The organism is Serratia sp. 4542 (genome assembly GCF_016805595.1).
GTDB lineage: Bacteria > Pseudomonadota > Gammaproteobacteria > Enterobacterales > Enterobacteriaceae > Serratia > Serratia nevei.
The window spans coordinates 568,350-625,240 of record NZ_RXKV01000010.1 but is presented as its reverse complement, the minus strand read 5'-3'; the positions used below and the strand labels follow the sequence as shown (position 1 = coordinate 625,240).

55 protein-coding genes, 2 tRNA genes and 3 other RNA genes (2 of these 60 cut by a window edge) are annotated in these 56,891 nt (G+C 57.8%); 32 read left to right on the top strand and 28 right to left on the bottom strand.

What is annotated here, in order from left to right:
- Positions 1-525, bottom strand: partial view of a SulP family inorganic anion transporter gene (locus EKL15_RS15245; protein ID WP_038877273.1) — the start only. 1,179 nt of this gene lie to the left of the window's left edge; the window shows 525 of its 1,704 coding nt (coding positions 1-525); the start codon lies at positions 523-525; its stop codon lies off the left edge, out of view.
- A gap of 221 nt (positions 526-746) precedes the next feature.
- On the opposite strand from EKL15_RS15245, the gene EKL15_RS15240 reads away from it, so the two are divergent.
- A complete protein-coding gene (locus tag EKL15_RS15240; protein WP_004932082.1) occupies positions 747-1,286 on the top strand; it encodes a septation protein A in 540 nt (179 codons plus the stop codon).
- 76 nt (positions 1,287-1,362) lie between these two features.
- Positions 1,363-1,791, top strand: coding sequence for an acyl-CoA thioester hydrolase YciA (yciA, locus tag EKL15_RS15235; RefSeq protein WP_004932085.1), 429 nt, complete (start codon positions 1,363-1,365; stop codon positions 1,789-1,791).
- A gap of 70 nt (positions 1,792-1,861) precedes the next feature.
- On the opposite strand, the gene tonB is transcribed toward yciA, so the two are convergent.
- Together tonB and EKL15_RS15225 are read right to left on the bottom strand one after the other, a co-directional pair.
- Positions 1,862-2,605 (bottom strand): TonB system transport protein TonB, encoded by a 744-nt coding sequence (tonB, locus tag EKL15_RS15230; protein ID WP_049271333.1) that lies wholly within the window; start codon positions 2,603-2,605, stop codon positions 1,862-1,864.
- A 236-nt stretch (positions 2,606-2,841) separates the two neighbouring features.
- A complete protein-coding gene (locus EKL15_RS15225; RefSeq protein ID WP_025303057.1) occupies positions 2,842-3,495 on the bottom strand; it encodes an epoxyqueuosine reductase QueH in 654 nt (217 codons plus the stop codon).
- A 175-nt stretch (positions 3,496-3,670) separates the two neighbouring features.
- On the opposite strand from EKL15_RS15225, the gene EKL15_RS15220 reads away from it, so the two are divergent.
- The gene (locus EKL15_RS15220) at positions 3,671-3,967 is read left to right on the top strand and encodes a YciI family protein (protein WP_033634770.1); all 297 of its coding nucleotides are present in this window, start codon (positions 3,671-3,673) and stop codon (positions 3,965-3,967) included.
- A gap of 172 nt (positions 3,968-4,139) precedes the next feature.
- The gene (locus tag EKL15_RS15215) at positions 4,140-5,090 is read left to right on the top strand and encodes an amidohydrolase family protein (RefSeq protein ID WP_100395695.1); all 951 of its coding nucleotides are present in this window, start codon (positions 4,140-4,142) and stop codon (positions 5,088-5,090) included.
- 53 nt (positions 5,091-5,143) lie between these two features.
- Here the strand turns inward: EKL15_RS15215 and EKL15_RS15210 are convergent, their stop codons facing one another.
- Entirely contained in the window at positions 5,144-6,145 is a 1,002-nt protein-coding gene (locus EKL15_RS15210) for a LacI family DNA-binding transcriptional regulator (protein ID WP_100395694.1), read from the bottom strand.
- A 71-nt stretch (positions 6,146-6,216) separates the two neighbouring features.
- Positions 6,217-6,771, bottom strand: coding sequence for a D-lyxose/D-mannose family sugar isomerase (locus EKL15_RS15205; protein WP_080432897.1), 555 nt, complete (start codon positions 6,769-6,771; stop codon positions 6,217-6,219).
- A gap of 229 nt (positions 6,772-7,000) precedes the next feature.
- Between EKL15_RS15205 and EKL15_RS15200 the strand changes: the two genes are divergently transcribed.
- The 6 genes from EKL15_RS15200 to EKL15_RS15175 all read left to right on the top strand — a co-directional run bounded on the left by EKL15_RS15200 (position 7,001) and on the right by EKL15_RS15175 (position 13,690).
- On the top strand, positions 7,001-8,035 hold the full coding sequence (locus tag EKL15_RS15200) for an NAD(P)-dependent alcohol dehydrogenase (protein ID WP_100395693.1): 1,035 nt from the start codon (positions 7,001-7,003) through the stop codon (positions 8,033-8,035).
- A gap of 4 nt (positions 8,036-8,039) precedes the next feature.
- Positions 8,040-9,557, top strand: coding sequence for a xylulokinase (gene xylB, locus EKL15_RS15195; protein WP_060423794.1), 1,518 nt, complete (start codon positions 8,040-8,042; stop codon positions 9,555-9,557).
- Complete coding sequence (locus tag EKL15_RS15190) at positions 9,554-11,059, top strand: sugar ABC transporter ATP-binding protein (RefSeq protein WP_060423798.1); 1,506 nt, start codon at positions 9,554-9,556, stop codon at positions 11,057-11,059. Before xylB ends, EKL15_RS15190 begins: the two co-directional genes overlap by 4 nt.
- A gap of 75 nt (positions 11,060-11,134) precedes the next feature.
- On the top strand, positions 11,135-12,112 hold the full coding sequence (locus EKL15_RS15185; RefSeq protein WP_016927501.1) for an ABC transporter permease: 978 nt from the start codon (positions 11,135-11,137) through the stop codon (positions 12,110-12,112).
- Between the two features lie 33 nt (positions 12,113-12,145).
- Entirely contained in the window at positions 12,146-13,153 is a 1,008-nt protein-coding gene (locus EKL15_RS15180) for a substrate-binding domain-containing protein (RefSeq protein WP_060423804.1), read from the top strand.
- 273 nt (positions 13,154-13,426) lie between these two features.
- Positions 13,427-13,690 (top strand): hypothetical protein, encoded by a 264-nt coding sequence (locus EKL15_RS15175; protein WP_019452732.1) that lies wholly within the window; start codon positions 13,427-13,429, stop codon positions 13,688-13,690.
- A 46-nt stretch (positions 13,691-13,736) separates the two neighbouring features.
- On the opposite strand, the gene EKL15_RS15170 is transcribed toward EKL15_RS15175, so the two are convergent.
- Positions 13,737-14,288, bottom strand: a complete 552-nt coding sequence (locus EKL15_RS15170; protein WP_038877264.1) for a TetR/AcrR family transcriptional regulator — start codon at positions 14,286-14,288, stop codon at positions 13,737-13,739.
- Between the two features lie 126 nt (positions 14,289-14,414).
- Between EKL15_RS15170 and smfY the strand changes: the two genes are divergently transcribed.
- Both smfY and EKL15_RS15160 read left to right on the top strand, forming a co-directional pair.
- Positions 14,415-15,887, top strand: a complete 1,473-nt coding sequence (smfY, locus tag EKL15_RS15165) for a multidrug efflux MFS transporter SmfY (RefSeq protein ID WP_100395692.1) — start codon at positions 14,415-14,417, stop codon at positions 15,885-15,887.
- Positions 15,888-16,087: 200 nt separating this feature from the next.
- Positions 16,088-16,579 (top strand): Dps family protein, encoded by a 492-nt coding sequence (locus EKL15_RS15160; RefSeq protein WP_004932132.1) that lies wholly within the window; start codon positions 16,088-16,090, stop codon positions 16,577-16,579.
- Between the two features lie 45 nt (positions 16,580-16,624).
- Here EKL15_RS15160 and EKL15_RS15155 read toward each other — a convergent pair whose 3' ends face one another.
- The gene (locus EKL15_RS15155) at positions 16,625-16,801 is read right to left on the bottom strand and encodes a YciY family protein (RefSeq protein ID WP_025159792.1); all 177 of its coding nucleotides are present in this window, start codon (positions 16,799-16,801) and stop codon (positions 16,625-16,627) included.
- 242 nt (positions 16,802-17,043) lie between these two features.
- Here EKL15_RS15155 and cls point away from each other — a divergent pair, with 242 nt between their 5' ends.
- Together cls and EKL15_RS15145 are read left to right on the top strand one after the other, a co-directional pair.
- Positions 17,044-18,504, top strand: coding sequence for a cardiolipin synthase (gene cls / locus EKL15_RS15150; RefSeq protein ID WP_038877257.1), 1,461 nt, complete (start codon positions 17,044-17,046; stop codon positions 18,502-18,504).
- Positions 18,505-18,560: 56 nt separating this feature from the next.
- Entirely contained in the window at positions 18,561-18,884 is a 324-nt protein-coding gene (locus EKL15_RS15145; protein WP_004932139.1) for an HI1450 family dsDNA-mimic protein, read from the top strand.
- Positions 18,885-18,957: 73 nt separating this feature from the next.
- Here the strand turns inward: EKL15_RS15145 and oppF are convergent, their stop codons facing one another.
- The 7 genes from oppF to EKL15_RS15110 form a co-directional block, all read right to left on the bottom strand.
- Positions 18,958-19,959, bottom strand: a complete 1,002-nt coding sequence (gene oppF / locus EKL15_RS15140) for a murein tripeptide/oligopeptide ABC transporter ATP binding protein OppF (protein ID WP_025303071.1) — start codon at positions 19,957-19,959, stop codon at positions 18,958-18,960.
- The gene (locus EKL15_RS15135; protein ID WP_100395691.1) at positions 19,956-20,972 is read right to left on the bottom strand and encodes an ABC transporter ATP-binding protein; all 1,017 of its coding nucleotides are present in this window, start codon (positions 20,970-20,972) and stop codon (positions 19,956-19,958) included. The genes oppF and EKL15_RS15135 overlap by 4 nt, the downstream gene beginning before the upstream one ends.
- An 11-nt stretch (positions 20,973-20,983) precedes the next feature.
- A complete protein-coding gene (gene oppC, locus EKL15_RS15130; protein WP_049199092.1) occupies positions 20,984-21,892 on the bottom strand; it encodes an oligopeptide ABC transporter permease OppC in 909 nt (302 codons plus the stop codon).
- Positions 21,893-21,906: 14 nt separating this feature from the next.
- Positions 21,907-22,827 (bottom strand): oligopeptide ABC transporter permease OppB, encoded by a 921-nt coding sequence (gene oppB, locus EKL15_RS15125; RefSeq protein WP_004932150.1) that lies wholly within the window; start codon positions 22,825-22,827, stop codon positions 21,907-21,909.
- A gap of 83 nt (positions 22,828-22,910) precedes the next feature.
- A complete protein-coding gene (gene oppA, locus EKL15_RS15120; protein WP_049199093.1) occupies positions 22,911-24,548 on the bottom strand; it encodes an oligopeptide ABC transporter substrate-binding protein OppA in 1,638 nt (545 codons plus the stop codon).
- Positions 24,549-24,696: 148 nt separating this feature from the next.
- Positions 24,697-26,334: an ABC transporter substrate-binding protein gene (locus EKL15_RS15115; RefSeq protein ID WP_203089859.1), complete on the bottom strand. Its 1,638-nt coding sequence runs from the start codon at positions 26,332-26,334 to the stop codon at positions 24,697-24,699.
- Positions 26,335-27,030: 696 nt separating this feature from the next.
- Positions 27,031-27,675, bottom strand: a complete 645-nt coding sequence (locus tag EKL15_RS15110; RefSeq protein ID WP_015378089.1) for a YchE family NAAT transporter — start codon at positions 27,673-27,675, stop codon at positions 27,031-27,033.
- A gap of 531 nt (positions 27,676-28,206) precedes the next feature.
- Between EKL15_RS15110 and adhE the strand changes: the two genes are divergently transcribed.
- On the top strand, positions 28,207-30,879 hold the full coding sequence (adhE, locus tag EKL15_RS15105) for a bifunctional acetaldehyde-CoA/alcohol dehydrogenase (RefSeq protein WP_060439800.1): 2,673 nt from the start codon (positions 28,207-28,209) through the stop codon (positions 30,877-30,879).
- 119 nt (positions 30,880-30,998) lie between these two features.
- On the opposite strand, the gene EKL15_RS15100 is transcribed toward adhE, so the two are convergent.
- The gene (locus EKL15_RS15100) at positions 30,999-31,583 is read right to left on the bottom strand and encodes a thymidine kinase (protein ID WP_060423810.1); all 585 of its coding nucleotides are present in this window, start codon (positions 31,581-31,583) and stop codon (positions 30,999-31,001) included.
- A 703-nt stretch (positions 31,584-32,286) separates the two neighbouring features.
- Here EKL15_RS15100 and hns point away from each other — a divergent pair.
- A complete protein-coding gene (gene hns / locus EKL15_RS15095; RefSeq protein ID WP_004932170.1) occupies positions 32,287-32,694 on the top strand; it encodes a histone-like nucleoid-structuring protein H-NS in 408 nt (135 codons plus the stop codon).
- Positions 32,695-32,878: 184 nt separating this feature from the next.
- Here hns and EKL15_RS15090 read toward each other — a convergent pair whose 3' ends face one another.
- From EKL15_RS15090 to rssA, 5 genes are all read right to left on the bottom strand, one after another.
- Positions 32,879-33,889: an NAD-dependent epimerase gene (locus EKL15_RS15090; protein WP_060439799.1), complete on the bottom strand. Its 1,011-nt coding sequence runs from the start codon at positions 33,887-33,889 to the stop codon at positions 32,879-32,881.
- A 9-nt stretch (positions 33,890-33,898) separates the two neighbouring features.
- Positions 33,899-35,242 carry a UDP-glucose/GDP-mannose dehydrogenase family protein gene (locus EKL15_RS15085; protein WP_180547309.1) on the bottom strand — a complete coding sequence of 448 codons (1,344 nt, stop codon included), beginning with the start codon at positions 35,240-35,242 and terminating at the stop codon, positions 33,899-33,901.
- Positions 35,243-35,285: 43 nt separating this feature from the next.
- Positions 35,286-36,203, bottom strand: coding sequence for a UTP--glucose-1-phosphate uridylyltransferase GalU (galU, locus tag EKL15_RS15080; RefSeq protein WP_055312650.1), 918 nt, complete (start codon positions 36,201-36,203; stop codon positions 35,286-35,288).
- A gap of 214 nt (positions 36,204-36,417) precedes the next feature.
- On the bottom strand, positions 36,418-37,431 hold the full coding sequence (rssB, locus tag EKL15_RS15075) for a two-component system response regulator RssB (protein WP_038877239.1): 1,014 nt from the start codon (positions 37,429-37,431) through the stop codon (positions 36,418-36,420).
- Positions 37,432-37,534: 103 nt separating this feature from the next.
- Positions 37,535-38,437 (bottom strand): patatin-like phospholipase RssA, encoded by a 903-nt coding sequence (rssA, locus tag EKL15_RS15070; protein ID WP_047730554.1) that lies wholly within the window; start codon positions 38,435-38,437, stop codon positions 37,535-37,537.
- Positions 38,438-38,556: 119 nt separating this feature from the next.
- On the opposite strand from rssA, the gene EKL15_RS15065 reads away from it, so the two are divergent.
- The 10 genes from EKL15_RS15065 (at position 38,557) to EKL15_RS15020 (ending at position 42,968) form a co-directional block, all read left to right on the top strand.
- Positions 38,557-39,021: a YchJ family protein gene (locus tag EKL15_RS15065; RefSeq protein ID WP_084827712.1), complete on the top strand. Its 465-nt coding sequence runs from the start codon at positions 38,557-38,559 to the stop codon at positions 39,019-39,021.
- Between the two features lie 68 nt (positions 39,022-39,089).
- Positions 39,090-39,938, top strand: a complete 849-nt coding sequence (gene purU, locus EKL15_RS15060; RefSeq protein WP_060423821.1) for a formyltetrahydrofolate deformylase — start codon at positions 39,090-39,092, stop codon at positions 39,936-39,938.
- Positions 39,939-40,114: 176 nt separating this feature from the next.
- Positions 40,115-40,199, top strand: a tRNA-Tyr gene (locus EKL15_RS15055).
- A 29-nt stretch (positions 40,200-40,228) separates the two neighbouring features.
- Positions 40,229-40,316, top strand: a non-coding RNA gene (locus tag EKL15_RS15050) — RtT sRNA.
- 96 nt (positions 40,317-40,412) lie between these two features.
- Positions 40,413-40,497 (top strand) — tRNA-Tyr (locus EKL15_RS15045).
- 47 nt (positions 40,498-40,544) lie between these two features.
- A non-coding RNA gene (locus EKL15_RS15040) (RtT sRNA) lies at positions 40,545-40,672 on the top strand.
- 47 nt (positions 40,673-40,719) lie between these two features.
- Positions 40,720-40,847: non-coding RNA, RtT sRNA (locus EKL15_RS15035), on the top strand.
- A gap of 194 nt (positions 40,848-41,041) precedes the next feature.
- Entirely contained in the window at positions 41,042-41,614 is a 573-nt protein-coding gene (locus EKL15_RS15030; protein WP_033647601.1) for a TIGR00730 family Rossman fold protein, read from the top strand.
- Between the two features lie 101 nt (positions 41,615-41,715).
- Positions 41,716-42,522: an exodeoxyribonuclease III gene (xthA, locus tag EKL15_RS15025; protein WP_141959414.1), complete on the top strand. Its 807-nt coding sequence runs from the start codon at positions 41,716-41,718 to the stop codon at positions 42,520-42,522.
- Between the two features lie 44 nt (positions 42,523-42,566).
- Positions 42,567-42,968: a pyrimidine (deoxy)nucleoside triphosphate diphosphatase gene (locus EKL15_RS15020; protein WP_060423827.1), complete on the top strand. Its 402-nt coding sequence runs from the start codon at positions 42,567-42,569 to the stop codon at positions 42,966-42,968.
- Positions 42,969-42,990: 22 nt separating this feature from the next.
- Here the strand turns inward: EKL15_RS15020 and EKL15_RS15015 are convergent, their stop codons facing one another.
- The 5 genes from EKL15_RS15015 to EKL15_RS14995 all read right to left on the bottom strand — a co-directional run bounded on the left by EKL15_RS15015 (position 42,991) and on the right by EKL15_RS14995 (position 48,079).
- Positions 42,991-43,287 carry a YnjH family protein gene (locus tag EKL15_RS15015; protein WP_049271911.1) on the bottom strand — a complete coding sequence of 99 codons (297 nt, stop codon included), beginning with the start codon at positions 43,285-43,287 and terminating at the stop codon, positions 42,991-42,993.
- Positions 43,284-45,209, bottom strand: a complete 1,926-nt coding sequence (locus EKL15_RS15010) for a DNA topoisomerase III (RefSeq protein ID WP_084827711.1) — start codon at positions 45,207-45,209, stop codon at positions 43,284-43,286. The genes EKL15_RS15015 and EKL15_RS15010 overlap by 4 nt, the downstream gene beginning before the upstream one ends.
- Positions 45,209-46,318, bottom strand: a complete 1,110-nt coding sequence (gene mnmH / locus EKL15_RS15005; RefSeq protein ID WP_102985028.1) for a tRNA 2-selenouridine(34) synthase MnmH — start codon at positions 46,316-46,318, stop codon at positions 45,209-45,211. Before mnmH ends, EKL15_RS15010 begins: the two co-directional genes overlap by 1 nt.
- Positions 46,319-46,326: 8 nt before the next feature.
- Complete coding sequence (gene selD / locus EKL15_RS15000; protein ID WP_060423833.1) at positions 46,327-47,370, bottom strand: selenide, water dikinase SelD; 1,044 nt, start codon at positions 47,368-47,370, stop codon at positions 46,327-46,329.
- A 157-nt stretch (positions 47,371-47,527) separates the two neighbouring features.
- Entirely contained in the window at positions 47,528-48,079 is a 552-nt protein-coding gene (locus EKL15_RS14995; RefSeq protein WP_060423835.1) for an NAD(P)H nitroreductase, read from the bottom strand.
- Between the two features lie 160 nt (positions 48,080-48,239).
- On the opposite strand from EKL15_RS14995, the gene sppA reads away from it, so the two are divergent.
- The 4 genes from sppA (at position 48,240) to EKL15_RS14975 (ending at position 53,371) form a co-directional block, all read left to right on the top strand.
- The gene (sppA, locus tag EKL15_RS14990; protein WP_060439795.1) at positions 48,240-50,096 is read left to right on the top strand and encodes a signal peptide peptidase SppA; all 1,857 of its coding nucleotides are present in this window, start codon (positions 48,240-48,242) and stop codon (positions 50,094-50,096) included.
- 93 nt (positions 50,097-50,189) lie between these two features.
- Positions 50,190-51,206, top strand: coding sequence for an asparaginase (gene ansA / locus EKL15_RS14985; RefSeq protein ID WP_047730911.1), 1,017 nt, complete (start codon positions 50,190-50,192; stop codon positions 51,204-51,206).
- A 22-nt stretch (positions 51,207-51,228) separates the two neighbouring features.
- Positions 51,229-51,861 carry a bifunctional nicotinamidase/pyrazinamidase gene (gene pncA / locus EKL15_RS14980; protein ID WP_147839875.1) on the top strand — a complete coding sequence of 211 codons (633 nt, stop codon included), beginning with the start codon at positions 51,229-51,231 and terminating at the stop codon, positions 51,859-51,861.
- Positions 51,862-52,093: 232 nt separating this feature from the next.
- Positions 52,094-53,371, top strand: coding sequence for a glycoside hydrolase family 18 protein (locus tag EKL15_RS14975; protein ID WP_203089857.1), 1,278 nt, complete (start codon positions 52,094-52,096; stop codon positions 53,369-53,371).
- Positions 53,372-53,413: 42 nt separating this feature from the next.
- Here the strand turns inward: EKL15_RS14975 and EKL15_RS14970 are convergent, their stop codons facing one another.
- A complete protein-coding gene (locus tag EKL15_RS14970; RefSeq protein ID WP_033634809.1) occupies positions 53,414-53,686 on the bottom strand; it encodes a YeaC family protein in 273 nt (90 codons plus the stop codon).
- 63 nt (positions 53,687-53,749) lie between these two features.
- Positions 53,750-54,163 (bottom strand): peptide-methionine (R)-S-oxide reductase MsrB, encoded by a 414-nt coding sequence (msrB, locus tag EKL15_RS14965; RefSeq protein ID WP_004932219.1) that lies wholly within the window; start codon positions 54,161-54,163, stop codon positions 53,750-53,752.
- A 348-nt stretch (positions 54,164-54,511) separates the two neighbouring features.
- On the opposite strand from msrB, the gene gapA reads away from it, so the two are divergent.
- Both gapA and EKL15_RS14955 read left to right on the top strand, forming a co-directional pair.
- Entirely contained in the window at positions 54,512-55,507 is a 996-nt protein-coding gene (gapA, locus tag EKL15_RS14960; RefSeq protein ID WP_004932222.1) for a glyceraldehyde-3-phosphate dehydrogenase, read from the top strand.
- 84 nt (positions 55,508-55,591) lie between these two features.
- Positions 55,592-56,467: a D-hexose-6-phosphate mutarotase gene (locus EKL15_RS14955; protein WP_203089854.1), complete on the top strand. Its 876-nt coding sequence runs from the start codon at positions 55,592-55,594 to the stop codon at positions 56,465-56,467.
- A 94-nt stretch (positions 56,468-56,561) separates the two neighbouring features.
- On the opposite strand, the gene EKL15_RS14950 is transcribed toward EKL15_RS14955, so the two are convergent.
- Positions 56,562-56,891, bottom strand: partial view of a MipA/OmpV family protein gene (locus tag EKL15_RS14950; protein ID WP_015378103.1) — the end only. Its footprint extends 435 nt past the window's final position; the window shows 330 of its 765 coding nt (coding positions 436-765); the start codon falls outside the window, past its right edge; its stop codon occupies positions 56,562-56,564.

Below are 56,891 nucleotides of genomic sequence, written 5' to 3'. Positions count from 1 at the left end.
GGGCAGCGCGTAGATGCGCTCGATCAGCTGCGCCGGGCGCACCGTGAATCCCAACACCTTGCCGATCTGATCGACGATGATGGTGATCGCTACCCCGTTCAGCAGCCCGCTGAGGATCGGCCGCGACAGCAGATCCGCCAGCGCCCCCAGCTTGAACCGGCTGGCCAGCAGGCACCAGCCGCCCATCATCGCGGTCATCATGATGGTCAGCTGCCAATGGCGCTCCATATTACCCGCCGCCAGCGGCGTCACCACCGCGGCGATCACCGCACAGGTGGCGGCGTCGGGCCCGACGATCAGCTGGCGCGACGAGCCGAACAGCGCATAGGCCACCATCGGCAAGATACAGGAATAGAGCCCCACCACCGGGCTGACCCCGGCCAGCTCGGCATAGGCGATGGCCACCGGTAAGGCGACGGCGGCGACGGAAAGGCCGGCGCGAATATCCGGCTTGAGCCAGCTGCGTTGATACCCCAATAAATGCGTCAAACCCGGCGTCAAGGCCTGGAGAGATTTCCACTGCATGCTGTTTTCCGCGGTAAATTATCTGGTTATTATGACACTTACTATGCGGCCTGCGGCCCGCACTAGCAATGTGCCCGCGCTTTCTTGCGTAAGTTTATGCAAATTCCTGCTTTCGCGGCAGAAATCCGCCGGCCAAACGCCGATAATCGGCAACGCCCGGCGGTACACAGAGCTCGCCGAATCCGGTATAGTCGGCCGATGAACAGATGATGGATTGATTTATGAAGCAGTTTCTTGATTTCCTCCCGCTAATTGTCTTTTTCGCTTTTTACAAGCTGTACGACATTTACGTCGCATCCGGCGCGTTAATTGTCGCCACCGCGCTGGCGCTGGTGTTCACTTGGGTGAAATACCGCAAGGTCGAGAAGATGACGCTGATCACCTTCCTGATGGTGCTGGTGTTCGGCACCCTGACGCTGGTGTTCCACAACGATTTGTTCATCAAATGGAAGGTCACGGTGATTTACGCGCTGTTCGCGCTGGCGCTGCTGATCAGCCAATGGGTGCTCAAAAAACCGCTGGTTCAGCGCATGCTGGGCAAAGAGCTGACGCTGCCGGACAAAGTGTGGAGCAATCTCAACCTGGCTTGGGCGGTCTTCTTCCTGGCCTGCGGCCTGGCGAACATCTATGTCGCCTTCTGGCTGCCGCAAAGCGTCTGGGTCAATTTCAAAGTCTTTGGCCTGACGGTACTGACGCTGGTCTTCACCCTCCTCAGCGGTATCTATATTTACCGGCACATGCCGGAAGAACAGAAAAAATAGTTACAAAATTGTTAATGCCTGCGGCGCTTGCCGCGGGCAGTATGATGTTATTCCCTCCTTTTAAAAGCAGACTGCTATGACACAACAACGACCTTTACCCAGCGGCGAGCTGGTGCTGCGCACGCTGGCCATGCCGGCCGATACCAATGCCAACGGTGATATCTTCGGCGGCTGGCTGATGTCGCAAATGGACATCGGCGGCGCCATCCAGGCAAAAGAGATCGCCGAAGGGCGCGTGGTGACGGTACGCGTAGACGGCATGACCTTCCTGAAACCGGTGGCGGTAGGCGATGTGGTTTGCTGCTATGCGCACTGCATCCGCACCGGGCGCAGCTCGATCACCATCAATATCGAAGTGTGGGTCAAGAAAGTCTCTTCCGCGCCGATCGGCCAGCGCTACCGGGCGACCGAAGCGGTGTTCACCTATGTGGCGGTCGATGCGGAAGGCAACTCGCGCGCGCTGCCTGAGGGCAAAATGAATTTCCGCGTTGGCTTCGAAGAATAAGCCGGCGGCTGTACCGCAAATACAAAAAGGGTCGCCGAGGCGACCCTTTCTTTTTGGGTGGTTACCGGACTCAGTTCACTTCGGTCGTGCCGTTCAGCTTGAAGCGGATAGTGACGGTGCGATCTTTCGCTTCTTTGGCCTCATAGCGCCATTTACGCATCGCCTGCTTCACTTCACGCTCGAACATATTGCGCGGCTCGGCCGACAAGATGCGCACGTTGCTGACGCGCCCGTCGCTGTCGATATCGAACTGTACCCGCACGTTGCCTTCGATCTGCAAAGCCTGGGCCCGCGGCGGATAGAGCGGATTGGCGCGGCTGATCGGTCTTGGCCCGACTTCGCGCGAGTTGCCCTGCACCGGCGCGGCAGGCGCCTGTTTCACCGGCGCTTTATCGATCGGTTTGGCCGGTGAATCGTTGTTGAATGGCGACGGCTCGCGCGGCTCAACCTTCTTCGGCTCCGGTTTAACCTGTTTTTCGACCTTCGGCTTCGGCTTAGGCTTCGGTTTCGGCTTGACCGGCTCGGGTTTCACGATCGCCTTCGGCGGCGGCTCCACGATAGGTTCCGGTTCTGGCTCCGGCTCAGGTTCGACCTGCGGCGGCTCCGGCTCGGCCGGAGCCGGTGGCGGCGGCTCGGCCATCGCGGCGGTGTTGACCATCATGACGCTGATCGGCGCGTCCTCTGGCTTCGGCAGCTCCACCACTTCTTTTACAGAAGCGTAAAGCAATCCCGCCACCAGGGCGCTGTGCAGGCCTACGGACAAGACGAAAGGCACGGATATACGGCGATTAAGGAACATCTTTTTTAGCGGCATAATGATTCTGTTTCCTCTGGTTCGCCAAGTTTAAATGCAAATAGCAATCATATTCAATAACGAAAGGCAAACTATCGCTTTAATCGTCAGTCTGCGCGGCTAAAACCAGCAAACTCATAAGGATATTAACCTCACCGTTGCTTTTTTATCGCCGGAACAACACGCTTCATTAACGTTTGGCCGGGCGTCAAAAAATAAAAAACCCGCCGTAGCGGGTTGATTGCGGTAATTAAGCGTTATTCTTCATCACCATAGTAAAGCACGCCCAGCTTAATCAGCGGCCGCCCTTGCGCCTTGCGGTGCAGGTTGGTGTCGCGCAGCGAATAGACGCAGCCGCAGTATTCCTGCTGATAGAAGCGTTCGCGCTTGCTGATCTCTATCATGCGCGACGAACCGCCCTTCTTGCGCCAGTTGTAATCCCAGTACACCAAATCGGGATATTTTTCCGCCGCCCGGATGCCGCAGTCGGTGATCTGCTGCATGTTCTTCCAGCGCGAAATGCCCAGCGAGCTGGAGATGGTGTCGTAACCGTGCTCATGCGCATACAGCGCCGTGCGCTCGAAACGCATGTCAAAACACATGGTGCAACGAATCCCGCGCTCCGGCTCATTCTCCATCCCCTTGGCGCGGGCGAACCAGTTGTCGGTGTCGTAATCGGCATCGATGATCGGCACCCCGTGCTGCTCGGCGAAACGGATGTTCTCTTCCTTGCGCAGCAGATACTCTTTTTGCGGGTGAATGTTGGGGTTATAGAAGAAAATGGCGTACTCGATCCCGGACGCCTGGATCGCTTCCATCACCTCGCCGGAACAGGGCGCGCAGCAAGAGTGCAGCAGCAGTTTACTTTTGCCCGCCGGCAAATCGAGTTTTTCCCTTACCAGTTCCGTCATATCCTCACCTCAATGGCATATCAGTTTAAGCGCGCCGCACTATACGAATAAAAAGTAGCGGCTTCAAGGCATAAGCGCCAATCCGCCGGGAAATTCGCCGCGCACCGTTCCCCTGCCGCGCCTTTTGCGCTACCTTGGTAGCACCGTTTTATAGCCATGATTTTAAAGGTGAAACATGCTTTATCTGATCTACGCGCAAGACGTCCCCAACTCGCTGGAAAATCGCCTGGCGGTGCGCCCGGCACACCTGGCGCGTCTGCAGGCGCTGCGCGATGCCGGCCGCCTGGTGGTCGCCGGCCCTAACCCGGCCATCGACAGCAACGATCCCGGCGCCGCCGGCTTTACTGGTTCGACGGTGATCGCCGAATTCGAGTCGCTGGCGCAAGCCCAGGCCTGGGCGCAGCAGGATCCCTATATCGCCGCCGGCGTCTATGCCGACGTGACGGTGAAGCCGTTCAAGCAGGTGTTCTGATCTCCAGCCCTCCCAATACCGGGAACGCCCGTTCGCGCGCCGTTCCCGGATCAATGCGTGCTCTCACCCTAACCCGTCGGTAGAAAAAATGCCCTCCCTCCAGGGGCTGTCGCGTCGCCTGCCTATACTCTTCTGAACCCGCGGCATCGCCGCGAACTCAGGAGATCGACCGATGCGACTCGACGTACACGCCCACCTGTGGAGCACAGAGTATCTGGATCTTTTGCAAGCGCATGGCGTGCATGAAGTTGCCGCCTATCGGCACCTGGGCGCCGGCCGCACCGAGCGCGAGCTCGACGCGCGTTTCGCCCTGCTGGATAAGGCCGGCATCGACATGCAAATGCTGTCGGCGACGCCGCTGTCGCCGCATCTGGAAGACGAGCAGGCGGCCGTTGATGCCGCGCGCCGGATCAATGATGAATATGCGGAGCTGGTAGCGCGTTATCCCACCCGCTTCCGGGCTATCGCTTCCTTGCCGCTGCCGCATATCGACGTTGCGTTACGCGAGCTTGAAAGGGCCTTTACCCAACTCAATATGCTGGGCGCCTGCATCACCACCTCAGTGCTCGGGTTGTCTATCGCCAACCCGCTGTTCGAGCCGCTCTATCAGGAACTCAACCGCCGCCACAGCGTGTTGGCCATTCATCCCGCCGGCCGCGGCGCGCACTCGCCGCTCATCGCCGACTACGCCTTGACCTGGTCGATCGGCGCGCCGATCGAAGACACGGTCGCCGCCATGCACTTTATCCTCAACGGCATCCCTCAACGCTTTCCGGAGATGAAAATCATTGTGCCGCATCTGGGCGGCCTGCTGCCGATGACGCTGGAACGCCTCGACCAGACCGTCGCGTGGGAGGCGCCGAATACGCCGGAACCCCCAAGCCGCGCCGCCCTGCGCATGTGGTACGACACGGTAGGCCACGATCAGGTGCCCGCACTGCAAGCGGCGGCAGCGACATTCGGCGCACAGCGGCTGCTGTTCGGCACCGATTTTCCGTTCCAACCGGGCGACCTGTTTCAAACCACGGTGGACTACATCCGGCGAGCGGGTTTGCCGGAGGAAGAGGTGAACGCCATTTTGGATCGCAATGCGGCAGCGCTGTTTGGACTGGGTACAAACTGACACGTCAAGGCTCAGTGAGCCCCTGTGCCGCCCATCAGGTGTCGTGCGCCGCGTTATATGACCAGTTTTCCCCGCACCACCACCTTGCCCGGCTTGATCTCGGGGTCGGCAATGCGGCGGATCGCCAGATTCAACGCTTGCCAGGCGATCTCTTGCAAATCGTGTGACACGCAGGGGAAATGAAAACCGTAGATCTCGGCATGTGAAACCTCATCGATGCTGAACAGCGACACGTCCTGCATCAACGGCAGCCGATGTTCGATACAGGCCTTGATAATACCCAGGGAGATCTGGTTATTGCAGCCAACGAAAAAGTCCGGCGCGCGGTTATTGGCCAGCCAACGGCTCGTCTCTTGCCAGGCGACATCCATAAAGAAATCGGCATACAGCACTTCAAGCGACGCTACCTTGCCTTGTAATGCCGCTTGCAAGCCAGTGACCCTGTCACGCGCCACGTTGGAGTTTTCCGGCCCGGAGACCACCACCACCCGCTGCGCCTTCTGTTCCAGCAGCCAGCGCCCCGCCTGGAGGCCGCAGTCCAGGTTATCGATATACACCCCGCTGCAGTGGCGATTGTCCAGCTCCCGGTCGATCAGCACCACCGGAATATTCAAGGTTTCCAACCGTTTTAGGTAGGAAGGCTGGTACAAATGATCGTTGGAAATGACCGAGAGAATGATCGCATCGACGTTGTAGCCAATCAGTTTGTCGATGATTCTGTCTTCGCTTTCCTGAGACTCATAGGAGTCGAACACCAGGGTGTCATATCCCATTTTTTGCGCTTCAAGCGTCATCAGCCGCGTCAGGCCGCCAAAGAACGGGTTGGCCATATCAGGGTTGACGATGCCGATGGTTCTGCTGCTTTTTGCCCGCAGGTTGCGCGCCGCGGCATTGACCACATAGCCGAGCTCGACAGCGGTCTCCCGAATGCGACGCAGCGTTTCCGGATGAACCTTGTCCGGCTGTGAAAATGCCCGCGACGCGGTGATTTTACTGACGTTTGCCTGTGCGGCGACGCTAGCCAGCGTCGCTTTCCGTCCTCGATCCCCTGCCAAATGCAGCTCCTTAGCCTTAAGGTATCATTTTGTATCATTTTTAGCATCATGACAGAACTTGGTTCATGGCGCTAATGGTTTACGCCGGCAAGACGATTAATCCGGGGATCGGTAAAAATATCCAGCTCATCACGACTCTCGGAAGAGAACTCGGACACCACGGCGCCCTGCTCGCCAGCCTGGAACCAGTGCCGGGTATTGGGCGCGATGGTATATTGCTCGCCGGGCCGCAAAAGGATATAGCGATTGCAGGTATACCACGGCTCCGCGCCCTCGGGTACCCGGCATACCGGTTCGCCGCCGGCGTCATTAAGCGTCAGGTTTTCATCATCGACAAACAGGAACACCGCGCCCCAACGGCAGCGGAAAGTCTCTTGCTTGCCGGGCGTGCCGGCGAAAGGAGGATGCAAATGTTCCGGGCAGGTTTGCCCCGGAAACAGCACCAGCTCTTTCGCACAATACCGCGGTGAGTTGACGTAGGTCAGCAGCTGCAGCCCTGACACGGGATAGTCGGCCAGGCCAAATGTTGCAATTTCAATACGTTGCTGCTCTTCATCGGTCAGGACAATGTCCGCCTGGCGCAAATATCCCAGCGTAGCGGCTCTGGCGCTTTGGTGTATCTTCATCATTTCCCCCTGCAAAGTAACGGTATCGATATCAACGCGCTGATATTAAAACCGTCATTGCCCCGCCGATTTTGTGATCGCTATCCCCATATTGAATAACAACCCACCAGCAAAATTAACCACCGTCGAGTAATTCCAACATTGATCACAGTTTAACCACTCGCTTTGGCCCAATATCGCCTCACTAAAATGATATCGTTACCATAAAAATGATTCACCAGGAGGCCATATGAAAGCATTAGTGTTGGCGAAGGCGGGAGAAATCGCTATCGAGGACGTCCAGCTTGCCGAGGCGTTGGGGCCCGATGATGTACAGATAAAAATTCATTCCGTAGGCATTTGCGGCAGTGATGTGCACTATTACCAGCATGGCCGCATTGGCCCGTTCGTGGTTAACGCCCCGATGGTGCTCGGCCATGAAGCCTCCGGGGTGGTGCTCGCGACAGGTAAAAACGTCACTCACCTCAGCGTCGGCGATCGCGTTTGCATGGAGCCCGGCATTCCCGATCTCAACTCTGCCCAGACGCGCGCCGGTATTTACAACCTTGACCCGGCCGTTCGCTTCTGGGCGACGCCGCCGGTGCACGGCTGCCTGCGCGAAACCGTCATCCACCCTGCCGCCTTCACGTTCAAATTGCCGGACAACGTCAGTTTCGCTGAAGGCGCCATGGTGGAACCCTTGGCCATCGGCATGCAAGCGGCCACCAAAGCCGGGATCAAACCCGGCGATATCGCCCTGGTGATCGGCGCCGGGCCGATCGGCGTGGTCACCGCCCTCGCGGCGCTGGCGGGCGGCTGCTCGGACGTCATTATTTGCGACCTATTTGACGAGAAACTCGCCGTGGCGGCCAGTTACGAGGGGCTGCACGCCGTCAATATCAAAACCGGCGACCTGGCGGGGAAAGTGGCCACGCTCACCAGCGGCAATGGCGCCGATGTCGTGTTTGAATGCAGCGGCGCAAAACCGGCTATCGCAACGCTGGCCAAACATGCGGCGCCAGGGGCGACCGCGGTGCTGGTCGGCATGCCGATCGATGCCGCGCCGCTGGATATCGTCGCCGCGCAGGCCAAAGAAATCACCTTCAAGACCATTTTCCGCTACGCCAACATGTACCCGCGCACGCTGCGGCTGTTGAGCAGCGGCAAGTTGCGCGTCCAGCCGTTGATAAGCCAAACCTACAAGTTCTCCGACAGCGTGGCCGCCTTCGAGCGCGCGGCGGCGGGACATGCCTCGGACATCAAAATCATGCTGGAGATGGAGTAATCCTATGACGCTCTATGCTGGCATAGACTGCGGTACGCAAGGCACGAAAGTCGTGATTGTCGACAGCACACAGGGCGCGATCCTCGGTGAGGGCAATGCCCCTCACCGTCTCATCAGCCAAGCCAATGGCCGGCGCGAACAGGAGGCCGACTGGTGGATTGAGGCGTTAGTCATCGCTTTTCGCCAAGCCGTGACTAACGCCGGCGTTGATGCGCGGGAGATTCATGCTCTGGGGGTATCGGGCCAACAACATGGGTTTGTGCCGCTGGACGCAGACGGCAACGTGCTGCACAGCGTCAAGCTGTGGTGCGATACCGAAACCGCGGAAGAAAACGCACGGCTCCTGCAACAGCTCGGCGGCGCCAACGGCTCGCTGGAAACGCTCGGTTTGCGGCTCGCCACCGGCTATACCGCGTCAAAAATCCTTTGGTTCAAGACGCACCATCCGGCGCTGTGGGCAAAACTGCACACCGTGCTGCTGCCCCATGACTACTTGAACTTCTGGCTGACCGGGGAGCGCGTAGCAGAATATGGCGACGCTTCCGGCAGCGGGCTGTTCGATGTACGCAGCCGTAGCTGGAGCAAAACCGCCGTCGAGCTCATCGATGACAGCGGCCGCCTGTGGCAAGCTTTGCCGCCGCTCAAAAGCGCGGAGTGCTGCATCGGCACGGTGCGCCCCGCCGCGGCGGAAAAACTCGGCCTCGGCCCAACGGTGCGGGTATCGACCGGCGGCGGCGACAACATGATGGCGGCCATCGGTTCCGGCAACATCGAGGCCGGCACCCTCACCCTGAGCCTGGGCACCTCCGGCACGCTGTTCGCCTGGTCTGCCGCCCCCGTCGCGGCGGAATCGGACATGATTGCCGGCTTCTGCTCCAGCACCAACGGGTGGCTGCCCTTGATTTGCACCATGAATGTCACCTCGGCCACCACCGCAGTGCAAACGCTGCTGGATGAAGATCTTGCCGGCTTTAACGCGTTGTTGGCGCAGGCCTCGCCCGGCGCAGGCGGTGTCGAAATGCTGCCGTTCTTCAATGGCGAACGCGTTCCGCCGCTGCCCCACGCGCGCGCCAGCCTGCATAACCTCGACAGCGACAACTTTACCCGCGCCAATCTCTGCCTGGCGGTAGTCGAAAGCGCCACGTATGGGTTGCGCTATGGCATCGAGCTGTTTCGCCGTCAGGGCATCGAAGCGCGCGAAATCCGCCTCACCGGCGGCGGCGCCCGCAGCGCCGCCTGGCGACAAATCGTCGCGGACGTGATGGGCTGCCCGGTGGTCTGTCTGAAAGCCAAAGAGACCGCCGCGCTGGGCGGCGCCATTCAGGCGATGTGGGCGACAATGTTGGCTGACGATCCGCGCCGGAACGCCGGCGCGTTGCTGGCCGAACTGTGCCAACGCTTCGTTGCGCTGGATGAGGCCACGCGCACACGGCCAAACGCCGGCAGACAGGCACAATACGAGACGCTTTATCAACGGTACCTGCAACGCTTGCAGCAGACCTACCCGGAGGTGCAACTGTGACGCAAGATCCCCATACGCCAGCGCCCGCCTACCTGCTGGAGGTCAGCGGCGTCAAAAAAGCCTTTGGCCCGGTCGTGGCGCTCAAGAATGCGGAGTTTTGCCTGCGGCGCGGATCCATCCATGCCCTGTGCGGCGGCAACGGCGCGGGCAAATCCACCTTTCTCAGCATTCTGATGGGCTTTATTCAACCCGATGGCGGCGATATTTTTATCAATGGCCAACGCTGTGAATTTCATCACCCTCGAGAAGCCCTCAACGCCGGCATCGCCATCGTGCAGCAGGAACTGAGCGCGATCCCGGATCTGACGGTGGCCGAAAACATTTGGCTGGGCCGCGAGCCGAGACGCTTGGGGTTCGTCGACTTCGCAACGCTCAACCAGCGTACAACCCGCCTGCTCAAAGAACTCGATTTCAAGATCGACGCCCGAGAAAAAATGCGCAACCTGAGCGTCGCCGAGCAACAGCTGGTCGAGATCGCCAAGGCGCTGTCGCATGCTAATGCCGACATCATCATCATGGATGAACCCACCTCGGCGATTGGCGAAGAGGATGCGCAAAAAATCTTTCAGACGCTTCAGCAGCTGGCGGCGAAAGGTAAAGGCATTATCTACGTCTCTCACCGTTTGTCAGAGATATTCCAAATCGCGGACAGCTACACCATCTTCCGCGACGGCGCCTACATCCATGAAGGCTATATCGCCGACATCACCCGTGAACAGCTGATCGAACACATTATTGGCGGCGAGTACGACAGCGAGTTCGCCAAATTCAATCAGCCTGGCGAAGAGGTCTTGCTGGAGGTCAACAACCTGTGTTGGCGCAGCAAGATAAAAGATATCAGCCTGCAGCTTAAGCACGGTGAGATCCTGGGCATCTATGGGCTGGTGGGCTCGGGGCGCAGCGAGTTTCTCGATCTTATCTTCGGCATTCAGCATGCCGACAGCGGCACGATCCGCTTGGGTGACAAGACGCTGAACCGCCACTCTCCGCGCAAGGCCATCGACAGCGGTATTGCCTACGTAACGGAAGATCGCAAGGAAACCGGCCTGGTGCTGTGCCGCTCCGTCAGTGAAAACATCAATATCGCCTCTTTTGCCGCCATCAGCCGGATGGGGTTTGTCAGCGAAAAACGGGAGCAGGCGCGGACCCGCGACATGATCCAGCGCTTCAACGTTAAAACCCATGACGGCGAACAGCCGGTGGGCAACCTGAGCGGCGGCAACCAGCAAAAGGTCGTGCTGGGCCGTTGGGCGCTGCTGGATCCGGAGGTTTTGCTGCTCGACGAGCCGACGCGCGGTATCGACGTCGGGGCCAAGAAAGAGATCTATCGATTTATGTCGGAGTTCGCCTTGCAAAACAAAGGGATCATCATGGTTTCCTCCGAGCTTTCGGAAATTATCGGCATGAGCGATCGCATATTGGTGTTTCGTGACGGGCAGTTGGCCGGCGAGCTTTCGGCAGCCGATGCGACCCAGGCAGCACTAATGAAACTTGCGGTTTAACAGAGAGAGAAAAAAATGAGCAGCGCCCACTCCTTATCACCAGGAATTTCATTTTTCACCCGCAATAAGCGCCGCATGCACAAATACGGCATTATCATCGCCTTTTTCGCCCTGTGCCTGATCGTGGCGCTGATTGGCGAATATCAGGTCGCTCAGGGGGCCTGGAGCAGCAACTATTTTCTCAGCAATGAAAACACCCTGATCGTCCTGCGCCAGGTCTCGATCAACGGCATTCTGGCCATCGGCATGACCTTCGTCATTATCACGGCCGGGGTCGATCTCTCCGTGGGATCGGTGCTGGCGCTAAGCGGGATCGTCGCCGCCCGCTTCGCTACCAACAACAGCGGATTGGCTATCGGCGATACCGCGACCGCCGTCATGGCGCCGCTGATTGTGGCGCTCGGTATCGGCATCGTTTGCGGCCTGGTGAACGGCACCGTGTTAGCCCGCTACCGCCTGCAGCCGTTTATCGTCACCATGGGCATGCTCTCCGCGGCGCGCGGTTTAACCATGTTGACCACCAACGGCAATCCGGTATCGCAATTGAACAGCGATTTCCGCTGGTTGGGCAATGGTTATGTCGGCGGCGTTCCGGTGCCCGTCATCATCTTCATCGTGCTGTTCGCCCTCGCCTGGCTCGTGCTGAATAAAACCCTCTTCGGGCGCTACATCTACGCCGTCGGCGGCAACCCGAAAAGCGCGCGCACCTCGGGGATTAACGTCACCCGCATCAAAATACTGGTGTATACGCTGTGCGGCGCGCTGGCCGGCATCGCCGGCCTGATCCTCACGGCGCGCACCGGCTCGGCGCAGACCAACGCCGGTGCAGGGTATGAGCTGGACGCCATCGCGGCGGTGGTGATCGGCGGCACCAGCATGGCCGGCGGCGTCGGTACGCTGGTCGGCACCTTCTTCGGCGTGCTGATTATCGGGGTGATGAATAACGGCCTCGATCTGCTTGGCGTGCAATCGTATTACCAACAGATTATCAAAGGCGCATTGATCGTTCTTGCCGTCTTGCTCGACCCCTCGCGTAAGCAACAGCGCGATTAATAACATCAGACCCAACTCTACCAGGAGAAAACCATGAATAAGACCAAGATAGCGTTGTTTGCCTCAGCCATGATGCTGGGTAGCCTGTCGGCAGCTCAGGCCGCCCCGGTTAAAATCGCGGTATTGATGTACGGCAACAAAGCCGAGTTCGTGCAATTGATGGAAAGGTTCGGCAAGGAACACCCGGCGGTGAAAAGCGGCGAAGCCGTGCTGACCTTCTACGATGGGCGTTATGATGCATCGGTGCAAAACGATCAGGCTGCCACCGCTATCCAGACGCGCGCCGATGCCATTATCGTCAATCCTATGGATTTTGAGGCCAATATCGATATCGTCACTAATGCCAACGAAGCCAAAATCCCGGTGGTGGTCACCAACGCGCGCCTGAACACGGACGCGATGACGTCTGAAGTGGTGTCTAATGACGAATTGGGGGGGTATCTGGAAGCCAAAGCCGTCCTGGACAAACTCGACTGCAAGAACCACAAGGTGAACGTGGTGATTATCGAAGGCCCGAAAGGCGGCAGCGGCGAGATCCAGCGCGGTAAGGGCAACGATAAAGCGATTGCCGAGTGCGGCGCCGGCCAGGTCACGGTACTTGAGCGCAAAACGGCCAACTGGTCACGCGCGGAAGCGCAGCCGCTGATGGAAAACTGGCTGCAGAAACACCGGGGTAAAATCAACGGCGTGATCGGCCAAAATGACGAGATGGCGCTGGGTGCTATCGAGGCGATCAAAGGCGCCGGCCTGAATGTGAAAGACTTCGCGATTGCCGGCGTTGACGGCGTTTCCGACGCGATTCATGCGGTGCAGGCCGGTGAAATGGTCTCTATCCTGCAAGATGCCAAAGGCCAGATGCAGGGGTCCATCGACGTCGCGCTGCGCGCCGTGAAAGGTGAAAGCTATCAACCTCAGTCGGATATCTGGAAGCAGTACGCCAAGGATCTGAAATGGGAGGGCGGCACGCAGAAGCATTACTACATTCCGTGGACCGTCGTTACCGCAGAGAACGCTCAAGCGCTGTTGGATGCCCGCAAATAATCCCCCGCCCCCTGGCTCCAGGGGGCCCTGCTATGGCACTTGTCTGCAAAAAAAAGCCAGCACGGAGTGGCTGGCTTAAAGGTTCTTCGAGGGAATATCTTGTTCGATAAACATACGCCTTTCGCCGCCCCCTTGACTAACTATCAGTGTGATAGGCGCCGCCGTCTGAGACTATTTTTTGCCGTTGCATGGTAAAGCGCCGCCGCTGACCTACACTTGAGCCGTAGTCAAGATGCAGTTACGGGTCGTTTTTATCTTCCAAAAGGAATAATTATGAAGGCAACTAAATATCTCTTGGCACTGCTGGCGTTCACCTCATTCTCTTCCCTGGCGGCAATTGAAATCACTCGGGAAGAGGCGGCGAAACATACCGAGATCGGTCCGGTGACCATTTCACAAGACGGCGACGACACCGTGGGGATCGACCATGCGCGTCTGTCGAAAGCGGTAGACGAAAAAGGCGGTAAGTATTACGTCATTATCGGTCGCGAGGGGAAAACCACCTTCGAAACCATCAATGCGATAGCCTATAAATAATCAGGCCTAGCCCGCGGCAGGCTGCTCCTGCCGCTTGTCCCTGCGCTTACTTGTCGCCGCCCGTCAATATCAATGCCTGCATATCGGCGAACATCGTTTCCCATTCCGCCTGGTCGATATCCATCAAACCAAAGTAACGCAGCATAAAGGCGCCTTCGGTGGCGAGAAACGCCAGGCGCGCGCGCTTGCCTTCTTCGGTCGTCAAATCCAAACCGGCGATGCGGCTGCGATACCATTCGCGCGTGCTCGCCAGATGCTCCGGCGTTTGAATCAACGTCGCCATCAGCCCGGCGGCCTTGGCGCTGGAGGTCTGATCCGAACTGTGGGTGGCCAGCATATGCGCCCGCACGGCGGTCTGCGGCGAAGGCTCGTCGCCGGCGATCGCCGTGAACAGCGTCTCATAGGCACTGCCCCAGCGATCGAACATGGCATCGATAAGGGCGTCTTTGCTGCCGAAACAATACTGCACCCCGCCCTTGGAGATCCCCATCGCTTTGGCGACGGCGTCGATGGTCAAGCCGGCGGCGCCCTGGGTGGCGACGATCTCTTCGGCGGTGTCCAAAACCTTGTCGCGATCGATGCTGCGTTGACGTCCCATTAAGAAACCCTTCTTTTCAATACGAACGTATGGATATATATTATCATCAGTATACCACCCGGCATCGCCGGTGGGTTACCCCAATGGCGGCGCCTCCGCGCCGCCCACGTTAACTGGATATGAATTATGTACGCCAAGAACCGCTGGTTGATCCTGACGATGGTCGCCAGCGCCCTTTTCCTGATCGTCATCGATATGACGGTGTTATATACCGCCCTGCCGCGCTTAACCCAGGCGCTGGACGCCAGCGCCTCGCAAAAACTCTGGATCGTCAACGCCTACCCGCTGGTGGTGGCCGGCCTGCTGCCCGGCGCCGGCATGCTGAGCGACCGCATCGGCCATAAGCGGCTGTTTCTCGCCGGGCTGCCGGTGTTTGCCGTCGCGTCACTGTGCGCCGCGTTCTCGCCCACCGCCGAGTGGCTGATCGCCGCCCGCGTGTTCCTCGCCGTTGGCGCGGCAATGATGATGCCCGCCACGCTGTCCATCGTGCGCCACGTCTTTACCGACGAACGCGAACGCGCGCTGGCAATCGGCATCTGGGCCTCGGTGGCCTCCGGCGGCGCGGCCATCGGCCCGGTGGTCGGCGGCCTGCTGCTGGAGTATTTCTGGTGGGGGTCGGTGTTCCTGATCAATGTGCCGGTCGTACTGCTGGTCTGGCCGCTGGCGTGGAAACTGATCCCGCGCTGCGGTGGCGATAACCCGCGCCCTTCGGACATCGTCGGTTCGGTGCAGATCATGATGGGTCTGGTCGGCGCCATCTATGCGCTGAAGGAGCTGAGCAAGCCGACGCCTGATGTGAGCGCCTTGCTTGTGGCGGCCCTGATCGGCGTGTTGTTCCTGGTGCTGTTCGTGCGTCGTCAGCAGCGCAGCGCCCACCCGATGATCGATTTCTCCCTGTTCCGCAACCGGCTGTTCGCAGGCGGCATCGGCGTGGCCCTGCTGTCGATGGTGGCGCTGATCGGCGTCGAGCTGGTGCTCAGCCAACGCCTACAGCTGGTGCTCGGCCTCAGCCCGCTGCAGGCGGCGCTGTTTATTTTGCCGATCCCGCTGGCCTCGGCGCTGGCGGGGCCCGTAGCCGGCCTGCTGTTGCCGCGCTACGGCGAACGCAGCATCATCCTCGGCGGCTTTGTCCTGACCACCTTCGGCATCGCCGGTGTTGCCGTGTGGTACCAGAGCGGCATGGCGCCGCAATTGGTCAGCCTGGCGCTGGTGGGCTTTGGCCTCGGCGGCGTGATCACCGCCGCTTCTACCGCCATCATGCTGAACGCGCCGGAGGAGAAGTCCGGCATGGCGGCGTCCATCGAAGACGTCTCCTACGAACTGGGTGGCGTGCTGGGCGTGACGCTGCTCGGCGGGTTGATGACGGCGGTTTACAGCCACAGCCTGGCGCTGCCGGCGGAGCTGCCGGTCAGCGATTTGGCCTACGACAGCATCGACGAAGCCCTGCGGCTGGCGGCCGGGCTGGCGGCCGATCGCGCGCAGCAGCTGACGCAGCTGGCGCGTCTGGCCTTTGATCGCGCGTTTATTACGGTGCTGATCGCCGCCGCATTGCTGATGGCGCTGGGCGCCGGCGCGGTGAAACTGGCGCTGCGCAAGTAACCGATAAAAGCGGCTTTTTTCGCCTGCGGATCCTGCGTAAACTGATTCGGCAATTTGCTCGACGGATTTATCGTCATCGGTTTTAGCGATGGCAATAATGCCTGTTATCGTGTTTAACCCTGCGATAAATCCGGTTACTGTAACAGCTATGGAAATTGATTCTGTCTACTATCGGAACAAATAATCAGGAGAAGATTATTATGGCAACGGCAAAGAAAGCAGCGAAAACCCATATCGGCCTCGACAGTAAACAATCGGCAAAACTCGCCGAGGCGCTGAACGCGCTGTTGGCGAACTATCAGGTGCTGTATATGAACGTGCGCGGCTATCACTGGAATATTACCGGCCCGCAGTTCTTTGAGCTGCACGCGAAATTCGAAGAGACATATAACGATCTGCTGACCAAGGTGGATGAGCTGGCGGAACGTATTCTGACGCTGGGCTCGCAGCCGCGCCACGCTTTCAGCGACTATCTGAAAACCGCCGACATCAAGGAACACACCAACGTGACCGATGATAAAGGCACGCTGCGCGGCCTGTTGGAAGGGTATTCAATCTTGCTGCAGCAGCAGCGTGAACTGCTGACGGTAGCGGCAGACGCCGGTGACGAAGGCACCGCGTCGCTGATGAGCGATTACATCAAAGAGCAGGAAAAACAGGTCTGGATGCTCAACGCCTATCTGGGCAAATAACCCAGGCGCCATAACAAAACAGTCCCTCACGGGACTGTTTTCGTTTTACCACTCGCAGGATACCGCAAACAGCAGCGCGCGCCGATGCTGATCGTCCAGGCGGCGCCGCACCCGGATAATATGGCGATTGCTGCACGACTGGCGTTCCAGCCAGCGATGCCGGCGGCGTTGGCTCTGCCGCAACATGCGCCAGCGGCCCACTTCATTTCTACTGCGTCTCATAATTCCGTCACTCGTTCGTCTAATGCCAACCGCGGGCATTATAGCCCTTTCCGTCCGTGATCCAAGCCGCAGTTATCGGCGGCACAGCGGGCGCCACGCGGGCAAAAACCGCCCTTTCATTTTCAGCAAGTGCCTTAACTTCATCATATTTATGTAACATAAGCGCCGATAAAAGGTTTCGCCTTGACCGATCTGTGCGTACACTCATCATTGGTGGTTTGCGAACGGGATTTTTCGCCTTTATGACAACATTTTATACCGTAATCAGTTGGCTCATGGTGTTCGGCTACTGGCTGCTGATCGCCGGCGTGACGATGCGCATTTTGATGAAACGCCGTGCGGTTCCCTCTGCCATGGCCTGGCTGCTGGTTATCTACATACTGCCGCTGTTCGGCATCGTGGCCTATTTATCGTTCGGCGAGCTGCATCTGGGCAAGCGCCGGGCCGAGCGCGCCAAGGCCATGTGGCCGTCAACCGCCCGCTGGCTGAAAGAGCTGAAAGAGAGCCGCCGCATCTTCGCCACCGAGTACAGCGAGGTCGCCGAACCGCTGTTCCAGCTGTGCAACCGCCGCCAGGGCATCGACGGCGTCAAGGGCAACCAGCTGCAGCTGCTCACCACCACCGATGACACGCTGAAAGCGCTGATCCGCGACATCGAACTGGCGCGGCACAACATCGAAATGGTGTTCTATATCTGGCAACCCGGCGGCCTGGTCGATCAGGTGGCCGAATCGCTGATGGCCGCCGCCCGACGCGGCGTACACTGCCGCCTGATGCTCGACTCCGCCGGCAGCCTGCAATTTTTCCGCAGCCCCTACCCGGCGATGATGCGCAACGCCGGCATCGAAGTGGTCGAGGCGCTGAAGGTCAACCTGCTGCGCGTATTTCTACGCCGCATGGACCTGCGCCAGCACCGCAAGGTGGTGCTGATCGACAACTACATCGCCTATACCGGCAGCATGAACATGGTCGATCCGCGCTACTTCAAGCAGGATGCGGGCGTCGGCCAATGGATCGATCTGATGGCGCGCATGGAAGGCCCGGTGGCCACCACCATGGGCATCGTCTATGCCTGCGACTGGGAGATTGAAACCGGCAAGCGCATTCTGCCGCCACCGCCGGACGTCAACATCATGCCGTTCGAACAGGAGAGCGGCCATACCATTCAGGTGATCGCCTCCGGCCCCGGCTTCCCCGAGGAGATGATCCACCAGGCGCTGCTGACCGCGGTCTATTCCGCCCGCGAGCAGCTGATCATGACCACGCCGTACTTCGTGCCAAGTGACGATCTGCTGCACGCCATTTGCACCGCCGCCCTGCGCGGCGTCGAGGTCAGCATCATCGTGCCGCGCGACAACGATTCGATGATGGTGCGCTGGGCCAGCCGCGCGTTCTTCTCCGAGCTGCTGGAGGCCGGGGTTAAGATCTATCAGTTCGAAGGCGGCCTGCTGCATACCAAGAGCGTGCTGGTGGACGGCCAGCTCAGCCTGGTCGGCACCGTCAATCTGGACATGCGCAGCCTGTGGCTGAATTTCGAAATCACGCTGGTGATCGACGATGACGGCTTCGGCAGCGATTTGGCCTGCGTGCAGGAAGATTACATCGCCCGTTCCCAGCTGCTGAACGCCAAAGAGTGGCTGAAGCGGCCGTTCTGGCATCGCCTGGTCGAGCGCCTGTTCTACTTTTTCAGCCCGCTGCTGTAAAAGCCGCGGCGAGCGTGCTTTAATAGCGCCAAATCATTTGTTATCAGGATTTTTTTATGGATTTGAATAACCGCCTTACCGAAGACGAAACGCTGGAACAGGCCTACGACATCTTCCTCGAATTGGCCGGCGACAATCTGGATCCGGCGGATATTCTGCTGTTCAACCTGCAGTTTGAAGAGCGCGGCGGCGCCGAACTGTACGATCCCTCCGAAGACTGGAGCGAGCACGTGGATTACGACCTGAACCCGGACTTCTTCGCCGAGGTGGTGATCGGTCTGGCGGACAGCGACGGCGAGCCGATCAACGACGTGTTCGCCCGCGTGCTGATCTGCCGTGAGAAAGACCACAAGCTGTGCCACATTCTGTGGAAAGAGTGATTCGCCGTTAGCGCATCGGATAAAAAAAGCCCCGCTCATTCAGCGGGGCTTTTTGTTGCCGACTAGCGGCACATTACAGCGGATCGACCTTCAGGCAGGACACCGCGTGGCGGAAACTGCCCTCCAGCAGCGGACGCGTCTTGGCGCACTCCGGCCCGGCTATCGGGCAGCGGGTGCGGAACACGCAACCGGTCGGCGGGTTGATCGGCGAAGGCAGCTCCCCTTCCAACAGCTGGATCTGCTTCTCCTTCTCCTTGTCCGGATCCGGGATCGGCACCGCAGACATCAGCGCTTTGGTGTAAGGGTGCTGCGGGTTGTGGTACACCTCGTCATAGGTGCCCAGCTCCACCGCATGGCCCAGATACATCACCAGCACGCGATCGGAAATGTGCTTCACCACCGCCAAGTCGTGGGCGATAAAGATCAGTGACAGGCCCATTTCGCGCTGCAGCTGCTGCAACAGGTTCACCACCTGCGCCTGAATCGATACGTCCAGCGCGGAGACCGGCTCGTCGCAGATCACCAGCTTCGGCTCGAGGATCAGCGCGCGTGCGATGCCGATACGCTGGCACTGGCCGCCGGAAAACTCGTGCGGGTAGCGGTTGATCAGGTTAGGCAGCAGGCCGACCTTCAGCATCATTGCCTTGACCTTGTCCTTCACTTCCTGACGCGGCATTTTCGGGTAGTAGGTGCGCAGCGGCTCGGCGATGATCTCGCCGATGGTCATGCGCGGGTTGAGCGAAGCCAGCGGATCCTGGAAGATCATCTGAATATCGCTGCGGGTTTTGCGCCAGTCGGCGTCGCTCATGCCCAGCAGATCTTTTCCCAGCCAGGCAACGCGCCCGCTGGTGGCCTTCACCAGGCCGATGATGGCGCGCGCGAAGGTGGATTTGCCACAGCCGGATTCGCCGACCACGCCCAGGGTTTCCCCCTCGAACAGCCGCAGCGTGACGCCATCGACCGCTTTCAGGGTTTTCGGCGGCTGCCAGAACCACTGTTTATCGTCATGAATGTCGAAGTGCACTTTCAGATCGGCCACTTCGAGCAGCACTTTCTTGTCGGTTACCGCTGTCATACCAACGCCTCCACCGGTTTAAAGCAGGCGCGCAGGCGCCCTTCCCCAAATTGCTCCAACGGCGGAGCGCTCGCGCACTGCTCCATGGCGTACGGACAGCGCGGCTGGAACGGGCAGCCTTTCGGCAACCGCAGCAGGTTCGGCGGGTTGCCGGGAATGGTCAGCAACGCTTCGCCTTCGGCATCGAGACGCGGCACCGCGTTCAACAGACCGATAGAGTACGGGTGGCTCGGCTGGTAGAACACCTCGCGCGCACTGCCGTATTCCATGGTGCGGCCGGCGTACATTACCAGCACCTTGTTGCAGATGCCGGCCACCACGCCCAGGTCGTGGGTGATCATGATGATGGCGGTGTTGAACTCGCGCTTCAGCTCGTTGAGCAGCGTCATGATCTGCGCCTGAACGGTAACGTCCAGCGCGGTGGTCGGTTCGTCGGCAATCAGCAGCTTTGGCCGACACAGCAGCGCCATGGCGATCATCACGCGCTGGCGCATGCCACCGGAAAACTCATGCGGATACATGCGCATGCGCTTGCGCGCTTCCGGCATTTTCACCGCGTCGAGCATGCGTACCGACTCATCAAAGGCTTCGCTTTTGCTCATTTTCTTATGCAGCATCAGCACTTCCATCAGCTGTTCGCCAACGCGCATATAAGGGTTGAGCGAGGTCATCGGGTCCTGGAAGATCATCGAGATCTCTTCTGCCCGCAGCTTGTTGAGCTGATTTTCCGGCAGGTTGAGGATTTCACGGCCGTTGAATTTGGCCGAGCCGCCGATGCGGCCATTGCTGGCCAGCAGGCCCATCAGAGCGAACGCTGTCTGCGATTTACCGGAGCCGGACTCACCGACGATGCCCAGCGTTTCCCCGGCGCGCAGGTCGAAGTTCAGATCGTTCACCGCCGTCACGTCGCCGTCCGGGGTGGAGAACGTGACGCGCAGGTCTTTCACGTCCAGCAGCGGCGACGTTTTGACCCCGGCGCCGGTTTGCAGTTGAGGATGTTCAATGGTGCTCATGATTGCACTCCTTAACGATCTTTCGGGTCGAGGGCGTCACGCAGGCCATCGCCGATAAAGTTGAAACAGAACAGAGTGACAACCAGGAAACCCGCCGGGAACAGCAGCAACCACGGTGAAACTTCCATTGAGTTGGCGCCGTCGCTGAGCAATGCGCCCCAACTGCTGAGCGGCTCCTGCGTGCCCAGCCCCAGGAAACTGAGGAAGGATTCGAACAGGATCATGCTCGGCACCAGCAGCGACGCATACACCACCACCACGCCGAGCACGTTCGGCACGATATGGCGCAGCACGATATTGCGCGTGGAGACGCCGCACACCAGCGCCGCTTCGATGAATTCCTTACGCTTCAGGCCGAGGGTTTGGCCGCGCACGATACGCGCCATATCCAGCCACGACACCATGCCGATCGCCACGAAGATGAGCAGGATGTTCTGGCCGAAGAAGGTCACCAGCAGGATCACGAAGAACATGAACGGGAAGGAGTTGAGGATCTCCAGCAGGCGCATCATCACCGAGTCGACCTTGCCGCCCAGATAGCCGGACATTGCGCCGTACAGGGTGCCCACCACCACCGCCACCAGCGCCGCCGCCACGCCGACCATCAGCGAGATGCGCCCGCCGATCGCCACGCGCACCAGCAGATCGCGCCCGGAGGAGTCAGTGCCGAAATAGTGCCCCGATTCCACGCTTGGGGCGGCGGACATCATCGCCCAGTCGGTATCGTCGTAGGCAAACTGCGACAGCATCGGCGCCAGCGCCACAAACAGCGTGATCAGCACCAGAATAAACAGGCTGCTGACCGCCGCGCGGTTGTGCATAAAGCGCCGACGCGCGTCTTGCCACAGGCTGCGCCCTTCCACTTCCAGCTTCTCGCTGAAGTTTTCCAGAGCTTCGCTGTTCTTTTTAGTCAACATCATTCGCGTGCTCCAGATTAATAACGGATTTTCGGATCGATGACCGCATACAGCACATCGACGATCGCGTTGAACAGAATGGTCAGGGCGCCCACCAGAATGGTCAGGCTCAGCACCAGGGAGTAGTCGCGGTTCAGCGCGCCGTTAACGAACAGCTGGCCGATCCCCGGCAGACCGTAGATGGTTTCGATCACCATCGATCCGGTGATGATACCGACGAACGCCGGCCCCATGTAGGACAGCACCGGCAGCAGCGCCGGCTTCAGCGCGTGGCGGAAAATGATGCGACGCATCGGCAAGCCTTTGGCGCGCGCGGTACGGATGAAGTTGGAGTGCAGCACTTCAATCATCGAGCCACGCGTGATACGGGCGATGCTGGCGATATAGGCCAGCGACAGCGCCACCATCGGCAGGATGATGAATTTAGGCGCGCCGCCGTTCCAGCCACCGCCCGGCAGCCATTTCAGCGTGATGGCGAAGATCAGCACCAGCAGCGGCGCCACCACGAAACTGGGTATCACCACCCCGGTCATGGCGAACCCCATCACCGTGTAGTCCCATTTGGTGTTCTGATTCAGCGCGGCAATCACGCCTGCGCTCACCCCCAGCACCACCGCCAGCAGAAACGCGGCCAGGCCGAGTTTGGCGGACACCGGGAAAGAGCTGGCGACCAGATCGTTCACCGAATAGTCCTTGTATTTAAAGGACGGGCCGAAGTCTCCCTGCGCAAGCTGCGCCAGATAATGACCGTACTGTTTCCAGATCGGGTCGTTCAAATGATATTTGGCTTCGATGTTCGCCATAACTTCCGGCGGCAATGCGCGTTCCCCGGTAAATGGACTGCCGGGTGCCAGGCGCATCATGAAGAATGAGATGGTGATAAGGATAAATAGTGTCGGGATCGCTTCCAACAAGCGACGAAGTATAAATTTAAGCATTGCCCTAACCCTGTGCGACAGCCTGATGACGGCTTATTATTCTCAACATGGGCCGGCGGCCTGCGCCGCCGGCTCTTACCGTATCAATGCTTGATGATGTACAGGTTTTTGTCGTACACGTTATCAAGCGGGTCTTTGCCGGTGTAACCACCGACGTAAGGTTTCACCAAACGGGCGTTCACATAGTAATACAGCGGAACGATGGCGGAATCTTTGTCCAGCTGAACTTCCGCTTTCTGATACAGCTCGGCGCGCTCGTCTTTGGTCTTCGCGGTCAACACGTTGGCCATCAGCTTGTCGAACTCGGCGCTCTTGTAGTGCGGGGTGTTACTGCTGCTGTCGGACAGCATCATGTTCAGGAACGAGCTCGGCTCGTTGTAGTCGGCACACCAGCCGGCGCGCGCCACGTCATAGGTGCCCTGATGACGGGTATCCAGGAAGGTTTTCCACTCCTGGTTCACCAGCTTCACGTCCACGCCCAGGTTTTTCTTCCAGATGGAGGCCGCGGCGATCGCCAGCTTCTTGTGCAGATCGGAGGTGTTGTACAACAGGGAGAAGGTCAGCGGTTTGCCCGGGCCGTAGCCGGCGTCGGCCAGCAGTTTCTTCGCCACTTCGTTGCGTTTTTCCTGCGTCCAGCCGAACCACTCCGGTGCGGTCAGCTTGGCACCGTCGGTGTATGGCGGCGTAAAGCTGTAGGCCGGCAGGTCGCCCTGGTTTTTCACCTTGTTGACGATGATGTCGCGGTCCATGCCCAGCTTCAGCGCTTCACGCACGCGCGCATCGGTGAACGGCGCCTTCTGGTTGTTGATTTCGTAGTAATAGGTGCACAGGTAAGGATCGACATGCACCTCTTTCGGGATCTCTTTCTTCAGCTTCTGGAACAGTTCGATCGGCATGTTGTTGTAGGTCATGTCGATTTCACCGGTGCGGTAGCGGTTAACGTCGGTCACTTCCGACGAAATAGGCAGGAACGTCACTTTATTGATGATGGTTTTGGCGTTATCCCAATATTCCGGGTTGCGTTCCAGTACGATGCGTTCGTTGACAATCCAGTCTTTCAGTTTGTAAGCGCCGTTGCTGACGTAGTTGGCCGGCAGCGTCCACTTCTCGCCAAACTTCTCTACCGCGTCTTTGTAAACCGGCTTCATGGCGTAGTGCGGGGTCATTTCAACCAGATAAGGCACCGGCTCGCTCAGGGTCACCTGGAAGGTGTGGTCGTCGATGGCCTTCACGCCCAGCGTCGACTTGTCTTTTTTACCGGCGATGATGTCATCGACGTTTTCCACATGGGCGTACTGCAGGTAGCTGGCGTAAGGCGACGCGGTTTTCGGATCCACCACGCGCTGCCAGCTGTAGACGAAATCTTGCGCCGTCACCGGCTTGCCGTTGGACCATTTTGCGTCTTTACGCAGGTGGAAGGTCCAGACTTTGAAATCCTTGTTATCCCAGCTTTCCGCGACGCCCGGCACGATGGAACCGTCCGGGCTGTTGTTCGCCAGGCCTTCCATCAGGTCGCGCGTGACGTTGTTTTCCGGCACGCCCTCGATCTTGTGCGGATCCAGCGACTGCACTTCGGAACCGTTGTTTTTGACGATTTCTTGCTTGTCGGCCAGCTGCACGCCCGCCGGGACGTCAGCGGCGAAAGCGCTGGTGGTTGCTGTGATACCCAGCGCGGCGATGACGCCGGCGGCAATGAGCGTTTTCTTCGTGATGTTGGTCATACTTATCGACTCCAGTTTTTTATTATCACAGGCTCTTCGTGGAACCCGCGTTGCCCGTAAGCGGACTTTGTTTTCCCGCCGCCGCGGAACGAATGCGGCGGCCGGCCTTCCCTATATTCCCCTGCCCCTCGGCGGGAGGAATACTCCTTTACTGCTTGATAATGTAAAGATTTTTAACGTCGGTATAGTCCAGCGGATCTTTGCCGGTGAACCCACCCACCGTCGGCTTGATCAAACGCGCGCTGACGCGGTAATAAACCGGGACCAACGCGGAGTCTTTGTCCAGCTGCGCTTCCGCCTGCTGATAGAGCGCGGCGCGCGCGGCCTCATCCGGCGCCTTCAGCGTGGCGGCCATGATGCCGTCGAACGCCGGGCTCTTGTAGAACACGGTATTGATGCTGCTGTTGGACAGAACCAGGTTCAGGAACGCGCTGGGTTCGTTGTAATCCCCGCACCAGGTGGCACGCGCCACGTCGTATTGCCCCTGATGGCGGCTCTCCAGCGAAGTTTTCCATTCCTGGTTGCGCAGCGTGACCTCGGCGCCCAGGTTCTTCTTCCACATCGACGCGGCAGCGATCGCCTGTTGTTTGTTTTGATCGGAGGTGTTGTACAGCAGCGAGAACTTCAGCGGCTTGGCGTCGCTGTAGCCCGCTTCCGCCAGCAGTTTCCTGGCTTCGGCGTTGCGTTGCTCCTGACTCCAGCCGGCCCACGCAGGCTGAGTGAAGCTGGCGCCTTCCGTGAAGGTTGGCGTGAAGCTGTAGGCCGGGATTTGCCCCTGGCCCATGATCTTGTTGGCGATAATGTCGCGATCCAGCGTCATCTTCACCGCCGTACGCACGCGCGGATCGGTGAACGGCGCCCGCTTGTTATTGAGCTCGTAATAGAAGGTGCACAGATAAGGGTTAACGTGCAGCTGCTCGGGCATTTCGCGTTTCATCTTGACGTACAGGTACGGCGGAATGGCGCTGTTGGTGATGTCGATCTCGCCGCTGCGGAAGCGGTTGACGTCGCTGACCTCCGAGGTAATCGGCAGGAAGGTCGCCTGATTGATCACCGTTTGCTTGTTGTTCCAGTAGCTCGGGCTGCGCTCCAGCACAATGCGTTCGTTCACCACCCACTCTTTCAGGCGGTAAGCGCCGTTGCCGACATAGTTGGCGGGCAGCGTCCATTTATCGCCGAATTTCTCCACCACCGCCTGTTTCACCGGTTTGAGCGACGTGTGGCTCAGCATGCTGATGAAATACGGCACCGGTTCGCTCAGGGTCACCTGCAGCGTCTGGTCGTCCAACGCCTTAACGCCGAGGGTCTGCGGGCTCTTCTTGCCGGTCAGGATGTCGTCGATATTCTCGACTTTGGTGTATTGCAGGTAGCTGGCATAGGGCGAAGCGATTTTCGGATCGGCCAGACGCTGCCAGCTGTAGACGAAGTCTTGCGCGGTCACCGGGCTGCCGTCGCTCCACACCGCGCCGGGGCGCAGGTGGAAGGTCCACTGCTGATAATTCTGGTTTTCCCAGCTTGTCGCCGCCGCCGGCACCACATGCCCGTTGGCGTCGGTGCTCACCAGCCCTTCCAGCAGGTTAAGAATGATATTGCTTTCCGGGACGCCCTCGACCTTATGCGGATCCAATGAAGCCACTTCGCTACCGTTGTTGATCACAATATTCTGCTGCTGCGCCAATTGGACGCCGGCCGGAACCTCTGCCGCCAAACTGCTATTTATGGCGCCGGCGCCCAGCGCGCCGCTAATCAACAAGGTCAAAGAAGTACGCTTCAGGGTTTGCTGCATAATCGAGGCTCCTTTTCACCGACAAGCATCGCTTATCGAAGTTTGTGAAGTGTTTATAAGAATTCTAAATAAACGGATACCAGCAAAAATCATTCCCGTTTTTGTGGCGCATTTCAGTTAATTGACCACGGGAAAGTTGCTCGGAAATTAGCAGAAGCCAAATTCCATAGCCAATAAATTTTACGAAAATGTTAAGCAATTCTCTTTTATCGCACGAAGCCCAATCCGGCCACCAAGATGGAAGGCAGGAAAAATCGAGGTCATCAGTATGATTTTAAAGACAAAAAAACCACATTCATTTCAATTGAAACCATCAGCACGATCTCACTGCTGCAAAAAGAAACATTCAGTTAACAATCTAACCATTCAAAGAACAAACACCTGCCTATGTGCGGTTAATCACTAATAACACCTGGATGAAAGTGAGACAAGCCCCACAGAATGATGTGACTAATTTAACAACAGCGTGACCGTTTAGCGGGGGCGAAATGGGCAGAAATGGGGGAGGAAAAGTGATTGAAATAACGCTTAGCGTTTTTTTTGAGCAACAACATGAGATTTATGCAACATAAGAGTGCAACCGCATAAATTTTATTCATCCTGTGCACTATAATAATGCGAGCCAATAAATAATTTAAACTTTAAAATTAATTTTAGCCGCGCTAACGCGAAAGGTGCGCGGCTAAACAAGGCGTATTACAACAAGCCGGGGAATATCGCCTTAATGCCGGTAACGATAAACTCGATGCCGAGCGCCATCAGCAGCAGACCCATGATACGGGTGATCACGTTGATGCCGGTCTGCCCCAGCAAACGCACCAACAGCGGCGCGGCGCGGAACAACAGCCAGCAGCAAAAGGCGAACAAGGCGATAGCGACCGTAAAACCGAGCAGGCTTTGCCAGTTGTGATAACGGGAGCTCCACACGATGGTGGAACTGATCGCCCCCGGCCCCGCCATCAGCGGCAGCGCTAGCGGCACTACGCCGATGCTTTCGCGGATCGCGCTCTCCGACTTCTCCTGTTTGTTCTGTTTGTCTTCCCCCAGCTTGCCGCTGATCATCGACATGGCGATGGTCACCACCAGAATACCGCCGGCGATGCGGAACGAATCGATAGAGATGCCGAACATCCGCAGGATCCCTTCCCCCAGGAACAGCGAGGTCCACAGAATGATGGCGACCGACAGGTTGGCGGTCAGGTTGGTTTTATTGCGCCCCGCTTCCGCCTGGTAACTGGTCATGCTGATGAACACCGGCAAAATGCCCACCGGGTTGACCAGTGCAAACAGACCGACAAAGAACTTGATAAAGCCGGAAAGATCCAACAGAGATTGGCCCACAGATGGCTCCGCGTTAAGTACTATAAAAAGGTGTGCTGCCTATGCGCGCTAATGTAATGGAATTGCCGCGGGTAATCCATCCGGCCAGAGCAGCATTTTTGACTGTCAGCAAGTTATGCAGCGAAACAAATGCCCTTTGTTAAAGTGATGTATGGCCTTTTGATTTTTTATGTTGAAAAAAGAGTCATTGCTCACAGTTATCAAGAATGATTCCCAACACCCGCAAGCTGAAAGGTGTCAGCTTGCAGTTTTCATGATTTAGATCACAAATCAACTACCCAACAGTGGGTAAGCTCTTAGTCGTAGGCAGGGAGTAGAACAAAGTGGGTGGCCACATCGCCGATTCCGTTCTCCTCACGGTCTGCCCCTCCGGCTGGCGTAGGGTAAAGCTCTTTAAGCAAATCAGCAGCATGCGAAGAAATAACGCGGGAAAGCCCCGGTATTCTCATCACCGTTTATTCCCGTTAGGACTATACTAGTGGCTCGCACGGCTTATTTACTGAAAGAGTTTAACATTATCAGGAGAGCATTATGGCTGTAACGAATGTCGCTGAACTGAACGAGCTTGTCGCACGTGTCAAAAAAGCCCAGCGCGAATATGCCAACTTCACTCAAGAGCAAGTGGATAAAATCTTCCGCGCTGCCGCCCTCGCCGCTGCTGATGCCCGTATCCCGTTGGCCAAAATGGCCGTGGAAGAATCCGGAATGGGTATCGTCGAAGACAAAGTGATCAAAAACCACTTCGCTTCCGAGTACATCTACAACGCCTATAAAGACGAAAAAACCTGTGGCATCCTGTCTGAAGATGACACCTTCGGTACCATCACCATCGCCGAACCTATCGGCCTGATTTGCGGTATCGTTCCTACCACCAACCCAACTTCTACCGCGATCTTCAAAGCGCTGATCAGCCTGAAAACCCGTAACGGCATCATCTTCTCGCCGCACCCGCGTGCGAAGAATGCCACCAATAAAGCCGCCGATATCGTGCTGCAGGCCGCTATCGCCGCCGGCGCGCCAAAAGACATCATCGGTTGGATCGACCAACCGACCGTCGAGCTGTCCAACCAGCTGATGCACCACCCGGACATCAACCTGATCCTGGCCACCGGTGGCCCGGGCATGGTGAAGGCCGCCTACAGCTCCGGCAAGCCTGCCATCGGCGTCGGTGCCGGTAATACCCCGGTCGTGGTAGACGAAACCGCAGACATCAAGCGCGTGGTCGCCTCTATCCTGATGTCCAAAACCTTCGACAGCGGCGTTATCTGCGCTTCCGAACAGTCGGTCATCGTCGTCGACGCTATTTATGATGCGGTACGCGAACGTTTCGCTTCCCACGGCGGCTATCTGCTGCAGGGTAAAGAACTGAAAGCGGTTCAGGACATCATCCTGAAAAACGGCGGTCTGAACGCGGCCATCGTGGGGCAATCCGCACCGAAAATCGCCGAGATGGCGGGCATCAAAGTGCCGGCCAACACCAAAGTGCTGATCGGCGAAGTGAAGCTGGTCGACGAGTCCGAGCCTTTCGCACATGAAAAACTGTCGCCTACCCTGGCGATGTACCGGGCCAAAGATTTCGAAGACGCCGTCGCCAAAGCTGAGAAACTGGTCGCCATGGGCGGTATCGGCCACACCTCCTGCCTGTACACCGACCAGGATAACCAAACGGCTCGCATCGCCTACTTCGGCGATAAAATGAAAACGGCTCGTATCCTGATCAACACCCCGGCTTCTCAGGGCGGTATCGGCGACCTGTATAACTTCAAACTCGCGCCTTCGCTGACGCTGGGTTGCGGCTCCTGGGGTGGTAACTCCATCTCTGAGAACGTCGGACCTAAACACCTGATCAACAAGAAAACTGTAGCGAAGCGAGCAGAAAACATGTTGTGGCATAAACTTCCGAAATCGATCTACTTCCGCCGGGGCTCGCTGCCTATCGCGCTGGAAGAAGTGGCGACCGACGGGGCAAAACGCGCCTTCATCGTGACCGACCGTTTCCTGTTCAACAACGGCTATGCCGACCAGATCACCAAGGTTCTGAAGTCTCACGGCATCGAAACCGAAGTGTTCTTCGAAGTGGAAGCCGATCCGACGCTGAGCATCGTGCGCAAGGGCGCAGAGCAGATGAACTCCTTCAAACCGGACGTCATCATCGCGCTGGGCGGCGGTTCGCCGATGGACGCCGCGAAAATCATGTGGGTGCTGTACGAACATCCTGAAACCCACTTCGAGGATCTGGCGCTGCGCTTCATGGACATCCGTAAGCGTATCTACAAGTTCCCGAAAATGGGCGTGAAAGCGAAAATGATCGCCATCACCACCACGTCAGGCACCGGTTCGGAAGTCACGCCGTTTGCCGTCGTAACCGACGACACCACCGGACAGAAATACCCGTTGGCCGACTATGCGCTGACCCCGGACATGGCAATTGTCGATGCCAACCTGGTGATGAACATGCCGAAATCCCTGTGCGCCTTCGGCGGTCTGGATGCGGTCACCCACGCGCTGGAAGCCTACGTTTCGGTGCTGGCGAACGAATACTCCGACGGCCAGGCGTTGCAAGCGCTGAAACTGTTGAAAGAGTATCTGCCGGCCAGCTATAAAGAAGGCGCGAAAAATCCGGTTGCCCGTGAACGCGTGCACAACGCCGCCACCATCGCCGGTATCGCCTTCGCCAACGCCTTCCTCGGGGTCTGTCACTCCATGGCGCACAAGCTGGGTTCGGAGTTCCACATTCCGCACGGCCTGGCCAACGCGATGCTGATTTCCAACGTCATTCGCTACAACGCGAACGACAACCCGACCAAGCAGACGGCCTTCAGCCAGTACGACCGCCCTCAGGCGCGCCGCCGCTACGCTGAAATCGCCGACCACCTCGGCCTGAGCGCACCGGGCGACCGCACTGCGCAGAAGATTGAGAAACTGCTGGCCTGGCTGGACGAGCTGAAAACCGAGTTGGGCATCCCAACCTCCATCCGTGAAGCGGGTGTGCAGGAAGCGGACTTCCTGGCGAAAGTCGACAAGCTGTCGGAAGATGCATTCGACGACCAATGTACCGGCGCCAACCCACGCTATCCGCTGATTGCCGAGCTGAAGCAAATCATGCTGGATACCTTCTACGGCCGCGAATTCAGCGAAGCGGTAGAAGAGGAAGCGGCCGCTCCGGCTGCCGCCAAAGCCGCGGTAAAGAAGCCCAAGAAATAACGGTTCCGTGAACCGATAAAAAAACCCGCCAAACGGCGGGTTTTTTATTGCGCCTGAGGCGCTGCATTTCGATTCACGCCGCCAAAACGCTTCAGCGGGCTCTAGCGGCATTTTCACCCTTAGTCCAGGGAGTGAATCGCCTCTTTATAATGCTTGCGGCAGACGGAGACATAGCTCTCGTTACCGCCAATCACCACCTGTTCACCGGCATGCATCGCTTTGCCATTCTCGTCCAGTCGCAGCACCATATTGGCTTTGCGCCCGCAGTGACAGATGGTTTTCAATTCCACCAGCTTATCCGCCCAGGCCAGCAAATAGTGGCTGCCGGTAAACAGCTCACCGAGAAAATCGGTGCGCAGGCCGTAACACAATACGGGAATGTCCAGTTGGTCCACCACATCGCACAATTGCTCAACCTGCGCTTTGGTCAGGAACTGGCTTTCATCGAGCAGCACACAATGCACCTGCTGCTGTTGATGCTCTTGCTGAATCATGGCGAAGAGCATTGAGTCGTTGTTATAGAGCTGGGCCTGTGAAGATAACCCGATGCGCGAGCTGACTTTGCCTACGCCATAGCGGTGATCGATCTCCGCGGTGAACACCAGCGTGCGCATACCACGCTCTTGATAGTTATATGAAGACTGTAGCAGCGCGGTAGACTTGCCGGCATTCATCGCAGAGTAATAAAAATAAAGTTGAGCCATGGCCCCGCCACTCCGATGGTATAAGAAATATTCAAATGTTGATTAGGACGGTGAGTGTACCATAACCCGCCCCCCGGCTCAGCCCAAAGCGAACGAATATTGCGTTCGCCGTAATAATGCGCTTTCAAGCGAAACATATCGTTCTGTCGGCATGTTCTTTTTACAGCTATTTACAGGATAATGTATGCCTGTCATCACTATTAATTCTTGCTAATGGTTAGCCCCGGGCATTTGCCCATTAATGCATAGCCGCCCTTTCCCCTCCGCAGGCGCTGTAGCTGCGGCGGAACGCCTGTCTATTTATAGGTGAGGCCAATAACGGGCATTTAATCGCCTTCGCCGACGCCCCGACGTTACCTGACGCAATCTTTACCTATATACCCCTATTGTTTACAATGTCTGCCTTGCCATGGCGTGATTAAGCCCACAGAACCCATTGTAATATTGATATAAATTACGGCGATAACTTATCGATGAAAGCCTTGCGACACGCGCCCTTTAAAGCCTGTCTGCTGAAATTTTGACTTAAGCTCGATGAAGGTAATAGTTAACAGGCCTTCCTATTATTTGTCGGACTGATCCGATTAACGGTTTTTTTAAAGGTAAATTTGAGTATTCAAGTCAATTTGGCTATTGCAGAAAAGAAAAGAGCACTCTATTATTATCGAGACGCCCCCCACCAATATAATTTGAGACTAGGACAATGAGCGAAGCATTAAAGATTTTGAACAACATCCGCACCCTGCGCGCCCAGGCAAGAGAATGCACTCTGGAAACGCTGGAAGAAATGCTCGAGAAACTGGAAGTTGTTGTGAACGAACGTCGCGAAGAAGACAGCCAGGCTCAAGCAGAAATCGAAGAACGCACTCGTAAGCTGCAGCAATACCGCGAAATGCTGATTGCTGACGGTATCGACCCGAATGAGCTGCTGCAAACCATGGCTGCCAACAAGGCTGCCGGTAAAGCAAAACGTGCAGCACGTCCTGCTAAATACCAATATAAAGACGAAAACGGCGAGCTGAAAACCTGGACCGGCCAAGGCCGTACTCCTGCGGTGATTAAGAAAGCTATCGAAGAGCAAGGTAAATCTCTGGACGATTTCCTGCTGTAATAGCGATTCAGTCCGTATCTGAAAGGCTCCCTGCGGGGGGCCTTTTCATTTTAAAGCTTATCGTTCTGTACCCGCCCCCCTATCCTTTTAGTAAATATCCTAATTCGCTTTTCCTTCGATCATGGAATTTCAGTGAAAAAAAAGGGACCCTAAGGCCCCCTTTATCGCATTTACCCACGTTCAATTATTGAACCTGGTAGAATGCCTTATACCAGTCAACGAAGCGCTTCACGCCCTCTTCAACGCTGGTTTCCGGTTTAAAACCAATGTCACGATAAAGCTCCTCCGTATCTGCGCTGGTATCCATCACGTCGCCAGGCTGCATCGGCAGCATATTCTTACGGGCGGTCATCCCCAATGCCTGCTCCAACGCACGGATATATTCCATCAGTTTAACAGGCGTGTTATTGCCGATATTATAAACATGATACGGTGCGGAACTGGTCGCCGGCGATCCCTGTTCAACGGTCCATGACGGATCCGCCTGCGGAATAACCGCCTGCAGCCGTACAATCGCCTCAGCGATATCATCAATGTAAGTAAAGTCACGGTGCATTTCACCGTGGTTATATACATCGATGCTCTCCCCCGCCAATATGGCCTTGGTGAATTTGAACAGCGCCATATCCGGACGCCCCCAAGGGCCATATACGGTAAAGAATCGCAGCCCCGTCGTCGGGAGACCGTATAAATGGGAGTAGCTGTGTGCCATCAGCTCATTGGCCTTTTTCGTTGCCGCATACAATGACACCGGATGATCAACCGAATCTTCGGTCGCAAACGGCAGCTTGCGATTCAGGCCATATACCGAACTGGAAGAGGCGTAGAGTAAATGCTCGACTTTATTATGACGGCAGCCTTCCAGAACGTTTAAATGGCCGATCAGGTTAGCATCCGCATAAGCCAACGGATTGACCAGCGAATAACGTACGCCGGCTTGAGCCCCCAAATGAATGACTCGTTGGAACTGATGCTCGGCGAACAATGCCGCCATCCCTTCACGATCGGCCAAATCCAGCTTGATAAAGCGGAATCCCGGCTTATCCGCCAGTCTGTCCAGACGGGCCGTTTTCAGGCCCACGTCATAATAGTCGTTCAGGTTATCAATGCCGACAACCTGATGACCGGCGGTCAACAAACGCTCTGCAACGTGATAGCCAATAAATCCTGCGGCGCCTGTAACCAGGAATTTCATGCCCACTCCTTAAATAACCGGTTTAATCGCGGCACCGCGGCCAATCGCGTAGTAGGTAAAGCCGCGATTCTCCAAACGCTCCGGATCGTACAGGTTACGTCCATCGAAGATCACCGGCTGCTTCAGTTCACTTTTGATCACGTCGAAGTCCGGTGCGCGGAAATTCTGCCATTCGGTGCAGATCACCAGAGCATCGGCGCCGTGCAGCGCAGCCTCTTTGGTACCCATCAGCTTCAAGTCGTCACGCTGGCCATAGATGCGTTGGACTTCGTTCATTGCTTCCGGGTCGTAGGCTTGAACGGTGGCGCCGGCAGCCCACAGTTGCTCCATCAGCACGCGGCTGGACGCTTCACGCATGTCATCGGTATTCGGCTTGAACGCCAGGCCCCACAGCGCGAAGGTTTTGCCCTTCAGATCGCTGCCGAAGTAGTCTTTGATAAAGCTGTTCAGCTTGTCTTTCTGTTGGTAGTTGACCTGCTCAACCGCCTGCAGCAGCTTCGGTTGGTAACCGATCTGCTCCGCCGTGCGGATCAACGCCTGGACATCTTTCGGGAAGCAAGAACCACCGTAGCCGCAGCCAGGGTAGATGAAGTGATAACCGATGCGTGAGTCGGAACCGATGCCCTGACGCACTTTCTCAATGTCCGCCCCCAGCATTTCCGCCAGGTTGGACATTTCGTTCATAAAGCTGATCTTGGTCGCCAGCATGCAGTTGGCGGCATACTTGGTCAGCTCTGCGCTACGGATATCCATCATGATCATACGATCGTGATTGCGGTTAAACGGCTCGTACAGCTCGCGAATAGGTTCGATCACATCTTTATTATCGGTACCGATAACGATACGCTCAGGGCGCATACAGTCTGCTACCGCCGCACCTTCCTTCAGGAATTCCGGGTTAGACACCACGTCGAACGGCACGCTGCTGCCGCGTTTCGCCAGCGTTTCCGCCATCACCTGACGCACTTTGTCCGCCGTGCCGACCGGAACGGTGGACTTGTCGATCACCACTTTACGATCGGTCATGTGCTCGGCGATGGTGCGCGCAACCGCAGTGACATATTTCAGGTCAGCGGAACCGTCTTCATCCGGCGGCGTACCGACGGCGATGAACTGGATATTCCCGTGCGCCACGCCCGCTTTGGCATCGGTAGTGAAATGCAGACGGCCGGCCTCATAGTTTTGCTGCACCAGCGGCGTCAGGCCCGGTTCAAAAATCGGGATATTTCCTTTTTTCAGGTTTTCGACTTTTCGCTCATCGACGTCAATGCACATAACGTCATGGCCAACTTCAGCCAGCACGGCGGCCTGCACCAGACCCACATAACCAATACCAAAAACTGTTACTTTCATGTGAAAATCCTAGTTTTTCAAATTAAGACGAAAGATCACTCAATTATTTCTTGTCAGCGGCAACAACCTGTTGCAGCCACTGAGAAAATTCTTTACCGAGGCTGGCATGGCGCATGCCGTATTCCACAAATGCCTGCATGTAACCCAGTTTGTTGCCACAATCATGGCTCACGCCTTTCAGGTGATACGCTTCCACCGTTTCCTGCTGCATCAACATTTCGATGCTGTCAGTCAGCTGAATTTCGTCGCCGGCACCTGGAGGCGTTTTCGCCAACAGCGGCCAAATATCGGCGGACAGCACGTAACGACCGACAATCGCCAGGTTGGAAGGCGCTTTATCCGGCGACGGCTTCTCGACCACGCTGACCATCGGCGCGCTTTCGCCAGGTTGCAGATCGACGCCCTTGCAGTCGGCTACGCCGTAGTTTCCGACATCCTTATGCGGCACGGGTTCAACCATGATCTGGCTGACGCCGGTGGCTTCGAAGCGCTGCAGCATGTCGTGCAGGTTGTCTTTTTTCGGATCGGCGCTGTATTCATCGAGGATCACGTCCGGCAACACCACGGCGACCGGCTCATCGCCCACCATCGGATAGGCGCACATGATAGCGTGCCCCAGGCCTTTGGCATTCCCCTGGCGGACTTGCATCACGGTAACGCCTTTCGGGCAGATCGACTGTACTTCATCCAGCAATTGGCGCTTGACGCGTTTTTCCAGCATCGCTTCCAGTTCGAAACTGGTATCAAAATGGTTTTCGATCGAGTTTTTGGAGGAGTGAGTGACCAGCACAATCTCGTTAATCCCTGCCGCAATGCACTCATTGACGACGTATTGGATCAGCGGTTTATCAACCAGCGGCAGCATTTCTTTTGGAATGGCTTTGGTGGCCGGTAACATCCGCGTACCCAAGCCTGCAACCGGGATCACGGCTTTTCTGACTTTGCGATTTACAGCAGGCATTATTTCCTCTCTTAAAGCTAAAACGCTCATTTTATGAGCTTGGGCTCGATATAAAAAAAACCTTCGGAGTATACCAGCTTATGCGCGCCGAGCATTAGCCAGAACACAAATAGAAAACATTTAGGACTATTACCCGTTCTGATAATCGGGAGAATAAATAAACGGTTTAATTACCGATAAGTGAATAGCTTAAGATCTCGCCGCTCGGCGCCCGTTATTCAGCGCTCAGCATCAGCCGCAATCGGCCCCCGCTGCCCCACACCTGACATTGCCAGGCGGTGCAACGTTGACTGATCTGGTTCATATAGGTCGCCCCCAGCGTCCCCAGCGGTACGCCGTTGCTCAGCTGAATTTGATTATCCCCGGTATTGACGTTGGCATGCAGCCCGGCGGAGACCAGAATCAGGTTCTTATTTTCGGCGTGGTAATATCCCAGCAACAGTGGGAATTGGCCATCTAATTTCCCCTGCCGCAATAATTGATTAACCTGCTTTAACAATGCTGACATTTGCGGCAGACGATGTTGTTGATTAGCCAGATGGTCTTGCAGCAACCCATTAAATAATGCGCGCAACAGCAATGCCGCCAATACGCCATTATCGCCGGCGCGCGTGACGTCCAGGCAATAGAATGCCAGGTCTTTTTCTGACAACGCGGCAATATCCAGCACCAGACCGGGATTTTCGCCCGTGGTTAACTGCCGATAGTTGATCCGGCAATGTGCAATGGTCTGCTGTACCGGCGGTTGCAGTTGTTTAAGCAGTTTGACGGCTTCGGAAGGGTTTTTGCTCAGCGCATCCCAATCCTGAAACAGCTCAACCTCTTCAATCGCCTGAGAGGTGAACATATTGGGGTATAAACACGCCAGCACCGCTTCACGCAGGCGATTGAGATCGGTCAGGGGCTTCAGCAGGACATCCTGTACGCCCAAGCGCAACACCTTGGCAATGTCGGCCATCTTGTCGGTGGCCGAGATCACCAGCACCGGGATCTGCCCCCCCTGCAAACGCAGGTGCTCAACAAATTCGATACCGCCCATTTCCGGCATCGCGAGATCGCACAGAATCAGATCGGGCTTGAAGTCATCGACGGCACTCAGCGCCTGCAAACCGTTGGTCGCCTCGCCGGTTTCAGCGCCCAGCGAGGTCAAATAACCGACCAGCACGGAACGAAAAACCTGTTCGTCCTCAACGATCAAGATGCGTTTGTGAGTGAGTGGTAATGCCATCAGCCGAGCCTCGTCCCTTTCCATAGTGTAATAGTGGCTCAAAAAGGTCACTTATGCTCGTCTGAATCAGACCGACCCCGCATTGCCAACCAAGAACCGAGAATTATCTATTTTTTATCAACGGCAACAACCGATCCAGTTGTTTTTCCACCGCCAGTAACCCTGCCTCGATCGCTTCATCGGCGCGGTGGAAATCCAGCGTCGAGATTTGCGGGCAAAAAGGTTGGATCAGCACGTCCGGCGGATCGCTCGCCATCCGGTTACGCTTCAGGCGATTTTCCAGCATCTGAATCGAGGTGCCCATAATCTCCATCGCCGTCGGCGCCGTCGTCGGTTTACGCTGTCGCATTCTGCCGACGCGCTCTCTCAGACGCCCGCGCCAGGTATCGGCAGGCGCATCGTCCGAACTTTCGTCCTCAATGCGTACCGAGAACAAATCCTGCTGCATCAGGTGCGCGTCATGCTGCAGATCGACCGCGATGACGATATCGGCACCCAGCGCCCGGCAGAGCGACACCGGCACCGGATTGACCACCGCGCCGTCCACCAGCCAATAGCCGTCGGCCCACACCGGCGCCAGCAGGCCAGGCATGCTGCAGGAAGCGCGCACCGCCTGATGAATATCGCCTTCGGTCAGCCACAGTTCGCGGCCGGTGCTGAGATTGGTCGTCACGGCGCCAAACTTCAGCGCGCATTCGGCAATATCGTTGATCTTCAACAGCTGTCCGACGGCGTTAAACACCCGATCGCCGCGCAACAGGCCACCACGCTGCCAGGAAAAGTCCATCAGACGAATCACGTCCCAATAGCTGAACGACCGCACCCACTGCTCCATCGCCGGCAGGCGATGGCTGGCGAACGCCGCGCCCACTAACGCACCGACAGAGCAGCCGGCAACGATATCGACCTCAATTCCCAGTTTCTTTAACGCATTGATCACGCCGATGTGCGCCCAGCCTTTAGCCGAGCCAGCTCCCAGCGCCAGTCCGATCTTGATTTGCCGCATAGCGCCATCCTCTCGGTAACAGGGGGGTATCTGCTTTCAGGGTAGATTGTCACTGACGAATATAGTTAGGTAACATATGCGCTAAATTCATTTTCTGCCTCGTCTTCTCAGGAGTTATTTTGCCCGAATCATGCCCATGCGGCAGCGGACTGGCGTATAACGCATGCTGTGCCCCTTTTATCAGCGGCAACCAACCGGCGCCGACGCCCGGCCAGCTGATGCGTTCACGCTTCACCGCCTACGTGAATCATAACGTCGATTATCTGATCGCTACCTGGCACCCCGACTGCGGCGCCGAAGCCTGGCGCAATGCGATCGTCGACAGCTTTAAAAATACCGAATGGCTGGGCCTGACGATCGTGGAAGAGAAAACCGGCCATGAGCCGGACGAAGGCTTCGTCGAATTCATCGCCCGTTTTACCGATGGCGAAAGCGGCGAACCGCAGGCGATGCATGAGCGTTCGCGCTTCCTTCGTCGCGATCAACGTTGGTATTATATCGACGGCACCAAACCCCAGCCCGGCAGAAATGCGATTTGTCCCTGTGGCTCAGGGAAAAAATACAAGAAGTGCTGCGGGCGCTAGCCGGCCGGCGCTTCACGTTTACGCCTGCGCAGACAGGCCGTTCAGTATTAGACAGGATCCTCAAACCCATGCCACACCAAAATGTACAACGGAAAGTGTTACGCACCATCTGCCCGGACGCCAAAGGGCTGATCGCCAAGATCACCAACATCTGTTACAAGCACGAACTCAATATCGTTCAGAATAATGAGTTCGTCGATCACCGCACCGGGCGTTTCTTCATGCGTACCGAGCTGGAAGGCATTTTCAACGACAACACGCTGCTGGCCGATCTGGACAGCGCGCTGCCGGAAGGTTCGCTGCGCGAGCTGCACAGCACCGGGCGCCGTCGCATCGTGGTGCTGGTCACCAAAGAGGCCCACTGCCTGGGCGATCTGTTGATGAAAAGCGCCTATGGCGGCCTCGACGTTGAAATCGCCGCCGTGATCGGCAACCACGACACGCTGCAAACGCTGGTGGAACGTTTCGATATTCCTTTCCATCTGGTGAGCCACGAAGGCTTGACGCGTGAACAACACGACCGCGAAATGACGGCCCAGATCGATCAATATCAGCCGGATTACGTGGTGCTGGCCAAATATATGCGCGTGCTGACCCCGGCCTTCGTGCAGCATTATCCGAATCAGGTGATCAACATTCACCATTCGTTCCTGCCGGCGTTTATCGGCGCGCGCCCTTACCACCAGGCCTATGAGCGCGGTGTAAAAATCATCGGCGCCACCGCCCACTATGTTAACGACAATCTCGACGAAGGCCCGATCATCATGCAGGACGTGATCCACGTCGATCACACCTATTCCGCCGAGGATATGATGCGCGCCGGGCGCGACGTAGAGAAAAATGTGCTCAGCCGCGCGCTGTATCAGGTGCTGGCACAGCGCGTCTTCGTCTACGGCAACCGCACCGTTATTCTGTAATCGCTCAATAAATCGGTGCATTTCGTTCAGGGATGCACCGTCAAGAATAAAAAAACGGCAAACGATTCATTTTCTGCATTTCAATGCTTTACACATCCGCTTCATTTGATATGATGCGCCCCGCTTACCGAGACAGCGCTCTCGCAAGCAAGGCCAGTTAAATAGCCATGTAATATGGTGGGGTTCCCGAGCGGCCAAAGGGAGCAGACTGTAAATCTGCCGTCACTGACTTCGAAGGTTCGAATCCTTCCCCCACCACCATCTTTTCGTTGCTGATACGCATTGGGTTAAAGCGAATCAGAAAGGGAAGGATAACGTGCTTTAGCGCGGCCCGAAGGGTGAGGAACGAAGTGACGAATAATCCTTCCCCCACCACCATCTTTTCTCCGCCAGGAGCGAAGAAGCAGTAAAGAAGCCGGCCAGGTTTCTTCCGGATAAAACCGGAGCAACAATTAGTAAATCCATGAATATCATGGTGGGGTTCCCGAGCGGCCAAAGGGAGCAGACTGTAAATCTGCCGTCACAGACTTCGAAGGTTCGAATCCTTCCCCCACCACCATCTCTTGCAAAAACTCCCTAAACCGACTTAAAGCACACCGCATCCATATTGCTCCGCACTGGGGAAGGATGAGAAGCTTCGACCAAGGTTCGAGTCTCACGCAGTGAGACAACGCGCTTCAGCGCGGCCCGCAGGGTGAGGCGCGCAGCGACAAATCATCCTTCCCCCACCACCATCTCTTGCAAAAACTCCCTAAACCGACTTAAAGCACACCGCATCCATATTGCTCCGCACTGGGGAAGGATGAGAAGCTTCGACCAAGGTTCGAGTCTCACGCAGTGAGACAACGCGCTTCAGCGCGGCCCGCAGGGTGAGTCGCACAGCGACGAATCATCCTTCCCCCACCACCATCTCTTGCAGAACATTCCCAAATCGACTTAAAGCACATCGCCCCCAATGCTCTCGTATCAATAAAACTCAATTACCCCCCCTTATTCCCCGCGTTCACCTCGATGTTTTATTTCCTCACTCCCAGCCGTAACTTGAACTCCGGCCGACAATTCGCTATACCACTGGCTTCTTTAGTGCAGTAAGGAACAGGTGGATGCGAAACAATATTTGCGTTTTTTGTGGCGCCAGTGAAGGCGTCAATCCCGCTTATGCCGAGCAGGCTCGTCAACTGGGGCAGCTGCTGGCCGCACAGGGGCGCCGTTTAATCTACGGCGGCGGCAAGAAAGGATTGATGGGGATCGTGGCAGATGCCGTGTTGGCGGCGGGCGGTGAAGCTGTCGGCATTATCCCCGAGCGCCTGGTTGAAGCGGAAACCGCGCATCGCGGCCTGACCGAACTGGAAGTGGTGCCTGATATGCATACGCGCAAAGCCCGTATGGCCGCGCTGGCGGACGGTTTTATCGCCCTGCCCGGCGGCATCGGCACGTTGGAAGAGTTGTTTGAAATCTGGACCTGGGGACAAATCGGCTATCACAACAAGCCGGTCGGCCTGCTGAACGTTAACGGCTTCTACCGCCCGCTGAGCCAATTCCTCGAACACGTCGCCGATCAGGGCTTTATGCGCCACGACTATCTCGGCACCCTGCACATCAGTGAATCGGCGCAAACGCTGCTGCAACAGTTTGACGATTATCAACCCAAAAATTACGACCGCTGGGCGAAATAAACCCGCTGCGCAGCCAGCGGCCCTACCGCTGTCTGCGTTACATTTCCCGCCAAACTCTGCTACTATCACAGCACATTTTTCTCGTGAAAACGGCACCGCTCATGAAGTTTGTCTCTTTTAATATCAATGGACTGCGCGCGCGTCCGCATCAGCTGGCGGCAATTATCGAACAGCACCAGCCCGACGTGATCGGCCTGCAAGAAACGAAAGTTCACGACGACATGTTCCCGCTGGAAGAAGTCAGCCAGCACGGCTATCACGTGTTCTATCACGGGCAAAAAGGCCATTACGGCGTAGCGCTGCTGACCAAAGCGGAGCCTCTGGCCGTGCGCCGCGGTTTCCCGACCGATGAAGAAGATGCGCAGCGTCGCATCATCATGGCCGATCTGGCGACGCCGCAGGGCACGCTGACGGTGATCAACGGCTACTTCCCGCAAGGTGAAAACCGCGACCACCCGATCAAATTCCCGGCTAAAACACGCTTTTATCAGGATTTGCAAAACTACCTGGAGCAGCAGCTGTCGGCGGAATCCCCGGTGTTGATCATGGGTGACATGAACATCAGCCCGAGCGATTATGACATTGGCATCGGCGAAGACAGCCGTAAACGCTGGCTGCGCACCGGCAAGTGTTCCTTCCTGCCGGAAGAGCGCGAATGGATGGACCGCCTGCTGAACTGGGGCCTGGTAGACACCTATCGCCACGCCAACCCGGGGCGCAACGACGAATTCTCATGGTTCGACTACCGTTCCAAAGGGTTCGACGACAACCGCGGCCTGCGTATCGATCTGCTGCTGGCCAGCACCCCGCTGGCTTCGCGCTGCATCGCCACCGGCATCGATTACCAAACCCGCAGCATGGAAAAACCTTCCGACCATGCGCCGGTCTGGGCGGAATTTACGCTGTAATCCCATCACCCCGGTGCTCGCCGGGGTTTTACTCTGTGAAGCCAATGAAAATTATCGACGTGGTAGCCGCTATTCTGGAACAGAACGGCCACATTTTACTGGCCCAGCGCGGCACAGGCAGCGATCAGGCCGGTCTGTGGGAGTTTCCCGGCGGCAAGGTTGAAACGGGCGAAAGCCAGCCAGAAGCGCTGGCGCGCGAGCTGGATGAAGAATTGGGAATTTGCGCCCGTATCGGCGACTATGTGGGCAGCAATCAGTGGCAGCAAGGCGAACGCATCATCCGCCTGCACGCCTGGCAAGTCACGGCGTTCTCCGGTGAACTGCAACAGCGCTGCCACTCGGCGTTGGTCTGGGTTACGCCGCAGCAGGCGCAGGAATACGCCCTGGCGCCCGCCGATGTTCCACTGCTGGCGGACTATATCGCCGCGCAAAGCGGTGCACGCTGAGCGCGGCCGACAGGTTACATCGTCACTTCTTCAATCGCACCCAAATCAAGGGGTTGGTGCCGATGGTGTTAGGCTCACGCACGCACTGCAGCACTTCCCCTTCGACTTTAAGCACCGCGCCCTCGGAATAGTTTTGATTCTGGTAGACGCAACAGCGGTTGCAGGGCTGTGCCGGCGGTGGGTTGACGCCGCTTTTGGCCGTGCCCCAAATCTCCGGCGAAACCGGTAACACCACGTCCACATCGCCGCGATTGGCGACTGCCAGGCCGGAAAACATCAGGGCAGCGGCAGCCAATCCCCCACTGAGTCCACGCTTCATTCACTCTTCTCCTGCGCCTTGCCGGCGCTTTTCCTGCGTTTTTTGCCTCCGCTGGAGGGCGGCGGCGGCAATCCACGAAACGCCATGCTCGCCCGGCTCTGCTTAGCCTGATAAATCAGCTCTTGCAGCGTGCCGACCAACGGCTGCATAAAGTCCTGATAGCGGCAGGATTTCTCGCTGATTTGCGTCAGCGTGGCTTCCCAGTTGGCCGTCATATCAGGGCGCGCAGCAAGATCCGGCAGCGAGTGAATCAACGCGCGCCCGGTTTCGCTGGAGTGAATATAGCGTCCCTTCTTGTACAGAAACGCCCGCTTGAACAGCAATTCGATGATCCCCGCTCGCGTCGCTTCCGTTCCTAAACCATCGGTCGCCCGCAGGATTTTCTTTAACGCTTTATCTTGTACGAATCGCGCGATGCCGGTCATAGCCGACAACAGACTGGCGTCGGTAAACGGCCGCGGCGGCTGCGTCTGGCGCTCCACCACTTCACCGCGTTCGCACAGCAGCTCATCGCCTTTGTCCACCACCGGCAGCGGTGCACCTTCGTTTTCCTCATCGCGCTCCTTGCTGCCCAGCAGCGTGCGCCAGCCGGCTTCCGCCAGGAAACGCGCCTTGGCGATAAATTTGCCGCCGGCGATATCCAGCTCGATCACGCATTTGCGGAACACCGCATCCGGACAAAACTGCATCAGGTACTGGCGCGCCACCAGCCCATACACGTTCCGTTCATCCTGTGTCAAATTGACCTTGCCGGCGCGGGCGGTGGGAATGATGGCATGGTGCGCATCGACCTTTTTATCGTCCCAGCAGCGGTTGCGGCGATCGCTGTCGATCACCGGCTGCGGATACAGCTCGGGTTGGTGCACGCTGATCGCGTTCAGCACCGCGTGGCGGCCGGCAAAATGCTCTTCCGGCAGATAGCGGCAGTCGGAACGCGGATAGGTGATCAATTTGTGGGTTTCGTACAGCCGCTGGCAAACGTCCAGCACCTGTTGTGCGCTGAGGTTATAGCGCCGGGCCGCCTCGATTTGCAGCGTGGAGAGCGAGAATGGCAGCGGTGCGGTATCTGATTCCCGTTTATCATTATAGGCCGTGACCAGGGCCGGCTGGCCCTCGATGCGCTTGACCACGTGTTCCGCCAACGGCCGGTGCAGCAAACGCCCTTCTTCATCTTGATAAGGTTCACAGGAGTCGCTGGGTTGCCACAGCGCCACAAAGCGTTCTTCTTTCGGCGTGACGATGTGCGCCTTAACCTCAAAGAAGTCTTTTGGCACGAAGTTTTCGATCTCTTCGTCGCGACGCACCACCAATCCGAGCACCGGCGTCTGCACCCTGCCCACCGACAGCACGCCGTCGTAACCGGCGTTACGGCCCAACAGCGTATAGGCGCGGGTCATATTGATGCCGTACAGCCAGTCGGCGCGCGAACGCGCCAGCGCGGACACGCACAGCGGGATAAAGTCTCGGTTGTCGCGCAGGCGCTCGACCGCACGCTCCACCGCCTGCGGGTTGAGATCGTTGATCAGACAGCGGCGCACGTTCTGGCGCTTCTCCGCCGTCAAATCCAGGTAGTCCAGCACCTCATCCACCAGCAGTTGCCCTTCGCGATCCGGGTCACCGGCGTGAACCACTTCATCGGCTTCGAGCAGCAGCTTTTTAATCGCGTTGAGCTGTTTGCTGACCGAAGGCCGCGGCTGCAAGCGCCATTTTTCGGGGATGATCGGCAGATCCGCCAACGACCAGCGCGCATAGCGGCTGTCATAGGCGTCAGGCTGAGCCTGCTCCAGCAGGTGGCCGACGCACCAGGTCACCACGTCGTTGTTGCCACAGGCGATATAGCCGTCGCCACGGCGATGCGGCTTGGGCAAGACGTCGGCAATGGCGCGCGCCAAACTCGGTTTCTCGGCTATGAACAGTCGCATTAATCACCGTTTTTCTGGCTGAACGTCATCAAGAATTCTCTTACTTCTGCATAGTTCCCACGGAAGACGATCCGCTGGGCTTTCTTTTCCAACTGATAGCAATACATCGGATCGTAGTACTGCTGCAACAGAGGCGCCAACCATTCGCGGTGCGCGTCGCCCTGGCCGCTGAGGCGCTGAGCCCGCAGCGCCGCCTCCAACCGCTGCGTCAGCTGCTGGAAGCGCTCCAGGCCCAAACGGCGGCGGATGGCGAACAGGCCGTGATGCAAATAGTCGTCGTACTGCCGCCAACCTTCTTCCACGCCATAGGCCTGTTCGAACTGTTCGCGCATACCGTCGATATATTCCGCCTGCAGGCGCGCCAGGCGAATGTCGAACGGATCGTCGATCACCGCCACCGGTGCCTGCTGCATGCCGTTGAACAACGGCAACGGCAGATTGTTGCTGCCGATGATCCGCCCTTCGTCTTCCAGCACCCAACGGCGGCTGCCACCATGCTGTTTTTTCAGCAATAACACAGCCAGACGATTCTCAAAATCTATCTGCGAGCTCTGTCCCGCCAGCGTTCGGCCAAAAGATGAACCGCGATGGCGCGCCGCGCCTTCCAGATCGACGCCGTCGGCCAGTTCGTTGACCAGCAGCGTCTTGCCGCTGCCGGTATTGCCGCCCACCAGGGCCATCGGCAATGCCGCGCTTTGCGTCAGTACACCGAGCAGATAATTGCGCAGTGCCTTATAACCGCCAGTGATACGCGGATAATCCACGCCGGCCTCATGCAGCCATTGCTGCACCAGCTGCGAGCGCAGCCCGCCGCGGAAGCAGTAAATATAGCCTGCGGGCCGCTCTGCGCAGGCCGCCAGCCAGGCGGCGGTGCGCTGTTCGCGCAGTTTGCCGTTCACCAGGCTGTGGCCAAGCGCGATCGCCGCTTGTTGCCCATGCTGCTTATAGCAGGTACCGACCGCCTGGCGTTCGCTGTCGATCATCAGCGGTAAATTCACCGCCTGGGCGAAGGCGCCCTGCTGAAACTCGATCGGCGCGCGCACGTCAATCAGCGGCACGTCCTGCAGGAAAATTCGTGGGTAATCGTCGCTGTCCGGCCTCCCTTGCATGTTGGACACTACGCAACCTCGATCAGCGGCTGCCCGGTCTGTGCGGCATGCAATTCGCCGATAGCGTTAAGCGTGATACCGTGCTGCTCGGCAATTGCCAGCACCTGCGCCTCCGACTCAGGCAATACCGCCAACAGCAAGCCGCCGGAGGTTTGCGGATCGCACAGCAGCTGGCGCTGCAAATCGCTCATCTCGCCCACCAGATGGCCATAGCTGTCGAAGTTGCGCCCGGTGCCACCCGGCACGCAGCCTTCGGCAATATACGCCTCGACGTCCGGCAGCTTCGGCACCCGATCGAACCAGACCGTCGCCTGCAGACCGGAGCCCTGGCACACCTCGCTCAGGTGACCCAGCAGGCCAAAGCCGGTGATATCGGTCATCGCCGTAACGCCCGCCACCTCGGCAAAGTCGGCGCCCGGCTTGTTCAGACGGCACATCACTTCCGTCGCCAGGCCCTGATGCTCTGGGCGCAGCTTGCTTTGCTTCTCGGCGGTCGTCAGCACGCCGATGCCCAGCGGCTTGGTCAGATAGAGTTTCGCACCGGCCTGTGCGGCGCTGTTTTTCTTCACCCGCTCGGTATTGACCACGCCGGTCACCGCCAGGCCGAAAATTGGTTCCGGCGCATCGATGGAATGGCCACCGGCCAGCGCGATGCCCGCCTGCTGGCAGGCGAAACGCCCGCCGTCGATCACCTGCTGCGCCACCTCCGGTGGCAGTTTGGCGATCGGCCAGCCAAGAATGGCGATCGCCATGATCGGTTTGCCGCCCATGGCGTACACGTCGCTGATGGCGTTTGCGGCCGCAATGCGGCCGAAATCGAACGGATCGTCGACGATCGGCATGAAGAAATCGGTGGTGCTGATGATGCCGACGCCGTTGCCGATGTCGTACACCGCCGCGTCGTCGCGGGTTTCATTGCCGACCAGCAGGCGCGGATCGACAAACTTTTCCCGCTCGCTGTGCAAGATGGTTTCGAGAACTTTCGGTGAGATTTTGCAGCCGCAGCCAGCGCCATGGCTGTACTGGGTTAAACGGATCGCTGGCGATGTCATAGTCCACTCCCTTCGGTAACGGCACTCAAGATATCATAGGGTAGCGCTTGCCGAGGGGATTGATAAGAGCGGGCCGCCGATATGCGAACGGCCTGCTCAGAAACCATGCAATTTTGCGGGGTTTGGCGCATTTTCGCAGCGCCCCGCGGGAGAAAACTCAGAAATAGCTGACGAAAGGCGCGCTGTCCGGCGGCGTCACCTTGGTGGCGGCCTTCAGCTGTGGCGTGCCCAGATAGAGGAAACCGACGATCTCATCCTGCTCGCGGCAGCCGAAGGCTTCGCGCACCAGCGCATGCTCGGTCCAGGCGCCGGTGCGCCAGATGCCGTTAAAGCCCTGCGCCAGCGCCGCCATCTGCATCGCCTGCACCGCGCAACCGGCGGAAACCACCTGCTCCCAGCGCGGCACCTTGGTCTCTTCAGTACAGTGGGCGATGACGGTGATGATCAGCGGTGCGCGGAACGGCGCCTTGGTGGCCTTTTCGATCGCCGCTTCGTCCAGTTGATCCTGCTTCGCCGCCGCCTGCAGCAGCTGGCTGAAGCGCTCCAGGCCCTGATTTTCGATCATCACGAAACGCCACGGCTGCAGCGCGCCGTGATCGGGCGCACGCAGGCCCGCGTTGATGATATTTTGACGCACTTCCCCCGCCGGCGCCGGTTCCGCCAGGCGCGAAGCCGAGCGGCGATTCAATAAAAGATCCAGAGCATCCATCGTAAACTCCTGATAACAATTTTCATTCCGGCCACGTTAACATAGCTAAACGACGAGTTACAGCCTCGGCGATAGCGTCTGCGTGCCACGATTTAAAGCTGACATTTACCCGGCCGCTCATTAGGATAGCGGAACATTCTCGACTCTTGTTGGAGAGCACATGCGCACATTGTGGCAAATTATTGCCGGCATTTTCCGGTGGACATGGCGTCTGCTGAATTTTATCAGGGAACTGATCCTTAACCTGTTCCTGGTCTTGCTGATCCTGGTTGGGGTCGGCATCTATCTGTCCTTCCAAAGTTCCTCCACCTCGACGGCCCCGGCGCGCGGCGCGCTGCTGGTCGACTTAAGCGGCGTGGTGGTCGATCAGCCTTCGGTAAACAACCGGGTGCGGCAATGGGGCCGCGAGCTGTTGGGCGCCTCCAGCAGCCGTCTGCAGGAAAACTCGCTGTTCGACGTGGTGGACAGCATCCGCAAGGCCAAAGACGACAAAAACATTACCGGCATGGTGTTGCAGCTGAATGACTTCGCCGGCGCCGATCAACCGTCGCTGCGTTATATCGGCAAGGCGCTGCGCGAGTTCCGCGACAGTGGCAAGCCGATCTTCGCCATCGGCGACAGCTATAACCAGACGCAATATTTCCTGGCCAGCTACGCCAACAAAATCTACCTGTCGCCGCAGGGCGCGGTCGATCTGCACGGTTTCGCCACCAACAACCTGTATTACAAGTCGTTGCTGGACATGCTTAAAGTCACCACCAATATCTTCCGCGTCGGCACCTATAAATCGGCGGTCGAGCCACTGATCCGCGATGATATGTCCCCGGCGGCGCGCGAAGCGGACAGCCGCTGGATTGGCGGCTTGTGGCAAAACTATCTGGAAACCGTGGCGGCCAACCGCCAGCTGACGCCGCAGCAGCTGTTCCCGGGCGCCGCCGGCGTGCTGAGCGGCCTGCAGGCGGCCGGTGGCGACACCGCCCGCTATGCGCTGGACAATAAGCTGGTGGACGAGCTGGCCTCGCGCACCGCGATCGAAAATCAGCTGGTCAAGGCCTTCGGCTGGGACAAGCAGGCGAACGATTTCAACGCCACCAGCATCTACGACTACCAGCCGAAGCCGGACGCCAACCAGGGCGGCAAGATCGCCGTGGTGTTCGCCAACGGCGCCATCATGGACGGCCCGCAGACGCCAGGTAACGTCGGGGGGGATACCACCGCCGCCGAGCTGCGCCAGGCGCGCCTGGATCCGGCCATCAAGGCCGTCGTGTTCCGCGTCAACAGCCCGGGCGGCAGCGTCAGCGCATCCGAAGTGATCCGCTCCGAACTGGCCGCCGTGCGCGCCGCCGGCAAGCCGGTGGTGGTTTCGATGGGCGGCATGGCCGCGTCGGGCGGCTACTGGGTTTCGACGCCGGCCGACTACATCATCGCCAGCCCGAGCACCCTGACCGGCTCCATCGGCATTTTCGGCATCATCAACACCTACGAGAAAACCCTGGATACGCTGGGCGTGCACACCGACGGCGTGGCGACCTCGCCGCTGGCCGACATTGCGGTCACCAAGGCATTGCCGCAAGAGTTCTCGCAGATGATGCAGCTGAACATCGAAAACGGGTATAAGAACTTCCTCGATTTGGTCGCCAAATCGCGCAAGATGACCCCGCAGCAGGTTGACCAAATCGCGCAAGGCCACGTCTGGCTCGGCAGCGACGCCAAGGCCAACGGCCTGGTCGATCAATTGGGCGATTTCGACGACGCGGTGAAGAAAGCCGCCGAGCTGGCGAAGCTGCAGCAGTGGCAGCTCGACTGGTTCGTCGATACCCCAAGCCTGAGCGATATGGTGCTCAGCCAGTTCGGCGTTTCCATTCACGCCATGCTGCCGGCGGCGATTCAGGCCATGCTGCCCGCCCCGCTGGCCTCGGTCGCCAACGCGGTGAAAGAACAGCCGGGCTTGTTCAATAACCTGAACGATCCGCAAAACCGTTATGCGATCTGTCTGACCTGCGGAGAAGTCCGCTAACAAATAATTCTGCAGCCCGGCCATCGCCGGGCTTTTTTTCTGCCGCCATGCCCCTATAATTCAGCCCATCTTATCTTTGTTAAAATCATGACCATGCAAAAGAAATCCATTTACGTCGCCTACACTGGCGGCACCATCGGCATGCAGCGTTCCGATCACGGCTATATCCCGGTTTCCGGCCACCTGCAGCGCCAGCTGGCGCTAATGCCCGAATTCCATCGCCCGGAAATGCCGGATTTCACCATTCATGAATATGCGCCATTGATCGACTCTTCGGACATGACGCCGGAAGATTGGCAGCACATCGCCGACGACATCAAACAGAACTACGATCGCTACGACGGCTTCGTGATCCTGCACGGTACCGACACCATGGCGTTCACCGCATCGGCGCTCTCCTTCATGCTGGAAAACCTGGCTAAACCGGTGATCGTCACCGGTTCGCAGATTCCGCTGGCGGAGCTGCGCTCCGATGGCCAGACCAACCTGCTCAACGCGCTGTATCTGGCGGCTAACCATCCGGTGAACGAAGTCAGCCTGTTCTTCAACAACAAGCTGTTCCGCGGCAACCGCACCACCAAAGCGCACGCCGACGGCTTTGACGCCTTCGCCTCCCCGAATCTGCCGCCGCTGCTGGAAGCCGGCATCCACATTCGTCGCCAGCACGGCATCGACAGCCCGGCTTGCAACGGCGCGCTGCGGGTGCACGACATCACGCCGCAGCCGATCGGCGTGGTCACCATCTATCCGGGCATTTCCGGCGCGGTGGTGCGCAACTTCCTGTTGCAACCGGTCAAGGCGCTGATCCTGCGCTCCTACGGCGTCGGTAACGCGCCGCAAAAGGCCGAGCTGATCGACGAGTTGCGTGCGGCCTCCGAACGCGGCATCGTGGTGGTCAACCTGACGCAGTGCATCTCCGGGCGCGTCAATATGGAAGGCTACGCCACTGGTAACGCGCTGGCGCACGCCGGGGTGATCAGCGGTTTCGACATGACGGTGGAAGCCGCCTTGACCAAGCTGCACTACCTGCTGAGCCAGCCGCTGACGCCGGAGCAAATCCGCGCCCTGATGCAGCAAGACCTGCGCGGCGAACTGAGCATCAACGGTTAACCTACTGATCTTTGGAGCGGCGATGAAAACGGCCCTGTTGTTGATCGATCTGCAAAACGATTTCTGCCCCGGCGGCGCGCTGGCGGTCACGGCGGGCGACGCCGTCATCACGGTTGCCAATCAGGCGATCGCCGCCTGTCTGGCGCGTGGCGAGCCGGTCGTGGCCAGCCAGGACTGGCACCCCGCCAATCACCGCAGCTTTGCGGTGAATTCCCATGCGCAGGTCGGCACCCTTGGCGAGCTGGAGGGCCTGCCGCAGGTGTGGTGGCCGGTGCACTGCGTGCAAGGGAGCCACGGTGCCGATTTTCACCCCCGGTTGCAGCGGCAACATATCAATGCCGTTTTTCGCAAAGGGCAGGAGACGGACATCGACAGCTACAGCGCCTTCTTCGATAACGGCCACCGTGCGCAGACCGAACTGCACGGCTGGTTGCAATCGCAGGGCGTCCAGCGGCTGGCAATCATGGGCCTGGCGACCGACTACTGCGTCAAGTTCAGCGTGCTGGATGCGCTGGCTACCGGCTATCCAACGCAGGTGATCGTCGACGGCTGCCGCGGCGTGAATCTGCAGCCGGACGACAGCGAGCGGGCGCTGCAGGACATGGCGCGCGCCGGTGCACAACTGGTTACCCTGTCACAATTCCTCGCCAACTAAATCCTCCGGAGCGCCACCGGCGCCCTCTCTGCGCGGCGGCGAAAATATCGACGCCGCTCACAATACCACCCTTCTTCTTCCCCAACGGCTTGTGACCGGCAGGCGCTTTTGCTGTTATGGCTGCGACGCTTTTGGCGTCAATCGGTTATACGCATCCGGGGCCCGCTGAGCCCGGCTTTATTGTGACCGCCTCTGGCGGTACGGTCGGCCTTGCCGACCCAAGGAGAAAGACATGAAAATAACCCGAAAACTGCTGCCTTTACTGGCGGCGGTGCAGTTGGCTATGGCCGGCGCAGGCACGGCTCAGGCCGCTTATCTCTCCGTCGGCTACTTCAACGGCGGCGGCGACGTCACCGCCGGCCCCGGTGGCGACATCGACAAGCTGGACGTCACGCAAATCACCCACCTCAACTATTCGTTCGGCCTGATCTACAACGGCGAGAAAGACGAAGCCAATGCGGCGCTGAAAGACCCCGCTCGCCGCCACCAGATCTACCTGTCGCCGAAGGTAACGGCCGATCTGCAACGGCTGCCGGTGCTGCGCAAACAGAACCCCGAGCTGAAAGTGCTGCTGTCGGTCGGCGGCTGGGGCGCACGGGGCTTCTCCGCCGCTGCGGCGACTGCGGAAAACCGGGCGATATTCATCCGCTCCGCGCTGCAGGTGATCGCCCAGTATCAGCTGGATGGTATCGATCTGGACTGGGAATATCCGGTGAACGGCGCCTGGGGGCTGGTGGAAAGCCAACCGGCAGACCGCGACAACTTCACCCTGCTGCTGAAAGAGCTTCACCAGGCGCTGGGTAAAGGCAAGCTGTTAACCATCGCCGTCGGGGCCAACGTCAAAAGCCCGCAGGAATGGGTCGATGTGAAAAGCATTGCCCCTTACCTCGACTACATCAATCTGATGACCTACGACATGGCTTACGGCACGCAGTATTTCAATGCCAACCTGTACGATTCAAAGCGTTGGCCAACCGTGGCGGCCGCCGACCGTTACAGCGCCGATTTCGTGGTAAAGAATTATCTGGCTGCCGGACTGAAACCGGCACAGATGAACCTGGGCATCGGTTTCTACGGCCGGGTACCGAAGCGGGCGACCGAGGCGGGCATCGACTGGGACCAGCCGGACGCCGCCAAACATCCGGTGACGCAGCCATACTTCAGCACGCGCGAAACCGCCCTGTTCAACGCGCTGGGGCTGGATCTCGGCAAAGACACCTACTTTAAATACCACGATATCGTCAGCAAATTGCTCAACGATCCGCAGCATCGTTTTCACGAGCACTGGGATGACGACGCCAAGGTACCTTACCTGACGCTGCAATCCGCCGCAGGCAAACCGCTGTTCGCCATCTCCTACGAGAACCCGCGTTCGGTGGCCATCAAGGCCGAGTACATCAAAAGCCAGGGATTGGGAGGGGCGATGTTCTGGGAGTACGGCGCGGACGATAACAACCGGCTGGCACAGCAGCTGGCAGAATCGCTGGGTATCAAGGGCGAAAAACGGTGAACCGACGGGGCGATGGCGTCATCGCCCCGCTTTAGGGCAACCTTACTGCGGTTTGAGTTTGGCCAGCGGCTCGGCAACGAACTGCTGTTTCAGCTCTTGCTTGCTCTTCATCACGATCTGCCCGTCGGTGCCGATGCTCATGTGCTGCGGATCGACGTTGTTCATCGACTGCCACAGCATCACCGCCTGCAGGCTGTTTTCTTTTTGCTCCGGCGTCAGCGCCACGCCGTCCGGCCATTTGCCCAGCTCAACCGCCTGTACCAGGCGCTGGTATATCTCGGGCGTCATCGCCGCAATCAGATCTTTCACGTCCATCAGAGCCCTTCTCGCTTACGGATGAATAATTAGCTGAATCGATTTTGTTGGTTAAATTACCACTTAGCCGGCCGTTTGGTCGCCATTTTCGCCATCGGTGAAACTCAGCGAGGCGGAGTTGACGCAATAGCGGTCGCCGGTCGGCTGCGGGCCATCGGGGAAAACGTGCCCCAGGTGCGCGTCGCAATGACCGCAGCGGATTTCAACACGGTGCATATTATGTGAATTATCATCAAGATAACGGATTGCATCGGCGGAAACCGGCTCATAAAAGCTCGGCCAGCCGCAACCGGAATCGTATTTGGTTTCGGAATAGAACAGCGGCTGGTTACAGCACAGGCAATGGTACACGCCCTCGCGCTTGTTGTGCAGCAATTTGCCGCTGAACGGCGCTTCGGTGCCGCGCTGTTGCGTCACATAACGTTGGATTTCATTCAGTTCCGTGACCGGATGACCGGGGGTTGTCTCTTTAGCCATTTGTGCTTATCTCTGAATGTGGATAATGTCAACGAAAACAATGATTAATAATAACAAAAAATTAACACCGCTGCAGGGGTTTTTGGCCTAAACTGTAGCCCATAAAGGCCACGTCACGATGATATGTGATAGCGATCACACATCTTGCGTATGCTGACTTTATACTTGGCGGCTTGTCCCCATATAACGGATGAGGCCGAGCGCAAATGGACTGTGCAATAAGCGTGCAAAACCACCCTTCCGGTTTGACTTGCCGCAAGAATTGACACGATTCCGCTTGACGCTGGGTAAGGTTTTTGTAATTTTACAACCAACCTTTTATTCACTAACAAATAGCTGGTGGAATATATGACTATCAAAGTAGGTATCAACGGTTTTGGCCGTATCGGTCGCATTGTTTTCCGTGCTGCTCAAGAGCGTTCTGACATCGAGATCGTTGCAATCAACGACCTGTTGGACGCAGAGTACATGGCTTACATGCTGAAGTATGACTCTACTCACGGCCGTTTCAACGGTACGGTAGAAGTTAAAGACGGCCACCTGGTTGTTAACGGCAAAACCATCCGTGTTACCGCAGAGAAAGACCCGGCTAACCTGAAGTGGAACGAAGTGGGTGTTGACGTGGTTGCTGAAGCGACCGGTATCTTCCTGACCGACGAAACCGCACGTAAACACATCACCGCTGGCGCTAAAAAAGTCGTTCTGACTGGCCCATCCAAAGATGCGACCCCAATGTTCGTGCGTGGCGCCAACTTTGACAAATATGCCGGCCAGGACATCGTGTCCAACGCCTCTTGCACCACCAACTGCCTGGCGCCACTGGCTAAAGTCATCAACGACAACTTCGGTATCGTTGAAGGCCTGATGACCACCGTTCACGCGACCACCGCCACTCAGAAAACCGTTGATGGCCCGTCCCACAAAGACTGGCGCGGCGGCCGCGGCGCATCTCAGAACATCATCCCTTCTTCTACCGGCGCAGCGAAAGCGGTTGGCGTTGTTCTGCCAGAACTGAAAGGCAAACTGACCGGTATGGCGTTCCGCGTACCGACGCCTAACGTATCCGTTGTTGACCTGACCGTGCGTCTGGAAAAAGCGGCTACCTACGAAGAAATCAAGAAAGCCATCAAAGATGCCGCTGAAGGTTCTATGAAAGGCGTTCTGGGCTACGTTGAAGACGACGTGGTTTCCACCGATTTCAACGGCGAAGTGCTGACTTCCGTGTTCGATGCCAAAGCCGGTATCGCACTGAACGACAACTTCGTGAAACTGGTTTCCTGGTACGACAACGAAACCGGTTATTCCAACAAGGTTCTGGACCTGATCGCTCACATCTCCAAGTAATGGCATGATGTTAAGCTGATAATGAGGGCGACATTTTTGTCGCCCTTTTTTATTTGTCTCTCCGGCAAACATTAAGGTAATGAAATGAACGAGAAAATTTTCACCCTGCCCGTTTCCGAACAGATTTCGCCTTACATCAGCCAGCGTCAACTCGATGAGCTGGGCGTGGTTGTGGTGTCGCACCCGAAAGTGCGCGCGGCCGTCGCGCTGCAAGGCGCCCATTTGCTGGCCTGGCAGCCCAGCGGTGAGCAGCCGGTGATTTGGCTCAGCAACAATACCCCCTTCGCCAAAGGCAAGGCCATCCGCGGCGGCGTGCCGATCTGCTGGCCGTGGTTCGGCCCGGTAGCCCAACCCTCCCACGGTTTTGCCCGTAATCAGCCCTGGAGCCTGACGGCGCACGATGAAGATGACAACGGCGTCATCCTGACCTTTACCCTGAAAGACAATGAGCAGACCCGCAAACTGTGGCCGCACGCCTTCACGCTGATTGCCCGCTTCAAGCTGGGTGTGGAGTGCGAGATCGAGTTGGAATCGCACGGCGATTATCAGGCTACGGCGGCGCTGCACAGCTACTTCCAGGTCGGCGACATCGATCGGGTCAGCGTGGCGGGCCTGGGCGAGCCTTATATCGACAAGGTGGCGGGCGGCGCTGAGGCGCGCCAGGCGGGCGAAGTGACCTTCGTCGGCCAAACCGACCGCGTCTACACCCGCCCGGAGGCCTTCAGCCAGATCCGCGATCCGGCGCTCGCGCGCACCATCGAGGTTCACCACCATCATATGAGTGACGTTATCGCCTGGAACCCGGGCGTAGAGCTCTCCTGCAGCATGGGGGATATGCCGAACGACGGTTACAAGACCATGGTCTGCGTAGAGACCGGGCGCGTCAGTAAACCGCTGGTCGCCGCCGGCGAACAACCGGCCCGTTTGGGTGTGACCTTCCGCAGCCGTAAGAAAGCCTGAAAAGCCGTGCGCGGCAGCGCACCACAGATGTGCAAAAGGGGCGCCAGCGCCCCTTTTTGATGCACGCCATGCACGATGATCGTGCAATGCGTGATTAGAAGGTGTAGCTCACACCCGTCATCAGCAAACCGGTGTAGGATTTATCCACCATCGGACTGTCTTTCACTTCATCAGACAACTTCACATAGCGGCCGACGAAGAAGGCATTCCAGCTTTTGTTGATCTGGTAATTGGCGCTCAGTTCGAGATACGGCGCCCAGCTATCGCCTGGGGTGTAGCTGTCAAGGCCGCTGCGGCGCGATTCATTGGCGCTGACGCCATAGTAATATTTGTTCTGGTTCTTGCTGTTCCACATCACGCCCACGCCTGGGACCAGCGTCAGCGCGTCCAGATCAAACTTGTACAGGTAAGCCACATCGCCCAC

Bases quoted from the DNA above. Each gene is read 5' to 3' on its own strand.
- EKL15_RS15180 (WP_060423804.1), top strand. From the start codon at position 12,146: ATGAATAAGACCAAGATAGCGTTGTTTGCCTCAGCCATGATGCTGGGT.
- sppA (WP_060439795.1), top strand. From the start codon at position 48,240: ATGCGCACATTGTGGCAAATTATTGCCGGCATTTTCCGGTGGACATGG.
- EKL15_RS15015 (WP_049271911.1), bottom strand. From the start codon at position 43,287: ATGAAGCGTGGACTCAGTGGGGGATTGGCTGCCGCTGCCCTGATGTTT.
- smfY (WP_100395692.1), top strand. From the start codon at position 14,415: ATGTACGCCAAGAACCGCTGGTTGATCCTGACGATGGTCGCCAGCGCC.
- EKL15_RS15240 (WP_004932082.1), top strand. From the start codon at position 747: ATGAAGCAGTTTCTTGATTTCCTCCCGCTAATTGTCTTTTTCGCTTTT.
- EKL15_RS15205 (WP_080432897.1), bottom strand. From the start codon at position 6,771: ATGAAGATACACCAAAGCGCCAGAGCCGCTACGCTGGGATATTTGCGC.
- EKL15_RS15145 (WP_004932139.1), top strand. From the start codon at position 18,561: ATGGATTTGAATAACCGCCTTACCGAAGACGAAACGCTGGAACAGGCC.
- rssA (WP_047730554.1), bottom strand. From the start codon at position 38,437: ATGCGGCAAATCAAGATCGGACTGGCGCTGGGAGCTGGCTCGGCTAAA.
- hns (WP_004932170.1), top strand. From the start codon at position 32,287: ATGAGCGAAGCATTAAAGATTTTGAACAACATCCGCACCCTGCGCGCC.
- EKL15_RS15090 (WP_060439799.1), bottom strand. From the start codon at position 33,889: ATGAAATTCCTGGTTACAGGCGCCGCAGGATTTATTGGCTATCACGTT.
- yciA (WP_004932085.1), top strand. From the start codon at position 1,363: ATGACACAACAACGACCTTTACCCAGCGGCGAGCTGGTGCTGCGCACG.
- EKL15_RS14970 (WP_033634809.1), bottom strand. From the start codon at position 53,686: ATGGACGTGAAAGATCTGATTGCGGCGATGACGCCCGAGATATACCAG.
- EKL15_RS15220 (WP_033634770.1), top strand. From the start codon at position 3,671: ATGCTTTATCTGATCTACGCGCAAGACGTCCCCAACTCGCTGGAAAAT.
- EKL15_RS15215 (WP_100395695.1), top strand. From the start codon at position 4,140: ATGCGACTCGACGTACACGCCCACCTGTGGAGCACAGAGTATCTGGAT.
- EKL15_RS15100 (WP_060423810.1), bottom strand. From the start codon at position 31,583: ATGGCTCAACTTTATTTTTATTACTCTGCGATGAATGCCGGCAAGTCT.
- mnmH (WP_102985028.1), bottom strand. From the start codon at position 46,318: ATGCAAGGGAGGCCGGACAGCGACGATTACCCACGAATTTTCCTGCAG.
- EKL15_RS15175 (WP_019452732.1), top strand. From the start codon at position 13,427: ATGAAGGCAACTAAATATCTCTTGGCACTGCTGGCGTTCACCTCATTC.
- xylB (WP_060423794.1), top strand. From the start codon at position 8,040: ATGACGCTCTATGCTGGCATAGACTGCGGTACGCAAGGCACGAAAGTC.
- ansA (WP_047730911.1), top strand. From the start codon at position 50,190: ATGCAAAAGAAATCCATTTACGTCGCCTACACTGGCGGCACCATCGGC.
- galU (WP_055312650.1), bottom strand. From the start codon at position 36,203: ATGCCTGCTGTAAATCGCAAAGTCAGAAAAGCCGTGATCCCGGTTGCA.
- adhE (WP_060439800.1), top strand. From the start codon at position 28,207: ATGGCTGTAACGAATGTCGCTGAACTGAACGAGCTTGTCGCACGTGTC.
- EKL15_RS15135 (WP_100395691.1), bottom strand. From the start codon at position 20,972: ATGAGCACCATTGAACATCCTCAACTGCAAACCGGCGCCGGGGTCAAA.
- purU (WP_060423821.1), top strand. From the start codon at position 39,090: ATGCCACACCAAAATGTACAACGGAAAGTGTTACGCACCATCTGCCCG.
- msrB (WP_004932219.1), bottom strand. From the start codon at position 54,163: ATGGCTAAAGAGACAACCCCCGGTCATCCGGTCACGGAACTGAATGAA.
- EKL15_RS15170 (WP_038877264.1), bottom strand. From the start codon at position 14,288: ATGGGACGTCAACGCAGCATCGATCGCGACAAGGTTTTGGACACCGCC.
- EKL15_RS15185 (WP_016927501.1), top strand. From the start codon at position 11,135: ATGCACAAATACGGCATTATCATCGCCTTTTTCGCCCTGTGCCTGATC.
- EKL15_RS15010 (WP_084827711.1), bottom strand. From the start codon at position 45,209: ATGCGACTGTTCATAGCCGAGAAACCGAGTTTGGCGCGCGCCATTGCC.
- oppC (WP_049199092.1), bottom strand. From the start codon at position 21,892: ATGATGTTGACTAAAAAGAACAGCGAAGCTCTGGAAAACTTCAGCGAG.
- pncA (WP_147839875.1), top strand. From the start codon at position 51,229: ATGAAAACGGCCCTGTTGTTGATCGATCTGCAAAACGATTTCTGCCCC.
- rssB (WP_038877239.1), bottom strand. From the start codon at position 37,431: ATGGCATTACCACTCACTCACAAACGCATCTTGATCGTTGAGGACGAA.
- EKL15_RS15030 (WP_033647601.1), top strand. From the start codon at position 41,042: ATGCGAAACAATATTTGCGTTTTTTGTGGCGCCAGTGAAGGCGTCAAT.
- xthA (WP_141959414.1), top strand. From the start codon at position 41,716: ATGAAGTTTGTCTCTTTTAATATCAATGGACTGCGCGCGCGTCCGCAT.
- EKL15_RS14975 (WP_203089857.1), top strand. From the start codon at position 52,094: ATGAAAATAACCCGAAAACTGCTGCCTTTACTGGCGGCGGTGCAGTTG.
- EKL15_RS15200 (WP_100395693.1), top strand. From the start codon at position 7,001: ATGAAAGCATTAGTGTTGGCGAAGGCGGGAGAAATCGCTATCGAGGAC.
- selD (WP_060423833.1), bottom strand. From the start codon at position 47,370: ATGACATCGCCAGCGATCCGTTTAACCCAGTACAGCCATGGCGCTGGC.
- oppA (WP_049199093.1), bottom strand. From the start codon at position 24,548: ATGACCAACATCACGAAGAAAACGCTCATTGCCGCCGGCGTCATCGCC.
- EKL15_RS15085 (WP_180547309.1), bottom strand. From the start codon at position 35,242: ATGAAAGTAACAGTTTTTGGTATTGGTTATGTGGGTCTGGTGCAGGCC.
- EKL15_RS15160 (WP_004932132.1), top strand. From the start codon at position 16,088: ATGGCAACGGCAAAGAAAGCAGCGAAAACCCATATCGGCCTCGACAGT.
- EKL15_RS14995 (WP_060423835.1), bottom strand. From the start codon at position 48,079: ATGGATGCTCTGGATCTTTTATTGAATCGCCGCTCGGCTTCGCGCCTG.
- EKL15_RS15225 (WP_025303057.1), bottom strand. From the start codon at position 3,495: ATGACGGAACTGGTAAGGGAAAAACTCGATTTGCCGGCGGGCAAAAGT.
- oppB (WP_004932150.1), bottom strand. From the start codon at position 22,827: ATGCTTAAATTTATACTTCGTCGCTTGTTGGAAGCGATCCCGACACTA.
- EKL15_RS15155 (WP_025159792.1), bottom strand. From the start codon at position 16,801: ATGAGACGCAGTAGAAATGAAGTGGGCCGCTGGCGCATGTTGCGGCAG.
- EKL15_RS15020 (WP_060423827.1), top strand. From the start codon at position 42,567: ATGAAAATTATCGACGTGGTAGCCGCTATTCTGGAACAGAACGGCCAC.
- EKL15_RS15115 (WP_203089859.1), bottom strand. From the start codon at position 26,334: ATGCAGCAAACCCTGAAGCGTACTTCTTTGACCTTGTTGATTAGCGGC.
- gapA (WP_004932222.1), top strand. From the start codon at position 54,512: ATGACTATCAAAGTAGGTATCAACGGTTTTGGCCGTATCGGTCGCATT.
- tonB (WP_049271333.1), bottom strand. From the start codon at position 2,605: ATGCCGCTAAAAAAGATGTTCCTTAATCGCCGTATATCCGTGCCTTTC.
- oppF (WP_025303071.1), bottom strand. From the start codon at position 19,959: ATGACAGCGGTAACCGACAAGAAAGTGCTGCTCGAAGTGGCCGATCTG.
- cls (WP_038877257.1), top strand. From the start codon at position 17,044: ATGACAACATTTTATACCGTAATCAGTTGGCTCATGGTGTTCGGCTAC.
- EKL15_RS14955 (WP_203089854.1), top strand. From the start codon at position 55,592: ATGAACGAGAAAATTTTCACCCTGCCCGTTTCCGAACAGATTTCGCCT.